This window comes from Streptomyces goshikiensis (assembly GCF_014650555.1).
In the GTDB taxonomy this organism is placed as follows: domain Bacteria; phylum Actinomycetota; class Actinomycetes; order Streptomycetales; family Streptomycetaceae; genus Streptomyces; species Streptomyces goshikiensis.
In genome coordinates this window covers 54915-111138 of the sequence record NZ_BMVE01000005.1, presented here as the reverse complement: position 1 = coordinate 111138, position 56224 = coordinate 54915, and the positions used below count along the sequence as shown (strand labels likewise).

Annotated in this window: 53 protein-coding genes and 1 riboswitch (2 of these 54 only partly in view); of the genes, 30 read left to right on the top strand and 23 right to left on the bottom strand. The window is 73.0% G+C overall.

Annotated features, from left to right (window positions below):
• Both tal and tkt read right to left on the bottom strand, forming a co-directional pair.
• Positions 1-443, bottom strand: partial view of a transaldolase gene (gene tal / locus IE248_RS16810; protein ID WP_008741063.1) — the 5' end (the start) only. The gene continues 676 nt to the left of window position 1, outside the view; the window shows 443 of its 1119 coding nt (coding positions 1-443); it begins with the start codon at positions 441-443; its stop codon lies off the left edge, out of view.
• A gap of 35 nt (positions 444-478) precedes the next feature.
• Positions 479-2581 (bottom strand): transketolase, encoded by a 2103-nt coding sequence (gene tkt / locus IE248_RS16805; RefSeq protein ID WP_100583401.1) that lies wholly within the window; start codon positions 2579-2581, stop codon positions 479-481.
• A gap of 321 nt (positions 2582-2902) precedes the next feature.
• Between tkt and IE248_RS16800 the strand changes: the two genes are divergently transcribed.
• From IE248_RS16800 to IE248_RS16790, 3 genes are all read left to right on the top strand, one after another.
• Complete coding sequence (locus IE248_RS16800) at positions 2903-3850, top strand: heme o synthase (protein ID WP_008741060.1); 948 nt, start codon at positions 2903-2905, stop codon at positions 3848-3850.
• Positions 3851-3874: 24 nt separating this feature from the next.
• Positions 3875-4246: a hypothetical protein gene (locus IE248_RS16795; protein WP_037792916.1), complete on the top strand. Its 372-nt coding sequence runs from the start codon at positions 3875-3877 to the stop codon at positions 4244-4246.
• A gap of 93 nt (positions 4247-4339) precedes the next feature.
• Positions 4340-5461: an amidohydrolase family protein gene (locus tag IE248_RS16790; protein WP_190031083.1), complete on the top strand. Its 1122-nt coding sequence runs from the start codon at positions 4340-4342 to the stop codon at positions 5459-5461.
• Between the two features lie 49 nt (positions 5462-5510).
• On the opposite strand, the gene IE248_RS16785 is transcribed toward IE248_RS16790, so the two are convergent.
• From IE248_RS16785 to IE248_RS16770, 4 genes are all read right to left on the bottom strand, one after another.
• Positions 5511-6485 (bottom strand): COX15/CtaA family protein, encoded by a 975-nt coding sequence (locus IE248_RS16785; RefSeq protein ID WP_190031082.1) that lies wholly within the window; start codon positions 6483-6485, stop codon positions 5511-5513.
• A gap of 25 nt (positions 6486-6510) precedes the next feature.
• The gene (locus IE248_RS38190) at positions 6511-7680 is read right to left on the bottom strand and encodes a hypothetical protein (protein ID WP_190031081.1); all 1170 of its coding nucleotides are present in this window, start codon (positions 7678-7680) and stop codon (positions 6511-6513) included.
• Positions 7681-7763: 83 nt separating this feature from the next.
• The gene (locus IE248_RS16775) at positions 7764-8549 is read right to left on the bottom strand and encodes an ABC transporter permease (protein WP_190031080.1); all 786 of its coding nucleotides are present in this window, start codon (positions 8547-8549) and stop codon (positions 7764-7766) included.
• A complete protein-coding gene (locus tag IE248_RS16770) occupies positions 8546-9472 on the bottom strand; it encodes an ABC transporter ATP-binding protein (RefSeq protein WP_037792862.1) in 927 nt (308 codons plus the stop codon). The genes IE248_RS16775 and IE248_RS16770 overlap by 4 nt, the downstream gene beginning before the upstream one ends.
• Positions 9473-9793: 321 nt before the next feature.
• On the opposite strand from IE248_RS16770, the gene IE248_RS16765 reads away from it, so the two are divergent.
• The 11 genes from IE248_RS16765 to IE248_RS16715 all read left to right on the top strand — a co-directional run bounded on the left by IE248_RS16765 (position 9794) and on the right by IE248_RS16715 (position 18911).
• Positions 9794-10555, top strand: a complete 762-nt coding sequence (locus tag IE248_RS16765) for a helix-turn-helix transcriptional regulator (protein ID WP_008741053.1) — start codon at positions 9794-9796, stop codon at positions 10553-10555.
• A complete protein-coding gene (gene sufB / locus IE248_RS16760; protein ID WP_008741052.1) occupies positions 10552-11967 on the top strand; it encodes a Fe-S cluster assembly protein SufB in 1416 nt (471 codons plus the stop codon). The genes IE248_RS16765 and sufB overlap by 4 nt, the downstream gene beginning before the upstream one ends.
• Positions 11968-12045: 78 nt before the next feature.
• Positions 12046-13224: a Fe-S cluster assembly protein SufD gene (sufD, locus tag IE248_RS16755; RefSeq protein ID WP_073798885.1), complete on the top strand. Its 1179-nt coding sequence runs from the start codon at positions 12046-12048 to the stop codon at positions 13222-13224.
• A complete protein-coding gene (locus IE248_RS16750; RefSeq protein ID WP_037792859.1) occupies positions 13224-13541 on the top strand; it encodes a bifunctional 3-phenylpropionate/cinnamic acid dioxygenase ferredoxin subunit in 318 nt (105 codons plus the stop codon). Before sufD ends, IE248_RS16750 begins: the two co-directional genes overlap by 1 nt.
• A 7-nt stretch (positions 13542-13548) precedes the next feature.
• Positions 13549-14322, top strand: coding sequence for a Fe-S cluster assembly ATPase SufC (gene sufC / locus IE248_RS16745; RefSeq protein WP_008741049.1), 774 nt, complete (start codon positions 13549-13551; stop codon positions 14320-14322).
• Positions 14319-15575: a cysteine desulfurase gene (locus tag IE248_RS16740; protein WP_008741048.1), complete on the top strand. Its 1257-nt coding sequence runs from the start codon at positions 14319-14321 to the stop codon at positions 15573-15575. Before sufC ends, IE248_RS16740 begins: the two co-directional genes overlap by 4 nt.
• Positions 15576-15603: 28 nt before the next feature.
• Positions 15604-16065: a Fe-S cluster assembly sulfur transfer protein SufU gene (sufU, locus tag IE248_RS16735; protein WP_008741047.1), complete on the top strand. Its 462-nt coding sequence runs from the start codon at positions 15604-15606 to the stop codon at positions 16063-16065.
• Entirely contained in the window at positions 16062-16406 is a 345-nt protein-coding gene (locus IE248_RS16730) for a metal-sulfur cluster assembly factor (RefSeq protein ID WP_008741046.1), read from the top strand. Before sufU ends, IE248_RS16730 begins: the two co-directional genes overlap by 4 nt.
• Before the next feature lie 150 nt (positions 16407-16556).
• A complete protein-coding gene (locus IE248_RS16725) occupies positions 16557-17921 on the top strand; it encodes a hypothetical protein (RefSeq protein ID WP_373301530.1) in 1365 nt (454 codons plus the stop codon).
• A 49-nt stretch (positions 17922-17970) separates the two neighbouring features.
• The gene (locus tag IE248_RS16720; RefSeq protein ID WP_037792856.1) at positions 17971-18294 is read left to right on the top strand and encodes a DMT family transporter; all 324 of its coding nucleotides are present in this window, start codon (positions 17971-17973) and stop codon (positions 18292-18294) included.
• Entirely contained in the window at positions 18294-18911 is a 618-nt protein-coding gene (locus IE248_RS16715) for a TetR/AcrR family transcriptional regulator (protein WP_229895361.1), read from the top strand. The genes IE248_RS16720 and IE248_RS16715 overlap by 1 nt, the downstream gene beginning before the upstream one ends.
• Before the next feature lie 108 nt (positions 18912-19019).
• Here the strand turns inward: IE248_RS16715 and IE248_RS16710 are convergent, their stop codons facing one another.
• A complete protein-coding gene (locus IE248_RS16710; protein ID WP_190031202.1) occupies positions 19020-19901 on the bottom strand; it encodes a winged helix-turn-helix transcriptional regulator in 882 nt (293 codons plus the stop codon).
• A gap of 99 nt (positions 19902-20000) precedes the next feature.
• Between IE248_RS16710 and IE248_RS16705 the strand changes: the two genes are divergently transcribed.
• On the top strand, positions 20001-21230 hold the full coding sequence (locus IE248_RS16705) for an MFS transporter (RefSeq protein ID WP_190031201.1): 1230 nt from the start codon (positions 20001-20003) through the stop codon (positions 21228-21230).
• 9 nt (positions 21231-21239) lie between these two features.
• Positions 21240-22220 carry a 2,3,4,5-tetrahydropyridine-2,6-dicarboxylate N-succinyltransferase gene (gene dapD, locus IE248_RS16700; protein ID WP_190031079.1) on the top strand — a complete coding sequence of 327 codons (981 nt, stop codon included), beginning with the start codon at positions 21240-21242 and terminating at the stop codon, positions 22218-22220.
• A gap of 121 nt (positions 22221-22341) precedes the next feature.
• On the opposite strand, the gene IE248_RS16695 is transcribed toward dapD, so the two are convergent.
• Together IE248_RS16695 and IE248_RS16690 are read right to left on the bottom strand one after the other, a co-directional pair.
• Positions 22342-22599, bottom strand: coding sequence for a hypothetical protein (locus IE248_RS16695; RefSeq protein ID WP_008741040.1), 258 nt, complete (start codon positions 22597-22599; stop codon positions 22342-22344).
• 176 nt (positions 22600-22775) lie between these two features.
• Positions 22776-24617 carry a DUF8508 domain-containing protein gene (locus IE248_RS16690; RefSeq protein WP_190031078.1) on the bottom strand — a complete coding sequence of 614 codons (1842 nt, stop codon included), beginning with the start codon at positions 24615-24617 and terminating at the stop codon, positions 22776-22778.
• Between the two features lie 342 nt (positions 24618-24959).
• On the opposite strand from IE248_RS16690, the gene IE248_RS16685 reads away from it, so the two are divergent.
• The gene (locus tag IE248_RS16685; protein WP_190031077.1) at positions 24960-26480 is read left to right on the top strand and encodes a hypothetical protein; all 1521 of its coding nucleotides are present in this window, start codon (positions 24960-24962) and stop codon (positions 26478-26480) included.
• A gap of 165 nt (positions 26481-26645) precedes the next feature.
• Entirely contained in the window at positions 26646-28085 is a 1440-nt protein-coding gene (locus IE248_RS16680) for an alkaline phosphatase PhoX (protein ID WP_037797388.1), read from the top strand.
• A gap of 77 nt (positions 28086-28162) precedes the next feature.
• On the opposite strand, the gene IE248_RS16675 is transcribed toward IE248_RS16680, so the two are convergent.
• From IE248_RS16675 to IE248_RS16660, 4 genes are all read right to left on the bottom strand, one after another.
• Positions 28163-28339 carry a hypothetical protein gene (locus tag IE248_RS16675; RefSeq protein ID WP_190031076.1) on the bottom strand — a complete coding sequence of 59 codons (177 nt, stop codon included), beginning with the start codon at positions 28337-28339 and terminating at the stop codon, positions 28163-28165.
• Positions 28340-28442: 103 nt separating this feature from the next.
• Positions 28443-29741: a TerD family protein gene (locus tag IE248_RS16670; protein WP_190031075.1), complete on the bottom strand. Its 1299-nt coding sequence runs from the start codon at positions 29739-29741 to the stop codon at positions 28443-28445.
• A 53-nt stretch (positions 29742-29794) separates the two neighbouring features.
• Positions 29795-30016 (bottom strand): hypothetical protein, encoded by a 222-nt coding sequence (locus IE248_RS16665; RefSeq protein WP_037797386.1) that lies wholly within the window; start codon positions 30014-30016, stop codon positions 29795-29797.
• Positions 30017-30125: 109 nt separating this feature from the next.
• Complete coding sequence (locus IE248_RS16660) at positions 30126-31661, bottom strand: aldehyde dehydrogenase (NADP(+)) (RefSeq protein WP_190031074.1); 1536 nt, start codon at positions 31659-31661, stop codon at positions 30126-30128.
• Positions 31662-31873: 212 nt separating this feature from the next.
• On the opposite strand from IE248_RS16660, the gene IE248_RS16655 reads away from it, so the two are divergent.
• The 8 genes from IE248_RS16655 to IE248_RS16620 all read left to right on the top strand — a co-directional run bounded on the left by IE248_RS16655 (position 31874) and on the right by IE248_RS16620 (position 39737).
• Positions 31874-32659: an IclR family transcriptional regulator gene (locus IE248_RS16655; protein ID WP_037797382.1), complete on the top strand. Its 786-nt coding sequence runs from the start codon at positions 31874-31876 to the stop codon at positions 32657-32659.
• A 94-nt stretch (positions 32660-32753) separates the two neighbouring features.
• On the top strand, positions 32754-33776 hold the full coding sequence (locus IE248_RS16650) for a hypothetical protein (RefSeq protein ID WP_229895360.1): 1023 nt from the start codon (positions 32754-32756) through the stop codon (positions 33774-33776).
• Complete coding sequence (locus IE248_RS16645) at positions 33776-35062, top strand: sensor histidine kinase (RefSeq protein WP_190031073.1); 1287 nt, start codon at positions 33776-33778, stop codon at positions 35060-35062. Before IE248_RS16650 ends, IE248_RS16645 begins: the two co-directional genes overlap by 1 nt.
• Positions 35059-35754 carry a response regulator transcription factor gene (locus IE248_RS16640; RefSeq protein WP_190031072.1) on the top strand — a complete coding sequence of 232 codons (696 nt, stop codon included), beginning with the start codon at positions 35059-35061 and terminating at the stop codon, positions 35752-35754. Before IE248_RS16645 ends, IE248_RS16640 begins: the two co-directional genes overlap by 4 nt.
• Before the next feature lie 62 nt (positions 35755-35816).
• Entirely contained in the window at positions 35817-37265 is a 1449-nt protein-coding gene (locus IE248_RS16635) for a peptidoglycan D,D-transpeptidase FtsI family protein (RefSeq protein ID WP_073798874.1), read from the top strand.
• A 63-nt stretch (positions 37266-37328) separates the two neighbouring features.
• A complete protein-coding gene (locus tag IE248_RS16630) occupies positions 37329-37820 on the top strand; it encodes a GNAT family N-acetyltransferase (protein ID WP_190031071.1) in 492 nt (163 codons plus the stop codon).
• A gap of 71 nt (positions 37821-37891) precedes the next feature.
• The gene (locus IE248_RS16625; protein WP_190031070.1) at positions 37892-38599 is read left to right on the top strand and encodes a DsbA family oxidoreductase; all 708 of its coding nucleotides are present in this window, start codon (positions 37892-37894) and stop codon (positions 38597-38599) included.
• A gap of 79 nt (positions 38600-38678) precedes the next feature.
• Positions 38679-39737: an aminotransferase class V-fold PLP-dependent enzyme gene (locus IE248_RS16620; protein WP_190031069.1), complete on the top strand. Its 1059-nt coding sequence runs from the start codon at positions 38679-38681 to the stop codon at positions 39735-39737.
• 24 nt (positions 39738-39761) lie between these two features.
• Here IE248_RS16620 and IE248_RS16615 read toward each other — a convergent pair whose 3' ends face one another.
• The gene (locus tag IE248_RS16615) at positions 39762-40853 is read right to left on the bottom strand and encodes a pyridoxal-phosphate-dependent aminotransferase family protein (RefSeq protein ID WP_190031068.1); all 1092 of its coding nucleotides are present in this window, start codon (positions 40851-40853) and stop codon (positions 39762-39764) included.
• 64 nt (positions 40854-40917) lie between these two features.
• Here IE248_RS16615 and IE248_RS16610 point away from each other — a divergent pair, with 64 nt between their 5' ends.
• Both IE248_RS16610 and IE248_RS16605 read left to right on the top strand, forming a co-directional pair.
• Complete coding sequence (locus IE248_RS16610; protein ID WP_073798870.1) at positions 40918-42018, top strand: amidohydrolase family protein; 1101 nt, start codon at positions 40918-40920, stop codon at positions 42016-42018.
• A gap of 243 nt (positions 42019-42261) precedes the next feature.
• Entirely contained in the window at positions 42262-43182 is a 921-nt protein-coding gene (locus IE248_RS16605; protein WP_229895359.1) for an SCO1860 family LAETG-anchored protein, read from the top strand.
• Between the two features lie 6 nt (positions 43183-43188).
• Here the strand turns inward: IE248_RS16605 and IE248_RS16600 are convergent, their stop codons facing one another.
• Both IE248_RS16600 and cobC read right to left on the bottom strand, forming a co-directional pair.
• Positions 43189-44403: a CapA family protein gene (locus IE248_RS16600; RefSeq protein WP_190031066.1), complete on the bottom strand. Its 1215-nt coding sequence runs from the start codon at positions 44401-44403 to the stop codon at positions 43189-43191.
• 76 nt (positions 44404-44479) lie between these two features.
• Positions 44480-45901: an Rv2231c family histidinol phosphate aminotransferase CobC gene (gene cobC, locus IE248_RS16595; protein WP_229895358.1), complete on the bottom strand. Its 1422-nt coding sequence runs from the start codon at positions 45899-45901 to the stop codon at positions 44480-44482.
• A gap of 89 nt (positions 45902-45990) precedes the next feature.
• Here cobC and IE248_RS16590 point away from each other — a divergent pair, with 89 nt between their 5' ends.
• Positions 45991-46716, top strand: a complete 726-nt coding sequence (locus tag IE248_RS16590) for a ZIP family metal transporter (RefSeq protein ID WP_037797370.1) — start codon at positions 45991-45993, stop codon at positions 46714-46716.
• A gap of 2 nt (positions 46717-46718) precedes the next feature.
• Here IE248_RS16590 and IE248_RS16585 read toward each other — a convergent pair whose 3' ends face one another.
• The 7 genes from IE248_RS16585 to IE248_RS16555 form a co-directional block, all read right to left on the bottom strand.
• The gene (locus IE248_RS16585) at positions 46719-48155 is read right to left on the bottom strand and encodes a cobyrinic acid a,c-diamide synthase CobB (RefSeq protein ID WP_229895357.1); all 1437 of its coding nucleotides are present in this window, start codon (positions 48153-48155) and stop codon (positions 46719-46721) included.
• A 5-nt stretch (positions 48156-48160) separates the two neighbouring features.
• Positions 48161-48760: a cob(I)yrinic acid a,c-diamide adenosyltransferase gene (gene cobO, locus IE248_RS16580; protein ID WP_037797369.1), complete on the bottom strand. Its 600-nt coding sequence runs from the start codon at positions 48758-48760 to the stop codon at positions 48161-48163.
• Entirely contained in the window at positions 48760-50871 is a 2112-nt protein-coding gene (locus tag IE248_RS16575; RefSeq protein WP_190031064.1) for a putative cobaltochelatase, read from the bottom strand. The genes cobO and IE248_RS16575 overlap by 1 nt, the downstream gene beginning before the upstream one ends.
• Before the next feature lie 70 nt (positions 50872-50941).
• Positions 50942-52462, bottom strand: a complete 1521-nt coding sequence (locus IE248_RS16570) for a cobyric acid synthase (protein ID WP_190031063.1) — start codon at positions 52460-52462, stop codon at positions 50942-50944.
• The gene (locus IE248_RS16565; RefSeq protein WP_190031062.1) at positions 52459-53418 is read right to left on the bottom strand and encodes a cobalamin biosynthesis protein; all 960 of its coding nucleotides are present in this window, start codon (positions 53416-53418) and stop codon (positions 52459-52461) included. Before IE248_RS16565 ends, IE248_RS16570 begins: the two co-directional genes overlap by 4 nt.
• Before the next feature lie 58 nt (positions 53419-53476).
• Positions 53477-53562, bottom strand: a riboswitch (cobalamin riboswitch).
• A 156-nt stretch (positions 53563-53718) separates the two neighbouring features.
• Complete coding sequence (locus IE248_RS16560) at positions 53719-53940, bottom strand: hypothetical protein (RefSeq protein ID WP_037797364.1); 222 nt, start codon at positions 53938-53940, stop codon at positions 53719-53721.
• Between the two features lie 28 nt (positions 53941-53968).
• Positions 53969-55237 carry an inorganic phosphate transporter gene (locus tag IE248_RS16555; protein WP_073798864.1) on the bottom strand — a complete coding sequence of 423 codons (1269 nt, stop codon included), beginning with the start codon at positions 55235-55237 and terminating at the stop codon, positions 53969-53971.
• 368 nt (positions 55238-55605) lie between these two features.
• On the opposite strand from IE248_RS16555, the gene IE248_RS16550 reads away from it, so the two are divergent.
• A protein-coding gene (locus IE248_RS16550) for an alpha/beta hydrolase (protein WP_190031061.1) crosses the window boundary here: on the top strand, positions 55606-56224 show its 5' portion. It continues 515 nt past the right edge of the window; the window shows 619 of its 1134 coding nt (coding positions 1-619); its start codon is at positions 55606-55608; the stop codon falls past the right edge of the window.

Sequence of the window (56224 nt, the reverse complement as noted above, 5' to 3'; positions counted from 1 at the left end):
AGGCCGGCCTTGGTCGCCGGGATCTTGATCAGCGTGTTCGGGCGGTCCACCAGCCAGGCCAGCTGCTTGGCCTCGGCGATGGTCGCCGTGGTCTCGTGGGCCAGCCGGGGGTCGACCTCGATCGACACGCGGCCGTCCTGGCCGTCCGTGCGGTCGAAGACCGGGCGCAGGATGTCGGCGGCGTCGCGGACGTCCGCCGTCGTGATCATGCGGATGGCCTCGTCGACGGTGACCTTGCGGGCGGCGAGGTCGGCGAGCTGCTGCTCGTAGCCGTCGCCGCTGCTGATCGCCTTCTGGAAGATCGACGGGTTGGTGGTGACACCGACCACGTGCGACTGGTCGATGAGCTCGGCCAGGTTGCCGGACGTGATGCGCTTGCGGGACAGGTCGTCCAGCCAGATCGCCACGCCCTCGTCGGAGAGGCGCTTGAGTGCGTCTGTCATGGGATTACATCTCCTACGTTGGTTCTGTACCGGCGTCAGCGCGCGGCGGCGGCGAGGGAGTCCTTGGCGGCGGCGGTCACGGCCTCGGGGGTGAAACCGAACTCGCGGAACAGCACCTTGGCGTCGGCGGAGGCACCGAAGTGCTCCAGCGAGACGATCCGGCCCGCGTCGCCCACGTAGCGGTGCCAGGTCAGGCCGATGCCGGCCTCGACCGCGACGCGCGCCTTGACGGACGGGGGCAGGACGCTGTCCTTGTAGTCCTGGTCCTGCTCCTCGAACCACTCCACGCACGGCATCGAGACGACGCGCGCCGGGATGCCCTCGGCCTGCAGGGCCTCGCGCGCGGCGACGGCCAGCTGGACCTCGGAGCCGGTGCCGATGAGGACGACCTGGGCCTCGGCGCTCTCGCCCTCGGGGCCCGTGGCCTCGAAGAGCACGTAGCCGCCCTTGGCCGCGTCCTCGTTGCGGTCGTAGGTCGGCACGCCCTGGCGGGTCAGCGCCAGACCGTGCGGGGCACCCTTGCCGAACACCTTGGTGTGGCGGCGCAGGACCTCGCGCCAGGCGATGACGGTCTCGTTCGCGTCGGCCGGGCGGACCACGTTCAGGCCCGGGATGGCGCGCAGCGAGGCGAGGTGCTCGACCGGCTGGTGGGTCGGGCCGTCCTCGCCGAGGCCGATGGAGTCGTGCGTCCACACGTAGGTGACCGGCACGTGCATCAGGGCGGACAGGCGGACGGCGTTGCGCATGTAGTCGGAGAACACCAGGAAGGTGCCGCCGTAGATGCGGGTGTGGCCGTGCAGCGCGATGCCGTTCATGGACGCGGCCATGGAGTGCTCGCGGATGCCGAAGTGGACGGTACGGCCGTACGGGTCGGCCTCCGGCAGCGGGTTGTCCTTCGGCAGGAACGAGGAGTTCTTGTCGATGGTGGTGTTGTTGGAGCCGGCCAGGTCGGCCGAGCCGCCCCACAGCTCCGGGATGACCGGGCCGAGGGCTTCGAGCACCTTGCCGGAGGCCGCGCGGGTGGCGACGCCCTTGCCGGTCTCGAAGACGGGGAGCTTGTCCTCCCAGCCCGCGGGCAGCTCGTTGGCGTTGATGCGGTCGAACTCGGCGGCGCGCTCCGGGTTGGCGGTGCGCCAGGCGGAGAACTCCTTGTCCCAGGCGGCCTTGGCCTCGCGGCCGCGGTCCAGCGCCTCGCGGGTGTGCGCGAGGACCTCGTCGGAGACCTCGAAGGTCTTCTCCGGGTCGAAGCCGAGCACGCGCTTGGTGGCGGCGACCTCGTCGTCACCCAGGGCCGAGCCGTGCGCGGCCTCGGTGTTCTGGGCGTGCGGGGCCGGCCAGGCGATGATCGAGCGCATCGCGATGAAGGAGGGGCGCTCCGTCTCGGCCTTCGCGGCCTGGAGGGCGGCGAACAGCGCCTTCGGGTCGAGGTCGCCGTTCGGCTGCTGCTCGACGCGCTGGACGTGCCAGCCGTACGCCTCGTAGCGCTTCATGGTGTCCTCGGAGACGGCCGTCTCCGTGTCACCCTCGATGGAGATGTGGTTGTCGTCCCACAGCAGCACCAGGTTGCCGAGCTTCTGGTGGCCGGCCAGCGAGGAGGCCTCGGAGGAGATGCCCTCCTGGAGGCAGCCGTCGCCCGCGATCGCGTAGATCATGTGGTCGAACGGGGAGGCGCCGGGGGCGGCCTCCGGGTCGAAGAGACCGCGCTCGTAGCGGGCGGCCATGGCCATGCCCACCGCGTTGGCGACACCCTGGCCCAGCGGGCCGGTGGTGGTCTCGACGCCGGTGGTGTGGCCGTACTCCGGGTGGCCGGGGGTCTTGGAACCCCAGGTGCGGAACGCCTTCAGGTCGTCGAGCTCCAGGCCGAAGCCGGCCAGGTAGAGCTGCGTGTACAGCGTGAGGGACGAGTGCCCCGCGGAGAGCACGAAGCGGTCGCGGCCGACCCATTCGGGGTCGGCCGGGTCGTGCCGCATGACCTTCTGGAACAGGGTGTACGCGGCGGGGGCCAGGCTCATCGCCGTGCCCGGGTGGCCGTTTCCGACCTTCTGGACCGCGTCCGCGGCAAGGACGCGGGCCGTGTCGACGGCACGCTGGTCCAGTTCGGTCCACTTGAGCTCTGTGGTCGTCGGCTTGGTGCTCACCGTGAGTCAGGGCTCCTCTCCACATGTCGTTTCCCGGTGACGAACGGTGCACCGGCGCGATTCCGAGCCTACCCCCGCAAAGGTGTGCGGCTATTCGAGATCGAGCCCTGCTTCATCAGGTCGGTGGCCAGTGCTCATACGGGGCTTACCCCTCTCACCTGACGCCCCCCACGTGCGGTATCCGATCGGCCCAACACGAGGCGACCCCCGCGCGGGGCGACGTAAGCGCAACGTCTAGAGTGGCGTGGTACGCGCAAGCCTTTACCGGGCCTTCATTTTTGAGGGGGTCCGTGTCGGAGCTTGCTGGATTCTCTCTCAGGGGTGTGCGTGACGGCCGTCGAATCCCGTCCAGCGGGGGTACTCGGGACGAGCCCCGGTCACCGGCCGTTCGGGGCCCGGGTCATGGCTTTCGTGGCTTTGACCAAGCCGCGGATCATTGAACTTCTGCTGATCACCACAGTGCCGGTGATGTTCCTCGCCGAGCAGGGCGTGCCGTCGCTGTGGCTGGTCCTGGTGACCTGCTTCGGCGGCTATCTGTCCGCGGGCGGCGCCAACGCGCTGAACATGTACATCGACCGCGACATCGACGCGCTGATGGACCGGACCGCGCAGCGGCCGCTGGTGACCGGCATGGTGAGCCCCCGGGAGTGCCTGGTCTTCGGCATCACCCTCGGTGTGGTCTCCACGCTGTTCTTCGGTCTGCTCGTCAACTGGCTGTCGGCCGCCCTGTCGCTCGGCGCGCTCCTCTTCTACGTCGTGGTCTACACGATGCTCCTGAAGCGGCGCACCACCCAGAACATCGTCTGGGGCGGCATCGCGGGCTGCATGCCGGTGCTCATCGGCTGGTCGTCGGTGAAGAACGAGGTCTCCTGGGCCGCCGTCATCCTCTTCCTCGTCATCTTCTTCTGGACGCCGCCGCACTACTGGCCGCTCTCGATGAAGGTGAAGGACGACTACGCGCGCGTCGGCGTGCCGATGCTGCCCGTGGTGGCCGGCAACCGGGCCGTGGCGCGTCAGATCGTCGTCTACAGCTGGGTGATGGTGGCGGTCTCGCTGCTGCTGACCCCGCTGGGGTACACCGGCTGGTTCTACACGGCGGTCGCGCTGGTGTCGGGCGGCTGGTGGCTGTGGGAGGCGCACGCGCTGAACGCGCGGGCCAAGTCCGGGGTGACGGGCGCGAAGCTCAAGGAGATGCGGCTGTTCCACTGGTCGATCACCTATGTGTCGCTCCTCTTCGTCGCCGTCGCCGTGGATCCCTTCCTCCGCTGATTACTCGCCGGTAGCATGCCGTACATGGCAGACACCACGGCAGACACCGCAGGCACCGAGGGCACCGCAGGCGCCGCGGCGAAGAAGCAGGACCGCAAGGCCGCGAGGCTGGCCAAGCAGATCGGCGCGTTCGCCAAGGAGCACGGCGGCGCCGAGGGCCACCTCGCGCACATCGGCCAGGCCGGCACCCGCATCGTGCTCGTCGGGACGGACGGCGCCTGGGGCGACCTGGTCGCCCCGGCGTACGAGACCGCCCGCCTGGCCGCCGAGAAGGCCGGGCTGACCCTCCACGAGGAGTTCGACGGCGAGTTCGCCGCGAAGGTGGAGACCGGCCCGTACGAGTGGACCCGGATGGCGGGCATCCAGCTGGGCGGGCCCGCGAACCGGGCCGCCTGATCCTCGGTCAACAGCACGAGCAACACCTCACACCCCGCTTTCTCGTTAGGACGTGTGGAAGCCCCTTCCTCACGTCCGCAACGGGATGCCCGGATGATCGAAACGCCGTCCCTGGTGGACCAGTACTGCCACGGAGTGCTCCGCACGGAGCTGGGACTCGGCACCTTCGAGGCCCAGCTGATCCCCTCGGCCGGGCCGCCCGCCGCCGGGACCACCTTCTTCGACACCCAGACCGGTTTCGCCGTGCGCCGCTGGTGCCCGCCGCTGCTGGGGCTGGAGCCCCACTGCCCGCCCGCCCGCTATCTGGCCCGGCGGCGCGAGCTCGGCGTGGTCGAATCCGGGCGGCGGCTGCTGCGCGGCTCCGGGATCGGCACCTTCCTGGTCGACACCGGGGAGCCGGGGGACATCACGGAGCCCGAGGAACTCGCCCGCGCCGGGAACGCCGAGGCGCATGAACTCGTGCGGCTGGAGTTGCTGGCCGAGCAGGTCGCGGACACCTCCGGGACGGTCGGCGCGTTCCTGGCCAACCTCTCCGGGGCCGTCCACCACGCCGCGGCAGGGGCCGTCGCCTTCACCTGTGGCGCCGACGCGGGGTACTCCGCAGCCCTCGCGCCCCAACCGCCCGGTCCCGGCGAGGTGCGCGGGGCCGCCGGGCGGTGGCTGGCCGGGCGGGTCAAGGGCGGGGCGGTACGGGACCCGGTACTCCTGAGGCACCTGCTGTGGAGCGCGGTGGCTTCGGGGCTGCCGCTCCAGCTGCACACCGGCGCGGGGCGGCCGGGGCCGGAGGCGCGGCCGGAGCCGGGCGGTCCGGTGCGGCTGACGGAGTTCGTACGGGCCACCGAGGGCCTCGGGACGCGGCTGGTGCTGCTCGGCGGCCACCCGTACCACCGCCAGAGCGCGCGGCTCGCGGCCGGCTTCCCGCACGTGTACGCCGATCTGGGCGTGGCCCTCGCGCACACCGGGGCGCGGGCGGCGGGGGTGCTGGCCGAGCTGCTGGAGCTCGCGCCCTTCGGGAAGCTGCTGTTCTCCAGCGGCGGGCGGCGGCTGCCGGAACTGCACGCGGTCGGCGCCCTGGTGTTCCGGGAGGCGCTGGACCGGGTGCTGGGCGGCTGGGTCGGCGACGGGGCCTGGTCCTGGCGGGACGCCGAACGGGTGGCGGCGATGCTCGCGGCGGACAACGCCCGCCGGGTCTACCGGCTGGACGAACGCGGCTGAGCGGGCCGGCCCCTCGCGGGCCCGCCCGCCTCCGCGCCGTCCGCGCCGGTCAGACCGTGGAGAGCTTCGCGTCGTCGAGCGCCGGGGCGGGGGCCGCCAGCGGGTCCGCGGTCCGCTCGCGCAGGCTGAGCGCGACCCGCAGGACGGCGATCCACACCAGGCAGGAGCCGAGCATGTGGGCCGCGACCAGCGCCTCGGGCACGTGGGTGAAGTACTGGACGTAGCCGATGGCGCCCTGGGCGAGCAGGACGATCAGCAGGTCACGGGCGCGCGCCCGGGTGTCGACCGGGGCGTCCACCACGCGCAGCACCAGCCACATCGCCACGGCGAGCGCGCACACCAGCCAGGCGGAGACGGCGTGCACGTGGGCGGTGGCCGACCAGTCGAACGGCATCCGCTTGATCTCGCTGCGGTCGCCGGCGTGCGGACCGGAACCGGTGACCACCGTGCCCGCCGCGATCAGGATCACGGTGGTGACGATCAGCGCCCAGGAGAGCCTGCGCACCGGACCGGGCACGCGCGGCCGGGGGGCGTCGTCGCCCTCGCGGGTGCGCTGCCAGGTGATGGTGGTGACGGCGATCAGCGAGGTGGCGAGCAGGAAGTGCCCGGCCACGCTGTACGGGTTGAGCCCCGTCAGGACGGTGATGCCGCCGAGGACGGCGTTGCCCATCACGAGGAAGAACTGGGTCCAGCCGAGGCGGGTCAGCGAACGGCGCCAGGGCTTGGCCGAGCGGGCCGCGACGATGCCCCAGCCGACGGCCGCGCACAGTACGTACGTCAGCATCCGGTTGGTGAACTCGACGGCCCCGTGGAAGCCCTGCTCCTGGGTCACGATCAGGCTGTCGTCGGTGCACTTGGGCCAGGTGTCGCAGCCGAGACCGGATCCGGTCAGCCGCACCGCGCCGCCGGTGACGACGATGGCCACGCTCATCAGGAGCGCGGCGAACGCGGCCCGCTGGACGATCCGGGGTGACGGGGTCCAGCGGCTGGCGATGTATGCGAGGGGGTTCAACACGGCGCCCATCGTAATCGGCGCCTTGTGCAAAGTTTCACGAGGGGGTCGGCGCGGGAGCGTCGCGGCCGGTTCCGGGGCCGCCTCCGGGGTCGGTGTCGGGGCCGATGACGCGCCGGAACACGGCGCCCGCCGGGTCGCCCTCCTGCTGCCACCAGATGCCGAGCCGCCAGTGGCCGCCCTCGCCGGGGTGGTCCGGGGAGGCCGCGAACCCCCGCAGCAGTTCGCCCGCCACCTCCTGCGCCGAGCCGCCCCGCACTTCCGCCGCGCTGTGCCAGGGGTGCTCCAGCGCGTTCCACGTCCCGTCGGGACCCCGTACGTCGACCCGCCACACCGCGAGCCAGGAGGTGACCTCCAGCATCGTGGCCACCTGGTCGGCGCCCAGGCGCAGCCGCCCGGCGATCTCCGGCTCGGGCACCCCGCGGATCCGGGCGGCCACCACGGCCTGCGGCAGCAGCCGCTCGGGCAGCAGCCCCTCGGAGCGCAGCCTGACCAGCGCGTCGAAGTCGAGGTAGCGCAGCCGCAGCTCCAGCTGCCGCCCGATGTGGTCGAGGGCGTCCTCCGCCTCCGGGGACTCCTCGGAGCCGGGGTGCGTGAGCAGCAGCGAGCGGAAGTCGGCCTCCGCGTCCACCGCCCAGGCCACCGCGTCGGTCGCGAAGCCCAGCTCCGCCAGCCGGTCCCCGAGGAAGACCTTGGCCTGCGCGAGGCCCCGCCGGTTGACCGGGTCGTGCTGGTCCAGGGACTGCCAGAGGGCCACGGCCGCGCGGGTCACGTCCAGGGCGCGCTCGCCGGCCGCCCGCTCCATGGCGCTCGGCCCCTCCTCGGCGGCCCGGCCCAGCGGGTGCCGGGGCAGCCGGTCCGCGTCGCTGAGCGGCCAGGCCAGCCAGACGCCCTGGTTGATCAGGCCCCGCGCGTACCAGCGGGCGAACTCCGGGGAGTACGGGGCCGCGCGCTCGGAGCTGCGCAGCGCCTCCTCGATCGTGGCGAGGGCGCCGCCGCGGTCCCCGGCGGCGAAGCGCAGCGCGGCCCGGTCGGCGAGCCGCAGCCCCAGCCGCGCCACGCACTCGGGGTCCTCGGGCAGCGCCCGCAGGGCGGTGATCAGCTCTCCGAGCAGCCGGTCGCGCTCGCCGGGTTCGGTGTGCGAGGCCCCCGAGCGGATGTGGGCCCACTGTCCGTCCAGCCGTAGAACGGCTTCCCGCTGCGCCATACCCGCCCCCCGGCTTCGTGGTCGTCCACCTCAGAGGTGGAGGCGTCCATAGTCGCGGGAAGGCGGACCCCAGCGGAAGGGATTCACTCCCAGCGGAAGAACCGCGCCGCGGCGCCCAGGCCGAGCACGGCCCAGACGGCCAGCACGGCCACGTCGCCCCACGGCAGCGAGGCCCCCTGCTGGAGCACCTCGCGCAGCCCGTCGGACAGCGCCGAGATGGGCAGCAGCCCCAGGACGGACTGCACCGCCGCGGGGAACTTGTCCAGCGGCACGATCACCCCGCCGCCCACCAGCAGCAGCAGGAAGACCAGGTTGGCGGCGGCCAGGGTGGCCTCGGCCTTGAGGGTGCCCGCCATCAGCAGCCCGAGCCCGGAGAAGGCGGCGGTCCCGAGCAGGATCAGCAGGGCGACCGACAGCGGGTTCCCCTGCGGGGACCAGCCCAGCGCCAGGGCGATCACCGTCAGCAGCGCGATCTGGAGCACCTCGGTGACCAGCACCGACAGGGTCTTGGCGGACATCAGCGCCCAGCGCGGCAGCGGGGAGGCGCCGAGCCGCTTGAGCACCCCGTAGCGCCGGTCGAAGCCGGTGGCGATGGCCTGGCCGGTGAAGGCGGTGGACATCACGGCGAGGGCGAGGACGCCGGGGGCGAGGAAGTCCACGGGCTCCTGCGCGGCGCTCCCCTCGCGCACGGGCACGGTGATGATGTCGACGGTGGAGAACAGCACCAGCAGCAGCGCCGGGATGATCACGGTGAGCAGCAGCTGTTCCCCGTTGCGCAGCAGCATCCGGGTTTCCAGGGCCGTCTGCGCGAGGATCATGCGGGACACGGGCGCGGCCCCCGCGGCGGGGGTGAACGCACCGGCGCTCATGCGCGCAGCTCCTTACCGGTGAGTTCGAGGAAGACGTCTTCGAGGGTGTGCCGTTCCACCGCGAGGCTGTCCGGCATCACCCCGTGCTGCGCGCACCAGGAGGCGACGGTGGCCAGCAGCTGCGGGTGCACGTCGCCGGTGACCCGGTAGACGCCGGCGGTGAGCTCGGCGGCCTCGGTGCCGTCGGGCAGGGCCTTCAGCAGCGAGGCGAGGTCGAGCGAGGGGCGGCCGGTGAAGCGCAGGGTGTTCTCGGCGCCGCCCCGGCAGAGCTGCTCGGGGGTGCCGTGGGCGATGACGCGGCCGGTGTCGATGATCGCGACCTCGTCGGCGAGCTGCTCGGCCTCGTCCATGTGGTGGGTGGTCAGGACGACGGACACCCCGTCGGCGCGCAGTTCCCGTACGAGCTCCCAGGTGCCGCGGCGGGCCTGCGGGTCGAGGCCGGCGGTCGGCTCGTCCAGGAAGACCAGCTCGGGGCGGCCGACGACGGCCATGGCGAGGGCCAGGCGCTGCTGCTGTCCGCCGGAGAGCCTGCGGTAGACGGTGCGGCCGCAGCTGCCGAGTCCGAGGCGTTCCACCAGGGTGTCCACGTCGAGCGGGTTGGCGTACAGCTTGGCCATGTGGCGGAGCATCTCGACGGCGCGGGCGCCGGAGTAGACCCCGCCGGACTGGAGCATCACGCCGATCCGCGGGCGCAGGGCGTCGGCCTCGGCGACGGGGTCGAGGCCGAGGACGCGGACGGTGCCGGCATCGGGGCGGTGGTAGCCCTCGCACGTTTCGACGGTGGTGGTCTTGCCCGCGCCGTTGGGGCCGAGGACCGCGGTGACCGATGCGGTGCGGACGGTGAGGTCCAGGCCGTCCACCGCGGTTTTGGGGCCGTACCGCTTCACCAGTCCGCGGATCTCCACGGCGGGGTCGTTGCTCATGCGGGTGAGTCTACGGAGAGCCGGAAGGGGGCCTGGATCCCGGGTGCCGAGCCTCTTTTCCACCGTGTGGTCCTGTGGATCCGGTCGGTTTCCGTGACATTTTCAGAAGGTGATGTTCATGCCGGTCAGGCCCCCGGCGGCCGGGGGGATTGCTGGTGGGAGGCATTTCGCGGAGTATTTCGAGGGCCGGGGCAAGGGCGGAATGTTGGCCGCCGTTTAACTCTGCGTGGATAAATTAGGTAACCCTTAGTGATGGATGCCACCAGGAGTGGCGTCGGTCACGGCTTGTCGGGGCTCGACTAATTACGCAACAATGGCGTTGTGAAATACGGCGAACGGCTGATCGAGACCCCCCAGGGGGAACTCGCTACCGGGGAGCGGTCCACCCGCAACCGGGTGGCGCGCTCCATCCTGGACCACGGGCCGTCCACCGTCGCCGACCTCGCGGCGCGTCTCGGCCTCACCCAGGCCGCGGTCCGCCGCCACCTCGACACGCTCGTCGCCGACGACGTGGTCGAAGCCCGTGAGCAGCGCGTCTACGGCGCGCGCACCCGGGGTCGGCCCGCCAAGGTCTTCGCGCTGACCGACTGCGGCCGCGACGCGTTCGACCAGTCCTACGATTCGCTCGCCGCGGACGCCATGCGCTGGATCGCGCAGAGCGCCGGCGGCGGGGAGCGGGGCGAGGCCGCGGTGGCCGCGTTCGCCAGGGCGCGGATGGACGCGCAGGCCGAGACCTACCGGGAGAGCCTCGAAGCGGCGCCCCCGGCGGAACGCACCGAGGCCCTGGCCAAGGCATTGACCGCGGACGGGTACGCTGCTACGGCGAAGAGCGCTCCCGGTCCGCACAGCGGAGAACAGCTCTGCCAGCACCACTGCCCGGTCGCACACGTCGCCGAGCAGTTCCCGCAGCTCTGCGAGGCGGAGACCGAGGTCTTCTCCCGCCTGCTCGGGACGCATGTGCAGCGCCTCGCCACCATCGCCCACGGCGACGGAGTGTGCACGACGTTCATTCCGCGAGGCGCGGGCGCCACACAGACCGACACATCAGCATCTGCAAGTACGGCCGGGAGGAACCCCGCATGACCACGGAGACTGCTCACCCTGAGCTCGATGGCCTGGGCACCTACGAATACGGCTGGGCCGACTCCGACGCGGCCGGCGCCGCTGCGAAGCGTGGCCTGTCGGAGGACGTAGTCCGGGACATCTCGGCGAAGAAGAACGAGCCCGAGTGGATGCTGAAGCTCCGCCTCAAGGGCCTGAAGCTCTTCGACAAGAAGCCCATGCCGACCTGGGGCTCCGACCTCTCCGGCATCGACTTCGACAACATCAAGTACTTCGTGCGCTCCACCGAGAAGCAGGCCGCTTCCTGGGAGGACCTGCCCGAGGACATCAAGAACACGTACGACAAGCTCGGCATCCCCGAGGCGGAGAAGCAGCGCCTCGTCGCCGGTGTCGCGGCCCAGTACGAGTCCGAGGTCGTCTACCACCAGATCCGCGAGGACCTGGAGGAGCAGGGCGTCATCTTCCTCGACACGGACACCGCGCTGAAGGAGCACCCGGAGCTCTTCCAGGAGTACTTCGGCACGGTCATCCCGGTCGGCGACAACAAGTTCGCGTCGCTGAACACCGCCGTGTGGTCGGGCGGCTCGTTCATCTACGTCCCCAAGGGCGTCAAGGTCGACATCCCGCTCCAGGCCTACTTCCGCATCAACACGGAGAACATGGGCCAGTTCGAGCGGACGCTGATCATCGTCGACGAGGACGCGTACGTCCACTACGTCGAGGGCTGCACCGCCCCGATCTACTCCTCGGACTCGCTGCACAGCGCCGTGGTCGAGATCATCGTGAAGAAGGGCGGCCGCTGCCGCTACACGACGATCCAGAACTGGTCGAACAACGTCTACAACCTGGTCACCAAGCGCGCCGTGGCGTACGAGGGCGCGACCATGGAGTGGGTCGACGGCAACATCGGTTCCAAGGTCACCATGAAGTACCCGGCCGTCTACCTGATGGGCGAGCACGCCAAGGGCGAGACCCTGTCCATCGCCTTCGCGGGCGAGGGCCAGCACCAGGACGCCGGCTCCAAGATGGTCCACATGGCGCCGAACACCTCCTCGAACATCGTCTCCAAGTCGGTGGCGCGAGGCGGCGGCCGCACCTCGTACCGAGGCCTGGTCGAGATCGGCGAGGGCGCGCACGGCTCCAAGTCCAACGTGCTGTGTGACGCGCTCCTGGTCGACACCATCTCCCGCTCGGACACGTACCCCTACGTGGACGTCCGCGAGGACGACGTGTCCATGGGCCACGAGGCGACCGTCTCCAAGGTCTCGGACGACCAGCTCTTCTACCTGATGAGCCGCGGCATGACCGAGTTCGAGGCCATGGCCATGATCGTGCGCGGGTTCGTCGAGCCCATCGCGCGCGAGCTGCCCATGGAGTACGCCCTGGAGCTGAACCGGCTGATCGAGCTGCAGATGGAAGGCTCGGTCGGATAGTCCCGACCGGCCGTCCGGACTTCGCAACATTCTTTGACGCAGGCAGTTCTTTTTAAGAGAGCGAGCAACACGACAGCCATGGCTGAGGCTCAGAACATTCCGGTGGGTTCGACCACCGCCGGCTCGATCGCGGTGGCCGCAGAGTCCACCGTCGCCACCCGGATGAGCGCGCCGCCGTCCTTCGACGTGGCGGACTTCCCCGTTCCGCACGGCCGCGAGGAGGAGTGGCGGTTCACCCCGCTCGCCCGCCTGCGCGGTCTGCACGACGGCACCGCGGTCGCCGACGGCAGCATGAAGGCCCAGATCGACGCGCCCGAGGGCGTCACGATCGAGTCCGTCGAGCGCGACGACGCCCGCATCGGCAAGGCCGGCACCCCGGTGGACCGCGTCGCCGCCCAGGCGTTCACGTCCTTCACCAAGGCCACGGTCGTCACCGTGCCCAAGGAAGCCGTCCTGACCGAGCCGGTGCGCGTCTCGCTGCACGGCGAGGGAGGCACGACCTTCGGCCACACCGTCTTCGACGTGCAGGCCTTCGCCGAGGCCGTCATCGTCATCGACCACACCGGTGACGGCGTCCGCGCCGCCAACGTGGAGTTCCTCGTCGGCGACGGCGCCAAGCTCACCGTCGTGTCCGTGCAGGACTGGGACGCCACCGCCGTCCACTGCTCCCAGCACAACACGCTGGTCGGCCGGGACGCCTCGTTCAAGTCGGTCGTCGTCACCTTCGGCGGCGACGTCGTCCGCCTGCACCCGCGGATCAGCTACGCGGGCCCCGGCGGCGCGGCCGAGCTCTTCGGCCTGTACTTCACGGACGCCGGCCAGCACCAGGAGCACCGCCTCCTCGTCACGCACGACGCCCCGCACTGCACGTCGAACGTGGTCTACAAGGGCGCGCTCCAGGGCGAGGGCGCCCACGCGGTCTGGATCGGTGACGTGCTCATCGAGAAGAGCGCCGAGGGCACCGACACCTACGAGATGAACCGCAACCTCGTCCTCACGGACGGCGCGCGGGTCGACTCGGTGCCGAACCTGGAGATCGAGACCGGCGAGATCGTCGGCGCCGGCCACGCCTCCGCCACCGGCCGCTTCGACGACGAGCAGCTCTTCTACCTCCAGGCCCGCGGCATCCCGGCCGAAGAGGCCCGCCGCCTCGTCGTGCGCGGCTTCTTCGCCGAGCTCGTGCAGCAGATCGGTGTCGCGGACATCGAGGAGCGGCTGCTCGCGAAGATCGAAACCGAGCTGCAGGCGTCCGTCTGATGACCTACGTCAAGGCCTGTGCGCTGAGCGAGCTGGAGGAGGGCACACCCAAGCGGGTGGAGCTCGACGGCACGCCGGTGTCCATCGTCTCCACCGAGGGGGAGGTGTTCGCGATCAACGACATCTGCTCGCACGCGAACGTCTCGCTCTCGGAGGGCGAGGTCGAGGACTGCATGATCGAGTGCTGGCTGCACGGGTCGGCCTTCGACCTGCGCACCGGCAAGCCCTCGGGCCTGCCCGCGACGCGCCCCGTACCCGTTTACCCCGTAAAGATCGAAGGGGACGACGTGCTCGTCTCCCTCACCCAGGAGTCCTGAGGTATCCATGGCAACGCTTGAAATCCACGACCTGCACGTCTCCGTCGAGACTGGTGACTCGGCGACCGGCGCCCGCGAGATCCTCAAGGGCGTCGACCTCACCGTCAAGCAGGGTGAGACGCACGCCATCATGGGTCCGAACGGCTCCGGCAAGTCCACCCTGGCGTACTCCCTCGCCGGTCACCCGAAGTACACCATCACCGGTGGCACCGTGACCCTCGACGGCGAGGACGTCCTGGAGATGTCCGTCGACGAGCGCGCCCGCGCCGGCGTCTTCCTCGCCATGCAGTACCCGGTCGAGGTCCCCGGCGTCTCGGTCTCCAACTTCCTGCGCACCTCGGCCACCGCCATCCGCGGCGAGGCGCCGAAGCTGCGCACCTGGGTGAAGGAGGTCAAGGCCGCCATGGAGCAGCTCCACATGGACCCGGCCTTCGCCGAGCGCAACGTCAACGAGGGCTTCTCCGGCGGCGAGAAGAAGCGTCACGAGATCCTCCAGCTGGAGCTCCTCAAGCCGAAGATCGCGATCCTCGACGAGACGGACTCCGGTCTGGACGTCGACGCCCTGCGCATCGTCTCCGAGGGCGTCAACCGCGTCCGCGAGAGCGGTGAGGTCGGCACCCTGCTGATCACCCACTACACGCGCATCCTGCGCTACATCAAGCCCGACTTCGTGCACGTGTTCGCGAACGGCCGCATCGCCGAGTCCGGTGGCGCCGAGCTCGCCGACCAGCTGGAGGCCGAGGGTTACGACAAGTACGTGAAGGGTGGCGCGACCGCGTGACACAGCTGCCTGGCCTCCTCGACATCGAGGCGATCCGCAAGGACTTCCCCCTTCTGGATCGTGTGGTCCACGACGGGAAGAAGATCGTTTACCTGGACAACGCGGCGACCTCTCAGAAGCCGCGCCAGGTGCTCGACGCGCTGAACGAGTACTACGAGCGGCACAACGCCAACGTGCACCGTGGCGTCCACGTGCTCGCGGAGGAGGCCACGGCGCTGTACGAGGGCTCCCGCGACAAGGTCGCCGCCTTCATCAACGCGCCGAGCCGCGACGAGGTGATCTTCACCAAGAACGCCTCGGAGTCGCTCAACCTGGTCGCGAACATGCTCGGCTGGGCGGACGAGCCCTACCGGGTCGACCACGAGACCGAGATCGCCATCACGGAGATGGAGCACCACTCCAACATCGTGCCGTGGCAGCTGCTCTCGCAGCGCACCGGCGCGAAGCTGAAGTGGTTCGGCCTCACCGACGACGGCCGGCTCGACCTGTCCAACATCGAAGAGGTCATCACGGAGAAGACGAAGATCGTCTCCTTCACGCTGGTCTCCAACATCATGGGCACGGTCAACCCCGTGGACGCGATCGTCCGGCGGGCGCAGGAGGTCGGCGCGCTGGTGCTGATCGACGCCTCGCAGGCCGCTCCGCACATGCCCCTGGACGTCCAGGCGCTCGGCGCCGACTTCGTGGCCTTCACCGGTCACAAGATGTGCGGCCCGACCGGCATCGGCGTCCTGTGGGGCCGCCAGGAGCTGCTTGAGGACCTGCCGCCCTTCCTGGGCGGCGGCGAGATGATCGAAACCGTCTCGATGCACTCCTCGACCTATGCCCCGGCGCCGCACAAGTTCGAGGCCGGTACGCCCCCGATCGCCCAGGCCGTCGGCCTCGGCGCGGCCGTGGACTACCTCACCTCGATCGGCATGGACAAGATCGCCGCGCACGAGCACGCGATCACCGAGTACGCGGTGGGGCGCCTCCTGGAGGTGCCGGACCTGCGGATCATCGGCCCGACCACGGCCGAGGACCGCGGTGCCGCGATCTCGTTCACGCTCGGTGACATCCACCCGCACGACGTCGGCCAGGTCCTGGACGAGCAGGGCATCGCGGTCCGCGTGGGACACCACTGCGCGCGCCCGGTCTGCCTGCGGTACGGAATTCCCGCGACCACGCGGGCGTCTTTCTACCTGTACTCCTCTCCGGCCGAGGTCGACGCACTGATCGACGGGCTGGAGCACGTACGGAACTTCTTCGGCTGACGAGGGCGACGAGGACTACGAGGACGCTGTGAAGCTGGATTCGATGTACCAGGAACTGATCCTGGACCACTACAAGCACCCCCACGGGCGTGGCCTGCGCGACGGCGACGCCGAGGTGCACCACGTCAACCCGACCTGCGGCGATGAGATCACGCTGCGCGTGAAGTACGACGGCGAGACGCTCACCGACGTCTCGTACGAGGGCCAGGGCTGCTCCATCAGCCAGGCCAGCGCGTCCGTGCTGAACGAGCTGCTCGTCGGCAAGGAGCTGGCCGAGGCGCAGAAGATCCAGGCCGTGTTCCTGGAGCTGATGCAGTCCAAGGGCAAGGTCGAGCCGGACGAGGAGATGGAGGAGGTGCTGGAGGACGCGATCGCGTTCGCCGGCGTCTCCAAGTATCCGGCGCGCGTGAAGTGTGCTCTGCTGAGTTGGATGGCGTGGAAGGACGCGACCGCCCAGGTGCTGGGCGGCGCGGAGAGGAAGACGGCATGACCGACAACGCGACGCCCGAGGCGTCCATCAAGCCGGCCACCGAGGAGGAGGTCCGCGAGGCCCTCTACGACGTGGTCGACCCCGAGCTGGGCATCGACGTCGTCAACCTGGGCCTGATCTACGGCATCCACGTCGACGACGCGAACATCGCCACCCTCGACATGACGCTGACCTCGGCGGCCTGCCCGCTGACGGACGTCATCGAGGACCAGGCGAAGTCGGCGACGGACGGCATCGTCAACGAACTTCGCATCAACTGGGTCTGGATGCCCCCGTGGGGCCCGGACAAGATCACGGACGACGGCCGTGAGCAGCTGCGCGCGCTCGGCTTCAACGTCTGAGTCACCCCGCTCCAGGAAGGGCCCCCGGCATCGTGCCGGGGGCCCTTCCTGCTGTTCGCCCGGTGGACGGGCGGCGTGCACCGGGAGTTGGCCACGGTGGCCGAATCTTCTCGACGGCCGCTCGGGCCGGGTCGATTCGTGGAGGACATCGTGAAGAAGCAGCTGGGGATCGCCGCGATCGCGGGACTCGTGCTCGCCGGACTGAACCTGCCCGCGCACGCGGCGGGTTACGGGACGCCGACCATCGCGCTGTCGGCCGGGTACCTCTCCGGCGCCGTGGGCGCGGTCGGGGACCCCACGGTGGACGTGACCGTGGCCCAGAGCGGGGCCGACGTCTCGGCGCTGACCGTCAGCGCGTCCGCGTCCAGCAAGGCCTCGGTCGCCGGGACCGGGGACGTGAGCGTCACCGGGACCGGGGCGGTGCGCCGGCTGGCCGTCACGGCGCGCGGGCGCGGCTACACGAACCTCACCGTCAAGGTGACCGGGCTCGGCGGCAAGACCGCCACCAAGACGCTGTCGTACGCGGCGTCCGGCGCCGTACGCAACCCGGCCGACGCGCGCTACCTCACCGGGTCCGCGGACGCGTCGGCCGCCGTGGACGTGGGCGGCGGGTACGCGGTCGTCGCGGACGACGAGTCCAACGTGCTGCGGCTGTACGACCGGTCGGGCTCGGGCGCGCCGGTGAAGACCTGGGACTTCAGCTCGCAGCTCGGGGTCACCAAGGAGGTCGACATCGAGGGCGGGACCCGGATCGGCGACACCATCTACTGGACGGGCTCGCTCGGCAACAACAAGGACGGCGAGTACAAGGCCCCCCGGAACACGGTGTTCACCACGACGGTGAGCGGATCGGGGCCGGCGACGCAGCTCGGGTACGGGCGCTCGTACAAGAAGCTCCGCGACGACCTGGTCGCCTGGGACAGGGCGAACGGCGACCGTTACGGCTTCGCGGCGGGAACGGCGGACGGCGAGGCGCCGAAGCAGATCGACGGGTTCAACGTGGAGGGGCTGGAGTTCGCGCCCGGCTCGACGACCACGGCCTACCTGGGCTTCCGGGCCCCGCTCGCGCCGGCGGTGGCGGGCGGCAAGGCGCTGATCGTGCCGGTGACCAACTTCGACAAGGTGCTCTCCAGCGGGGCCAAGGCCACCTTCGGGGCGGGCATCGAGCTGGACCTCGGCGGGCTCGCGATCCGCGACCTGCGCAAGAACGCGGCCGGGCAGTACCTGATCCTCGCCGGATCCTGGGCCGCGGACGACAACAGCGACCCGTACGCGCTGTACGCGTGGGACGGGGTCGCCGGGCACGCCCCGGTCAAGCGGGCGGACCTGCCGACGACCGACCCGGGCGGCTGGGAGGCCATCGTGGACGTGCCGGACCTGACGGCCGCGGGCGCGCGGGTGCAGCTGATCACGGACAGCGGCTCGGCGGACCTGTACGGGGACGGCACCGAGGCGAAGGACCTCGCGCACGCGGAGTGGAAGAAGGCCCGCTCGGCCTGGTTCACGATCGGCTGACGCCGATTGTTGTGTACGCCCGTACGCAACGATGTGTACACTTGTACGCATGCCTCCTTATGTACTGCTCGCCGCGGCCATCGCCGCCGAGGTCGCCGGTACCACCGCCATGAAGTACAGCGACGGCTTCTCGAAGCTGTGGCCGTCGCTGGTGACGGTGGCCGGTTACCTCATCGCCTTCACGCTGCTCGCGCAGACGCTGAAGACCATGTCGGTCGGTACCGCGTACGCCATATGGGCGGGGGTCGGGACCGCCGCCATCGCCGCGATCGGCATGCTCTTCATGGGGGAGGCGGCCACGGCGGCCAAGATCGCGGGGCTGGTGCTGGTCGTCGCCGGGGTGGTCCTGCTGAACCTCGGGGGCGCGCACTGATGGCGGGCGCGGGCGCGGGCGCGGGCGCGGGCGCGGGTGCGGGTTCGAGTGCGGGCGCGGGTTCGGGTGCAGGGCCGGCCGCCGGTGGGCGCCGGTACGACCCGGAGCGGCGGCAGCGGATCATCGACGCGGCGATCCGGGTGGTCGGCGCGAAGGGCATCGCGGGGCTGAGCCACCGGAGCGTGGCGGCGGAGGCGGACGTCCCGCTGGGCTCGACGACGTACCACTTCAAGACCCTGGACGAGCTGCTGGTGGCCGCGCTGCGACAGGCGAACCAGGCGTTCACGGTGACGCTGCCCGCCACCCCCGCCCCCGCCGGTGATGTGGCGGGCTCCCTGGCCCGGCTGCTGGGCCGCCTGCTGGCCGCGGACCGGGGACGGGTGGAGCTGGAGTACGAGCTCTACCTCGCCGCGCTGCGGCGGCCGGCGCTGCGGCCGGTGGCGGCGGAGTGGTACGAGGCGGTGGCGACCGCCCTCGCGCCGTGGACGGACCCCGTGACGGCCCGGGCCCTGGTGGCGGTCATGGACGGCATCTGCCTCCAGGTCCTCCTGACGGACACCCCCTACGACGAGCCGTACGCCCGCGAGGTCCTCGCCCGGGTCCTGCGGCAGGACTGACCCGGGCCCGCGCGGCGCCTTCGGCCCGGCCCCCGGGTCCTGTCGTCGTGGTGGCGCCCGGCCCGCATCGCCCGGCGCCGCGGGCGCCGCGGCCCTGACCGGATCCGGCTAGACCGGCCGGGCGGCGCGGACGGCTGCGAGGGCCGTGGTGACGCTGGCCTCGATGTCCCGGATCGGGTAGATCACCTCGCGCACGACCCGGTCCCGGTCCAGCACCAGCGTCAGCCGCTTGAGGCGGCTCACCCCCGCCGCCCGGAACGTCGGCAGCCGCAGGGCCGCCGTCAGGGCCAGCTCCGCGTCCGACAGCAGCGGGAAGCGGAGCCCCTCCGCCTCCGCGAACGCCCGCTGTTCGTCGGGCCGCTGCGTGGAGACCCCGTGCACCGTCGCCCCCGCCGCCGTGAACTCCGCCAGCTGGTCCCGGTACGTGCACGACTCCAGCGTGCACCCCTTCGCGCCCGGGATCCCCGCCCACCCGGGCGGATACGCGTCCGCCCGTGCGTATGCGCCGGGGAAGCAGTACAGCACCGTGAACCCCGTGTCCGCGACCGGGTCGCGCGGCTCCCCGAACCGGTCCGGAAGCAGCAGCTCCGGCACCCGGGTACCCCGCAGCGCGTGCACCCGTACCGCCTCCCGCGAGGCCTCGTCCGTCGTTGCGGTCATCTCTCCCTCTCCCAGCACCCAGCCGTCCCCCCAGTCCTGGAGGGCCACCAGTACCGGCAGCAGCCCCCGCCCGCGCGGGGTCAGCCGGTACTCGTGCCGTACCGGACGGTCCTGGTACGGCTCCCGCGTCAGCACTCCCGCCTCGACCAGCAGCCGCAGCCGCTCGGTGAGCACCTTCCGAGACATGCCCAGCTCGCGCTGGAACTCCTCGAAGCGGCGCAGTCCCCGCGCGGCGTCGCGCACGATCAGCAGCGTCCACCAGTCGCCCACCACGTCGAGGGCCTGGGCGATGGCGCAGTCCGCGTCGCCGAGCTGCGTCCGCTGGGCCATGAGTGCTCCGCTCATTGGTCGTTGACCTTCGACCGCCATGCTGACAGAGTTCGTTCCCAAAAGGAACTGACTGGCCAAGGCGCGGGGGGACCGGGCGTGTTGCAAGGGTTCAAGGACGTACCGAGAGCGGTCTGGCTGCTGTCGGCCGGCGTGTTCGTCAACGCCGTCGCCAGCTTCACCTTCGTCTTCGTCTTCGTGTACCTGACCGGCCCCCGCGGCCTCGGCGTCACCGAGGCGGGCCTGGTCACCGGCATCGGCGGCATCGGCGTGGTCGCCGGGAACTTCACCGGCGGCTGGTACGGCGACCGCTACGGCCACCGCCGCGTGCTGCTCGCCGCCTCCGTCCTCGGCGGCGCCGCCCTCACCCTGCTCCCGCTGCTGCCCACCACCGCGCTCTACCTCGCCCTGCCGCTCGCCCAGTACACCCTCGGAGTCGTCCGCTCCGCCAACTCCGCCCTGGTGGCGGTGATCGTCCCGGAGGGCGCCCGGCGGCAGGCCTTCGCCGTCGTCCGCTGCGTCGCCAACGGCGGCTTCACCCTCGGCCCGCCGCTCGGCGGCCTGATCGCCACCGGCCTCTCCTACGACTGGCTCTTCGTCGGCGACGGCCTCGGTACCCTCCTGTTCGCCCTGTGGACCGCCCGCGTCGTCCCGGCCCGCGGCGCGGCCCGGTGCGCCGCCGCCCCGGACGAGGGGCGCGACCGCGGCGGCGTCTGGCGCGAACTGCGGGCCCGCCCCGCCGTCCTCGTCCTCCTCGGCGCGGTCCTCGTCGTCGACGTCGTCTACCGGCAGCAGTACTCGACCTTCCCCGTCTTCCTCGGCGACCACGGCCTCGACACCCGCGCCTACGGCCTGATCCTCGCCCTCAACGGCGCCGTCATCCTGGTCCTGGAACTGCCCGCCGCCGTCGCCCTGCGCAACCGCCCGCCGCTGCGCGTCGTCGGCGTCGGACTGCTGTTCGTCGGGGCCGGGTACGCGGCGCTGCTCGCCGGGATCGGCGTGGCCGCCGCCGTCGCCATGATGGTGCTGCTCAGCCTCGGCGAGATCCTCTACAAGACCACCGCCACCGCGTACGTCGCCGACCAGGCCCCCGAGCACGCCATCGGGCGGTTCCAGAGCCTGTACGCCGGCGTCTCGGTCAGCGGCGTGGTGCTCGGCGCGCCGCTCGGCGGAGCGCTGTACTCGGCGGCGCCCGGGCTGCTGTGGCCGGTGTGCGCGGTGCTGGCCGCGGGGGCCGGCGCGGCGGTGCTGTGGGTGTCGTCGCGGCAGGGCCGACACGCGGCACGACCGGCACATGAGACCGGTTCGCGACCGCAGCCCGTCGCCGGTTAGGTTTCAGGCATGACTGCTACGCGTACCACCGGCGCCGTCGCCGCCGGACTGGCCACCATCACCCCCGACGGCACCGTCCTCGACACCTGGTTCCCCGCCCCCGAGCTGGTCTCCGAGCCCGGCCCGGCCGGCTCCGAGCGCCTCACCGCCGAGCAGGCCGTGGAACTGCTGGGGGCCGCCGCGGCGAAGGCGCTCCGCCAGGACGCGGTCCGCGGCGTCGAGGTCGTGGCCGTCCGTACGGTGATCTCCTCCCTGGAGGACAAGCCGCTGGACGCGCACGACGCGTACCTGCGCCTGCACCTGCTCAGCCACCGCCTGGTCAAGCCGCACGGCCAGAACCTGGACGGCGTCTTCGGCCTGCTGACCAACGTCGCCTGGACCTCCCTGGGCCCGGTCGCGGTCGACCAGGTCGAGACCGTCCGCCTGAACGCCCGCGCCGAGGGCCTGCACCTCCAGGTCACCTCCATCGACAAGTTCCCGCGGATGACGGACTACGTCGCCCCCAAGGGCATCCGCATCGCCGACGCGGACCGCGTCCGCCTCGGCGCGCACCTCGCCGAGGGCACCACCGTCATGCACGAGGGCTTCGTCAACTTCAACGCCGGCACCCTCGGCACCTCCATGGTCGAGGGCCGCATCTCCGCGGGCGTCGTCGTCGGCGACGGCTCCGACATCGGCGGCGGCGCGTCCACCATGGGCACCCTGTCGGGCGGCGGCAAGCAGATCATCTCGATCGGCGAGCGCACCCTGGTCGGCGCCGAGGCGGGCGTCGGCATCGCCCTGGGCGACGAGTGCATCGTCGAGGCCGGCCTCTACGTGACCGCGGGCACCCGCGTCACCCTGCCGGACGGCCAGATCGTCAAGGCCCTGGAGCTCTCCGGCGCCAGCAACATCCTCTTCCGCCGCAACTCGGTCACCGGCGCCGTCGAGGCCCGCCCGAACAACGCGGTCTGGGGCGGCCTGAACGAGGTCCTCCACAGCCACAACTGACCCGTACGGGCCCGTTGACGCGGCGACGCCCTCCCACCCCGGCCGGGGTGGGAGGGCGTCGTGCGCTCCAGGAGGCGCGGCCCCGAGAGGGCGGCCGCGCCGCTGTGCGGGTCTGCGGGGTTCAGTTCCGGGGGAGGGAGCGGATGAGGCCCGCGAAGGCCTGCTCCTCCGCCTCCGTGAGCTGCACCGACTCCATCGGGTGCGCCGCCGTGCCGCGCTGCGCCGGGATGGCCGAGAGACCGTCGAAGGGGGCTGCGGGCTCCGCGCGGTGGAAGCGGCCGTCCCGCGGCACGTGGCCGCGACCGAGTACCCAGACGAGGGTGGCCACGAGCAGGACGGCCAGGCCGATTTCCTGGGCGGGGGAGAGGGAGGGGAACACCTTGTCCTCCGTGGGGTGCGGCGGTACATGATCGGGCGTGGCAGATACTCAACACCAGAACCACCCGGTTTGGGGTGGATGTGTCGAGCGTCACGCCAGGGCCGAAAGTCCCGACATCGCGCAGCGGGGCCGGACGGGACGGCGTCCGGCCCCCCTGCCGTTCAGATCCGCACCGGTTACGGGCGGAAGCGCAGCACCTGCGGGTCGTGGTCGCTGTTCTGAGCCGAGAACTCGGCGTTGATGTGCACGCTGTCGTACGTGAACGTCTTGATCGCCGGGCTGGTCAGGATCTGGTCCAGCACCTGCGCGTTGCCCTGGTAGACGTACGAGTACCGCTCCGCCTTCGGCAGCGACTTGATCGCCGGGTACAGCGCCCCGCCGTCGGCCAGCGCGTTCGCCGTCGCCGAGAACTCGAAGTCGTTGATGTCGCCGAGCGCGATGACGTTCGCGTTCTTGTCGGCCGCCAGGAGCTCCTTGACGAAGCCGTTCACGGCCTGCGCCTGGAGCAGCCGCTTGGTCTCGGAGGAGCGCACCGGCGGCTGGTGGACCGAGGTCAGGCCCTCGTCGCCGCCCTTGGAGCCGAAGTGGTTGGCGATGACGAAGACGGTCTTGCCGCGGAAGACGAACTCGCCGGCGAGCGGCTTGCGGCTGTCCGCCCACGCCGGGTTCGCCGGGTCGATCCGGCCGGGGGAGTGGGTCAGGGCGGCCTTGCCCTGCTCCTTGACGACACCGGTCGCCGTCGCCGCGTCGCCCGGGGCGCGCTCGGTGAAGGAGACCCGCGCCGGGTTGAACAGGAACACCTGGCGGATGTTGCCGCCGGGCTCGCCGCCGTCCTTGTTGTTCTCCGGGTTGACGGTCCGCCACTGGTAGGCGGGGCCGCCCGCGGCCGTGATCGCCGCCGTGAACTTCGTCAGGGTCTGCTCGGCCGAGACGGTGCCGTCGTTCTTGGCGCCGTTGTCGTCCTGGATCTCCTCCAGGGCGACGACGTCGGGGGAGGCGAGGTTCTCGACGACGGCCTTGGCCAGGTTGTCGAACTTCTCCTGCGGGTCGGTCGGGTCGAGGTTCTCCACGTTGTACGTGGCCACCGCGAGCTCGTTGGCCGCCTGCGCCTTGGTCTTCTCGGGGGCGAGGGTGCCCGCCTTGACCGTGCCGAGGGTGCGGGCCACCAGGGTGTAGCCGCCGAACTGGTTGAAGTCCAGCGGGCCCTCGGTGGCGCCGGTCAGCTTGTCGCCGACGTTGGCCACCGGGAACGGCTGCTGCGCGAGCGGCGCGAGCTGCTGGATCTGGAGGCGGCCGGTGTTCTGGGACTCGTACGAGCCGTAGATCGTGCCGCCGCGCTTGGCGGTGTTCTCCCAGCCCTTCACCGTGACCCACAGCTCCGCGTACGGGTCGGTGGCGCCGACGACGCGGGAGGTGCCGATGCGGACGTTCATGCCCTCAAGGGCCTCGTAGTAGTCCAGCGCGTAGCGCGAGGGCTCCAGGGTCAGGCCGTTGATGCTGCCCGCGGCGGCCGGGTCGCCTGCCGGGGCGTACTCGGCGGGAACCGTGTACTCGTTGATCGCGGTGGCCTCGGGCAGCGCGTTGCCGGAGGAGACGACGGTCACGGCCGGCTTCGAGATCTGGGTGACCGACTGGTTGCCGGAGGCCGCGCCGCCGGGGACGTACTCGCCGACGAGGCCGGAGACCTTGACCGCGTCGCCGACGGCGACGGTCGGGACCGAGTTGGTGAAGACGAACACACCTTCGCTGGTGGCGTCGTTGTCGTCGGCGTCGGGGTCCTGCATCCAGAAGCCGCGCGAACCGTACGTACGAACGCCCGTCACGATGCCCTCCACGTCGGCGACCTGCTTGCCGACGAGCGGGGATATCCGGGTGGTGCCCTGGATGTCGTGGATGCGTATCGGATCGGCGGACACGGCGCCTTCGGCCGCGTCGGCGGAGCCCGCGAGCAGGCCGGTGGCCAGCGCGGAGGCGACGAGGGCCGCGACGGCGGCGGAACGGGGATGCGAGGAGCGCATGGTCAGGAACTCCGGTGTGTGGGGTGGGAGAAGAGGGAACCCGGCGTTGCTCGGGTTCTCGTTAGATCTACGCGCGTCAATTTCCTGTGTGGCCAGCAAAGTTGTCAAGGGGTACAGGGAAGACGGCCGGTGACTGTGGGATGAACCAAAGATGATGGCCCGCCAGGGGCGCCCGAAATGCGTCTACTCTGGGTCGCCGTACGGTGCCGCTTCAGGCCCGTATGACCCCGCTCGACCCCGTACGAACCTGCTGAACGACCCGCTGAACGACCCGCTGAGCAAACCGCCGAACGACCCGTCTGTGCACCCCTGTCGCACCGCGCCCGCGAGGAGAACCGCCCCATGTCCGCAGAGCCGCACCACACGCTGCCGCCGGTACGGCTGCACTCCGATGCGGAACTGGCCCGCGAGGCCCTCGGTGCCCCGCTGTTCGCCCGTGCCGTGCGCCTCGCCCGCTGGGCCGGCCCCGGCACCCGCGTCGGGGTCGGCGGCGAACTCGACGCCGCCCAGCTGCCCGAGGCCGCGGCGGCGCTCGGGCTCGAACCCGCCGACGAGGACGCGGCGGTGTACGCGAGCCAGGCCTGGCGGGTCGCCGTGGACACCGGGCTGGTCGACGTCACGGAGCCTGATGAGGACGCCGAGGACGCCGAGGACGCCGCGGGGGCGGCGGAGGCGGGCGCGGAGGGTTCGGCCCACGGCACCGCCGCGCCCGGCGAGGACCTCGCCCTGGTGACCGGCGGCGCGCCCGGCGAGGTGCTCGACCTGTGGCTGGCGGCGCTGGAGACCGTACTCGCGGACGCCGCGGTTCCGGATCTGGACGAGCTCGTCGACGCCCTCGACACCGGCGGGGAGGTCGACTTCGGCCGGCTCGACTGGAACCCCCAGCGCGAGGCGGACTTCCTCGACGGGGTGCTCGCCAACCTCTACCTCCTCACCGTCGCCGAGGGCGGCGCCGGGGAGAGCGCGGTGCCACTGCCCGTGCTCGCCGCGTCGATGGTCGTACCGGACGGGATGGGCGAGCCGACCGACGAGGTGCTCGAACAGGTGTCGGACGCGATGATGCGCCTGGACGACCAGTTCCGGCAGCTGGAGCCGATCGGCCTCGTCGAGTTCCGGCCGGTCGACGAGGACCTGATGGCGGAGGCGTCCGACGAGGACCTCGCCGCGGGCCCCTCCGGCGGGCCCGCCGGGGACGACGAGGACGTGTCCCGCTACGGCATGGTCCGCCTGACCCCGCTCGGCCTGTACGGGATCCGCGCCCGGATGCTGGAGGCGGGCGTCGAGGCCCCCGCCATCGGGGAGCTGTCCGGCAAGGGCGCCGACGCCCTGCTCGACACGGTCTCCCGGTTCCCGGAGAGCGCCGCACAGGCCGAGATCGAGCAGTGGCTGGCCGGCCGGGAACTGCCCGCCGCCGTCGCCGAGCTGCTGGCCGCCGCCCGCGGCGACGACGAGGGCGCCCCGCTGCGCCGGCTGCGCTGCCAGCAGGCCCTCGCGACCGCCGGCCCGGAGGCCGAACCGGCCGTCCGTGCCGTGCTCGACGACGCCGAGCTGGGCGGTCTCGCCCGGGTCTGGCTGGCGGAGCGCGGGGTGGGCGACGTACCGGCGCCGGACGCGGAGATGGTGTTCTGGCTGACGGTCGACACCATCGCGGCGCAGCTCGCGGCGGACGGGGAGACCGAGGAACTGCCCCTGCTGATCGCGTCCCTGACGGCGCACCACTCCGGCTTCTTCGAGCAGGCATGGCGGGTGGAACACCCGGCGACGGCGTACGTGCTGGAGGCGATGGGCCGGCTGCACCCCGACCGGAAGGCCGCGAAGGAGGCCCGCAAGGCGGCCTTCAAGGCGCGCTCCCGGCAGGGCTGAGACCGCGACAACGCGCCGTTCTCGCACCGGAGTTGGCCATTCCGTGCTCCGGCAAGGGGTCCGCTCGCGTTCCTGGGTAGTTCAGCCGCCGTTCACGTGCGGGCGGGAGCGTGTGCGCCGACGACCGCATCACCGGCGCACCACCTCCCCACCCCTGGAGACCCGATGCCGCTCAGCCGTAGAGACTTCACCGCCCGCACCGTCATCGCAGGTGCGGGAGTCGCGCTCACCGGGACGGTCGCCGCGCTCGCCACCGCCCCGGGGGCGCTGGCGGCCGACGACAGCACCCTGCGCGATGAGCACGGCCGGCCCTGTGAGCCGGGCTACGGCCCGCTGCGGCCCGACCCGGCCGGCATCCTGGCCCTGCCGGCCGGCTTCCGGTACCGAGTGATCACGCACAGCGGCGTCACGAAGCTGGACTCCGGCGAGACCACCCCGTCCAACCACGACGGGACGGCCGCCTTCGAGGGGCACCGCGGGGTCACCCTCCTCGTCAACAACCACGAGCTGAAGGGCCCCCGGGCGGGCTGGGCGCGCCCCGTGCCGCTCGCCGAGGGTCTCGTCTACGACCCGGCCGCGGCCGGCGGCTGCACGGTCGTCGAGGTCCGGCGCGGCGGCGAGGTCGCCGAATGGGTGGGCGTCGCCGGTACGTCGACCAACTGCGCGGGCGGGGCCACCCCCTGGGGCACCTGGCTGACCTGCGAGGAGACCGAGGACCTCGCCGGCAAGAACGGCATGACGAAGGACCACGGCTACGTCTTCGAGGTCGACCCGCACGACCGCCGCGCCAACCGTGAGCCGAAGCCGGTCAAGGCCTTCGGGCGGTACGCGCACGAGGCCGTCGTCATCGACCCGCGTCAGGGTCACGCGTACCTCACCGAGGACGCCTCGGGTCCGAACGGGCTGCTCTACCGCTGGACTCCGCCGCAGGGGTTCCGGCACGGGCGCGGCAAGCTGCGCACCCTCGCCGCCGACGCGGGTGTGCTCGCCGCCGCCAAGTGCTTCGACAGCGCGGGCCGGTTCGTGGACGACCTTTCGCGGGCCACGAAGATCGGGACCGTCTACGGGGTCGACTGGGTGGAGGTGGCGGACCGCGACGCGCGGACGGTACCGGTGCGCAAGCAGTTCGCGGCGGGCGCCGTGACGCGGGCGCGCAAGCTGGAGGGCATGTGGTGGGCCGACGGGGGCACGTACTTCGTCTCCTCGTACGCCCGTGAGGAGAGCCCGGGCGCCGCGCACGACGGCCAGGTGTGGTTCTACGACCCCAAGCGCCGTACGGTCCGGCTGACCGTCCTGATCGGGGTCAACGCCGATCCGTCGGCGGACGGCGGTCTTGACGGCCCCGACAACATCACCGTGTCTCCGTACGGCGGGCTGGTCATTGCCGAGGACGGCTCCGGGATCCAGCACCTGTTCGGCGCGACGGAGTCGGGGAAGACGTACCCGCTGGCGCGCAACGAGCTCAACATCGGAACGGCCGAGGAGCCCGAGTACTCGGAGTTCACCGGGGTCTGCTTCTCCCCGGACGGGCGCACCCTGTTCGCGAACATTCAGGAGCCGGGCATCATGCTGGCCATCACCGGCCCGTGGCGGCGCGCGCACTGACGGCGCGGGCGGCGGCATGCTCCTGCGCGGATGTCGGCGCCGCCCGAACGGGCGGGCGGCGCGCCGACGGCGCCGGACTACGGTGCCCCGGAAACCTCCGCGCGGGAGGCCACGGCCCATTCCTCCAGCAGGAATTCGTAGGCCGCGGAAGGCCACTCGTCGTCCACACGGGTCTCGACGAGGTGCCGTATCGCCTCGTTCGCCTCTGAGGCGGACGGGCGAGACGGTCCCGTGGGTTGGAGTGTCGTGTGCATGAGTTCAAGGCTAAGGGCGGGCACTGACAGCGACCCCCGCTTTCAAGGTGGAATGCCTCACCCGAAAGCAGTCATTGGTAGCTCCATGTGCCCGCCCACCTGCTCAGAGTGCCTGCGCCGCGGGCTTCACCATGCCGCGCACTGTGCGGGATTTCACAAACTCTCCGATGGCCGTCATCTCCCATTCGCCGGAGAACTGCTTGATCAGCTTGGCCATCATGACGCCGGTCTGCGGCTCGGCGCCGGTGAGGTCGAAGCGCACGAGCTCCTCGCCGCTCGCCGCGTCGATCAGACGGCAGTAGGCCTTCGCGACCTCGCTGAACTTCTGGCCGGAGAACGAGTTCACCGTGAAGACGAGGCCGGTGGCCTCCGCGGGGAGCCGGCCGAGGTCCACGACGATCACCTCGTCGTCCCCGGCGCCCTCGCCCGTCAGGTTGTCACCCGAGTGCTTGACGGCGCCGCCGAGGATGGACAGCTTGCCGAAGTAGCAGCTGTCGATGTGGTTGCGCTGCGGGCCGTACGCGATGACGGACGCGTCGAGGTCGATGTCGCGGCCGCCGAACGCGGGCTCCCAGCCCAGGCCCATCTTGACCTGGGAGAGCAGCGGGCGGCCGCCCTTGACCAGGGACACGGTCTGGTTCTTCTGGAGGTTGACCCGGCCCTTGTCGAGGTTGATCTTCCCGGCGCCCACTGGTGCGGGAGCCGCCGCGGGCGGCGGGGGCGCGGCCTGCGCGGGCGTCGGCTCGCCGAGCCAGGGGGAGGCCGGGTACGGCGACGGCGGCGCGGCGGGGGTGGCCGGGGCCGCGGGGGTCTGGCCCCAGGCGGGAGCGGGCGCGGCGGGCGGCTGCGGAGCGGCGGCGGGCTGCGGAGCGGCGACGGGCGGCGGGGTGGGCGCCGCCTCCTCCTCCACGGAGACCCCGAAGTCGGTGGCGATGCCGGCCAGGCCGTTGGCGTACCCCTGGCCGACGGCGCGCACCTTCCACACGCCGCCGCGCTGGTACACCTCGACGACGACGAGCGCGGTCTCGGTGCCCAGCTTCGGCGGGGTGAAGGTGGCGATCACCGCGCCGCCGTCCGCGTCACGCACGGTGGCGGTGGGCTCGACGCCCTGGAAGGACTGCCCGGCGGCATCGGGGCTGGCCGTGACCACGACGCGCTCGATGCCCTGCGGCAGCGCGCCCGTGTCCACCGTGATCGAATCCGGCGCCGAACCGCCGCCGGACCGGTAGCTGACACCGGGCCCGGACGGCTGGTTGTAGAAGATGAAGTCGGCGTCCGAACGCACCTTGCCGTCCGCCGCGAGGAGAAGCCCCGACACGTCGAGCCGCACCGGAGCAGCCACATCCACCGTCACACGGACGGTATTGAGCGGCAGGTTGGAACCAGGGGTCATAGCGGTCATGCCGGGAGAACGACCGGAGGGGCTTTGCCGTTCCCTTACCCTCACGGGAGATTTCAGCGCCGGTTGCGGGGGTGGTTCTTCGCCATCCGCTCGTTGCCGAACTTGTAGGCGCCGGTCCAGCGGGCCATGACGAGCTGGGCGTCGCCCGACTCCACCTCGGCCAGGAACTTCTCGGCGCGCCCGCCCCGCAGGGTGCTCGCGGCGCGCCCCTGGTGCGTGATGACCACGCTGTGGTCGCTGCGCTGTTCGTACGTGAATCCGTGCGGTCTCGGCATGACCGGCAGCCTGCCCCGCGCGGGCGGGGCGGGCAACGCAATTACCCGAGGGCACTCCCCGGGCCCGGCCGGGGCCGGGCAACCGGGGCTGGGCAGTCGGGCCCGGGGTTCAGCCGCCCGTGACGCGGCGCGGCAGGCCCAGCGGGTTGGCCTCGCGCAGCTCCGCCGGAAGCAGCGCGTCCGGCACCGACTGGTAGGCGACCGGCCGCAGCCATCGCTCGATCGCGGTCCCGCCGACCGAGGTCGAGTGCGAGGTGGCCGCCGGGTAGGGGCCGCCGTGGTGCTGGGCGGGGGCCACGGCGACACCGGTCGGCCAGCCGTTGACAACGACCCGGCCGGCCAGCGCGGTGACCCGCTCCACCAGCTCCGCCGCCCCGGCGGCGCCCTCGGCCGCGCCGCCCTCGGTCTCGGCGGTGGAGAGGTGCAGCGTGGCGCTCAGGTTCCCGGGGAGCCGGTCCAGCAGGGCCGTCGCCTCGCCCTGGCCCTCGTACCGTACGAGCACGGTCACCGGGCCGAAGCACTCTTCCAGCAGCAGCTCGTGGGGCCCCGGCGCGGCGAGGCGGGCGGCCGGCACGGTCAGGAACCCCGGGGTGACGGTGTGCTCGCCGCCGGGGCCCGGGGTGACGGGCGCGTCGACGCCGGGCAGCGCGGCCCGCTCCCGTACCCCGGCGATGAAGGCGTCCCGCATCCGGTGGTCGAGCAGCACCCCCGGGCCGGTCTCGCCGAGGGCCTTGGCCAGCGCCTCGGTCAGCCGGTCCCCGTCCGCGCCCGCCGGGACGAGGACCAGGCCGGGCTTGACGCAGAACTGGCCGACGCCGAGGGTGACCGAGCCCGCGAGCCCGCCGCCGATCTCCTCGGCGCGCTCGGCGGCGGCCGCCGGGGTGACCACGACGGGGTTGAGCGAGCCGAGCTCCCCGTGGAAGGGGATGGGCACGGGCCGGGCGGCGGCCGCGTCGAACAGGGCGCGCCCGCCCCGGATGGAGCCGGTGAACCCGGCGGCGGTGACGAGCGGGTGGCGGACCAGCTCCAGCCCGGCGTCGAACCCGTGGACCACCGTGACCACATCGGCCGGGAGCCCGGCGGCGACGGCGGCCCGGCGCAGCAGGGCGCCGCACAGCGCGGAGGTGGCCGGGTGGTCGGGGTGCGCCTTGACGACCACCGGGCAGCCGGCGGCGAGCGCGCTCGCGGTGTCGCCGCCGGGAACGGAGAAGGCGAGCGGGAAGTTGGAGGCGGCGTAGACGGCGACCACGCCCAGCGGCACCTTGTAGCGGCGCAGTTCCGGGCGCGGCGGGGTGAGGGAGGCGTCGGCGTGGTCGATGCGGATGTCGAGGTACGCGCCCTCGTCGACGGCGTCGGCGAAGGCCCGCAGCTGGCCGGTGGTGCGGCCGAGCTCGCCGGTGAGGCGGGGTGCGCCGAGCGCGGTCTCGGCGTCGGCGGCTCCGGTCACCTCGGCGGCGGCCCCGTCGAGCAGGTCGGCGGCCGCGCGCAGGAAGGCGGCGCGGACGGTCCGGTCGGCGAGCGCGCCGCGGGTCGCGTGGGCGGCGCGCACGGCCTCGTCCACCTCGCGGGCGGTGGCCTCGTGGCCGACCTGTTCGCGCCGCTTCCCGGTGCGGGGGTCCACACTCCAGACTGGGGTTGCTGCCATGGCGCACTGCCTCCTGGTCGTGGGATCTACGCTGACCCGCGCGGTGTCGTTCAGTATTCTGAACGCCGTTCCGGTGGATGAATGATCACATCCACCGTGGACTCTATTTCCGCGTCTTCAGGGTTGACAAGAGACAAGAAGCGACAAAGCGACAATCAAGAGGGGCGCGAAGACCAATGACGACAGCTGAGTCCGCGCAGTCGGTGGAGTCGATGGGGACGGGGCCCGAGGGGCCCGGCGCGGGCGCGCCGGCGGCCGTCAAGTCGGCGGTGCGCACGGTCCTGTTGCTGGAACACTTCGCGGCGCGGCCCGGGCTGCACAGCCTGGCCGACATCCAGCACGACCTCTCGCTGCCCAAGTCCAGCCTGTACATGCTGCTGCGCACGCTGGTGAACCTGGGCTGGGTGGAGACGGACGCGTCGGGGACGCGATACGGCATCGGCGTACGGGCCCTGCTGGTCGGGAGCTCGTACATCGACGGGGACGAGGTGGTCGCGGCGGCCCGGCCCAGTCTGGACCGGCTCTCCGACGACACGACCGAGACCATCCACCTGGCCCGGATGGACGGCACCAGCGTGGTCTACCTCGCCACCCGCCAGTCCCAGCACTACCTGCGGCCCTTCACCCGGGTCGGGCGGCGGCTGCCGGTGCACTCGACCGCGCTCGGCAAGGCACTGCTGGCCACGCACACCGACGAGGAGGTGCGGGGACTGCTGCCGCGACGGCTGGAGGCGGTCACCGAGCACACCGTCACGGACCGGGAACAGCTCATCGAGGAGCTGGAGCTGGTGCGGGAGCAGGGCTACGCGGTGGACCGCGAGGAGAACACCCTGGGGCTGCGCTGCTTCGGCGTGGCGGTGCCGTACCGGACGCCGGCGCGGGACGCGGTGAGCTGCTCGGTGCCGGTGGCCCGGCTGACGCCGGGGCACGAGCAGACCATCAAGGCGGCGCTGTTCGAGGCCCGGGACCGGCTGTCGGTGGCCACGCGCCGTATGTGACGCGGTGGACGGGGCGGTTTCTCCCCCGGGTGGGGGAGACGGTTCCCCTTCACGGGGGAGGCGGCGGGGGGCCCGCGCGGGCGAACGTTGAGGCATGAACTCCACACGAGCCGTACACGTGCCGAACAAGACGAGCAAGATGAGCAAGGGGAGCAAGGGGAGCGGGGCGCGGCCCTCGGGCCCGGCGCTGGGAGCCGGGCGCCGGGTCCTGCGGGGGGTGGCCCTGGCTGCGACGGTGCCCTATCTGGTCCTCAAGTCCGCCTGGCTGTCGGGGAGCCGGGCCGGGATACCCGAAGGCAGCCCGCTGCTGGAGCCGGGGATGTTCCTGACCCTGGCCAACGCCGTCACCCTGGCCATGGACGCGTGCGTGATCCTGCTCGTCCTGGCCCTCACCAGACCCTGGGGGATGCGGCTGCCTCCCTGGCTGCTCACCGTCCCCGCCTTCGCCGCCACCGGTCTGCTCACCCCGATCCTCACCGCGTTCCCGGCCCAACTGCTCATACGGGCGGTGGATCCGGGCGCCCGGGCACCCGCCGAGGGGGCGGTGCGGCCCTTCCTCGACTCCTGGGTGTTCACGGTCGTCTACACCGGTTTCACCGTCCAAGGACTCGCCCTGGCCGGGCTGTTCGTCCCCTATGCGCGGGAGCGCTGGGGCCGGCACTGGCAGGGCGTGCGGGGCCGCGGGCTCCCGTCACCCACGGGGGTGGTGGCGGGAGCCGCGGCGGTGTGCGCCGTGCTCGTCGCGGGGGTCCACGTGTACTGGGCCCTCGGCGGGACGGGAGGGATGGGCGCGGAGCGGGCGGCCGCCCGCTCGGCGACGGCGGGCGTGGTCCCCGGGGTGCACGCGATATGCCTGCTGGCCGCCGGCGCGGGGGCGCTGCTGCTGGCCCGGGGCGGGAGCCGGCGGGTGTGGCGGCCGCTGGCCCTCACCTGGACCGGCTCGGCGGCAGCCCTGTGCTGGGGCCTGTGGCCGCTGATCGCCTCGCTGGGCACGCAGCTCGACGGCGGCGAACACCCTTCCGGGACAGTCCGGTTGATCTACGCTGGCCAGATGATCACCGGAGTGCTCGCCGCCGCCGTGCTCGCGAGGTTCCTCGCCTCCCGCCGCGAGGCGTGATGCGGAGGGCGGTGGCCAGGGGGCTCGGGGCGCGGGCCCGGCTGCGCTGGGTGCACCTGGTGCTCGGCGGGGCCCTGCTGATGCCCTACTTCCTGCTCGCCCAGGTGGTGGTCGGCGCTCTCGCCGAGTCCAATGCCCTGGACTCCTTCCCGCTGATCCTCGCCGCCTACGCCCTCTCGCTGCCGCTGGCCGCCGCCACCGCGGTGTTCGGGCTGGTCCGGCCGATGTCGGTGGCCGCCGTTCGGGCCATGTGCGGGGTGCCGGGGGAGCGGCTGGCCGAGGGGCCGGCCCGGTCCTGGGCGGCGCGGGGGCGGGCCTGCGTCTGGTGGACCCTGCACCTGGGGATCGGCGCGCTGGTCAGCGGGATGAGCCTGGCGGTCCCGCCGATGGCGGTGGCGCTGATCGCCCTGCCCTTCGTGGGGGCCCTGCAGGACACCCCGCTGGGGCGGCAGTGGTTCGGGCCGGGCACCCTGCCCTACGCGGGGTCCCTCGTCGGGATGGCGCTGCTCGCCGGGCTCGTCCTGTGCGCCGCCGGGGCGGGGGAGCTGCTGGCCCGGCTGGCGCCCGTACTGCTCGGGCCGACCGGGGCGGACCGGCTGGCGGCGGCCGAGGAGCGGGCCGCCGACCTGGCGGTGCGCAACCGGCTGGCCCGGGAGTTGCACGACGCGGTGGGGCACGCGCTGAGCGCCGTCACCCTCCAGGCGAGCGCCGCCCGGCGGGTGCTGGACAGCGACCCGGAGTTCGCACGGGAGGCGCTGGCCGCGATCGAGGACACCACGCGGCGGACGGTGGGGGAGCTGGACGCCGTCCTGGGCCTGCTGCGCGACGGGGACCCGGCCCGGGCCGATGCCGCGCCCGCGCCGACGCTCGCCGCCGACCTCGACGGACTCCTCGCCCGTACCCGGGCCGGGGGTACCGCCGTCGCCGCCCACCAGGACCCCGGGCCCGGCGGGGACTGGGCGCGGCTCCCCGCGATCGCCTCCCGCGAGGCGTACCGGATCGTGCAGGAGGGCCTGAGCAACGCCCTGCGTCACGGCGGGGGCCCGGTCCGGCTGGGGATCGTCGTACGGCAGGGACAGGAAGGCGAAGGACACCGTGAACTGGAGATCAGCATGACCAACCCAACCGCGGACCCCGAGCGCCGGGAGTCCCGCACCACCGGCGGCCGCGGGCTGCGCGGCGCCGCGGAGCGGGCCGCGCTGCTCGGAGGCCGCGTCGAGGCCGGCCCGTACGAGGGCCAGTGGCGGCTGCTGGCCGTCCTCCCGCTTGGCGGAGGGCCGCGATGAGCCCGGAGTCACCCCCGGCCCCGGCGGGGCGGCCGCCGCTGCGGATCGTGCTCGCCGACGACGAGCGGATGGTCCGTACCGCGCTGCGGGTCATCCTGGAGGCCGAACCCGATCTGGAGGTGGTCGGGGAGGCGGCCTCCGGTGCCGAGGCCGTCCCGCTGGTCCGCTCGCTCGCCCCCGACGTGGTGCTGATGGACGTCCGGATGCCAGAGATCGACGGCATCCGGGCCACCGAGCAGATCCTCGCCACCATGGCGGAGCCGCCCCGGATCGTGGTCGTCACCACCTTCGAGAACGACGCGTACGTGTACGACGCGCTGCGCGCGGGCGCCGCCGGGTTCCTCCTGAAGCGCGCCGATCCCGACGAGCTGATCGGAGCGGTCCGTCTCGTCGCCCGCGGGGACTCGCTGCTCTTCCCGGCCGCCGTCCGCGCGCTGGCCGTCGCGCACACGGCCGGCGGCCCGGCCCCGGCCGCCCCGGCCTGGGCGGCCCGGCTCACCGACCGGGAGGCCGACGTACTGCGCCTGATGGCCACCGGGCTGTCCAACCACGAGCTGAGCGAGCGGCTCGGGGTCGGGCCGCAGACGGTCAAGACGCATGTGGCCGCGGTCCTCGCCAAGACCGGCTCCCGCGACCGCACGCAGGCGGTCATCGCGGCCTACGAGGGGGGCTTCCTCATGAAGAAGAGCTGAGAACCCCGCCACAATCGGGGCAGAGCGGAACGTCCGGGGGCGTTCGGACGTCCTTCTGGGGGATGAACAAAACGATCAGGCGTGCGTCGGTCTTCTGTCTGCTTCTGGTGCTGGCCCTTTTGGTGCGGGTCACCTGGGTGCAGGCATATCAAGGCCAGGCCCTCGCAGACGACGAACACAACCGGCGCAACCTCATCGGGCAGTACGAGAACCCGCTGGGCAACATCATCGTGGGCGGGGAGGCGATCACGGGCTCGACCAAGACGGGCGGCAAGGACTTCGGATACAAGCGGACGTACACCGACGGCCCGCTCTACGCGCCCATCACCGGGTACAGCTCGCAGGCCTACGGCACGACGATGCTGGAGGGGGTCTACAAGAACATCCTCAACGGCTCGGACAACCGTCTCAAGACGGTCATGGACACGCTCACCAACAAGCGGGCCTCCCCGGGTGACGTGCTGACCACGATCGACCGGGACGTGCAGAAGGCCGCCTGGGACGCGCTCCAGGACAAGCAGGGCTCCGCCGTGGCCATCGACCCGGCGACGGGCGAGATCCTCGCGGTCGTGAACAACTCCTCGTACGACCCCGGCCGGATCACCGGCGCCAACGACGAGAAGGCCTGGCAGGAGCTCTCCGCCGACCAGGGCAAGGCGATGGAGAACGTCGCGCTGCGCAAGCCCCAGGCGCCCGGCTCCACCTTCAAGCTGGTCACCCTGGCGGCGGCCATCGAGAACGGGCTGGTCACGAACATCGACACGCCCACGGGCACCCCCGACCCGTACACGATCCCCGGCACCCGCACCCAGCTGCCCAGCGAGGCGGGCTCGGCGGCCTGCAACAACGTCTCCCCGCGCACCGCGCTGCGGCTGTCCTGCAACAACGTCTTCGCCGAGCTCGCCTCCAAGCTCGGCCAGGACAAGATGCGCGCGACGGCGGAGAAGCTCGGCTTCAACACGCAGATCGACACCCCGGTCCGCACCAATCCGCCGAGCAAGTACCCGTCGGAGAAGATGTCCGTCGACCAGGTCGCGCAGACGGGTATCGGCCAGTTCGACGTGCAGGCCACCCCGCTCCAGATGGCGATGGTGACGGCCGCGATCGAGAACGGTGGCAAGCTCGTCGCCCCGCACATGGTCTCCGAGGTCACCGACGCCAACGGCAACGTCCTGGAGAGCTTCAAGGACCCGAAGTCCGATCAGGTCATGAAGGAGCGGACCGCCTCGATGCTCCAGGACGCGATGCGCACGGTCGCCACCGAGGGCGGCGGCAAGCCCGCCCAGGTGAAGGGCGCCGAGGTGGGCGGCAAGACCGGTACCGCCCAGCGCGGCGTGAACAACAGCAAGTCGCCGCTCGCCTGGTTCACCTCGTACGGGAAGGCGGACGGCAAGCAGATCGCCGTCGCCGTGGTGATCGAGAACTCGGACACCGACCGCTCCGAGATCGGCGGCGGCAAGCTGGCCGCGCCCATCGCCCAGAAGATGATGGCGGCGTGGCTGAAGAAGTAGCCATTCGAACAGACGGCTGACGCGCCGGGAACCGAACGGGGTTCGCGGCGCGTTTCCCTGTCCATGATCAGGACCGCGCGCCCCGCAGACCTCGACGCCATCGCCGCCCTCCACACCCGGGCCCGGGCCACCTACTACCAGGGCCGGCTGCCCGCGGAGGTCTACAGCGGTGAGGCCGAGCTCGCGCGGACCCGCGAGGGCTGGTCGCGGGCCGTCGCCCGGGCGGCCTCCGACGGCGGGGTGCTCTGCGCCGAGCGCGACGGCGAGCTCACCGGGGTCGCCGCCTTCCGCACCGCCGACGGCGAGACCACCCTCACCCAGCTGCACGTGGATCCGGGGCACTGGCGCCGCGGCACCGGCGCCGCCCTGCACGCCGCCTGCCTCGACGCCTGGCGCCTCGCCGGGGTGGGGCGGGTGCGGCTGGAGGTCTACGAGCACAACCTGCGCGCCCAGGCCTTCTACGCCGCCCACGGCTGGCTCGCGGACCCCTCCGGCGCGAAGTCGGGCTCGCACCTCACCCTCTGGCTGAGCGTGCGCCCCGCGTCCGGGGAATGAGACGCCCCACCGGATGGTTGAACCCGGAACCGTCTTGAAGCGATCCCCTGGAACCGGAGAGAAGAAGCAACATGCGCGTCGAAATTTGGGCCGACATCGCCTGCCCCTGGTGCTATGTCGGAAAGGCCCGCTTCACTCAGGGCCTGGCGGAGTTCGCGCACCGCGACCAGGTGGAGATCGTCTTCCGGTCGTTCGAGCTCGACCCCAACAGCCCCAAGGGCGTCTCCGCGCCCGTCGTGGAGATGCTCGCCGAGAAGTACGGCCGCACCCTCGACGAGGCGCGCGGCATGGAGGAGCACGTCGCCGCCAGCGCCCGCGCCGCGGGGCTGACGTACCGCACCGAGGGCCGCGACCACGGCAACACCTTCGACATCCACCGCCTGCTGCACCTGGCCGCCGCCCGCGGCCGCCAGGAGGAGCTCCTCGACCTCGCCTACCGGGCGAACTTCGGCGAGGAGCGCTCCGTCTTCGACGCCGAGGTGCTGGTCGCGCTCGCCGTCGAGGCCGGGCTGGACGAGGCGGAGGCCCGCGCGGTCCTCGCCGACGACTCCGCCTACGCCGCCGAGGTGCGGGCCGATGAGCGCGAGGCCGCCGAGCTGGGCGCCAACGCCGTGCCGTTCTTCGTCCTGGACCGCCGCTACGGCATCTCCGGCGGCCAGCCCGCCGAGGTGTTCACCCGGGCTCTGGAGCAGGCGTGGGCCGGCCGCGAGGTCGAGGAGCCGGCCGCCGGCGCCGAGGCGTGCGAGCCCGACGGCGCCTGCGCGGTCCCGGGGGCCTGACTCCCGAACACCCGCGGCGGCACCGGACGGCCCCGAGGCCCCGTGGACTCGGGGCCGTTCCGGACGCAGAGTTGAGGACATGATCCTTCCACTCGCCGAAGCCGCCCGCGCCGAGTTCGCGCACTCCACCACCTACCTCAACACCGCCACCTGCGGAGTCCTCCCGCGTTCCGCCGTCGCGGAGGTACGGGAGCTGGCCGAGGCCGCCGGCGCCGGAACCGCCGCCGGGTTCGGCGACTTCGGCCGCGTCGGCCTGGTCCGCGACTCCTTCGCCCGGCTGGTCGGCGTCGCCTCCGACCGGGTGGCGATCGGCTCGTCCGTCGCCACCCACGTCGGCCTCGTCGCGGCCGCGCTTCCGCCCGGCGCCGAAGTGCTGTGCCCCGAGGGGGAGTTCGCCTCGGTGATCAACCCCTTCGTGGTGCGCGGCGACCTCAAGGTGCGCTTCGTCCCGCTGGAGGAGCTCGCCGGATCCGTCGGCCCGGACACGGCGCTGGTCGCGCTCAGCGCCGTCCAGTCCGCCGACGGCCGCACCGCCGACCTGCCCGCCCTCCGCGAGGCCGCCGCCGGGTGCGGGGCCCGGATGCTGGTGGACGCCACGCAGGCGGTGGGCTGGCTGCCGTTCGACGCCTCGCCCTACGCCTATACGGTCACCGCCGGGTACAAGTGGCTGCTCGGGGCGCGCGGCGCCTCGTACCTCACCGTCTCGGAGGAGGCCCAGCACACCCTGACCCCGCTGCACGCCGGCTGGCTGGCGGCGGAGCCCGGCTGGGAGGCCACCTACGGCCCGATGCCGCAACTGGCCTCCGGGGCGCGCCGGTTCGACGAGTCCCCGGCCTTCCTCGCCTACCACGCGGCCGCGCCCTCGCTGGCCCTGCTGGAGCGGATCGGCATCGACGCCGTGCACGCCCACGACACCGCGCTGGCCGCCCGCTACCGGGCCGGTCTCGCCCGCCTGGGCCACGAGCCGGTGCCGGGCGACTCCCCGATCGTCGCCGTCCCGGGTCTGGCCGGGCGCCAGCCGGAGCTGCTCGCGGCCGGCATCGCCACCGCGGCCCGCGCGGGCGCCCTGCGGGCCTCGTTCCACCTCTACAACACCGAGGCGGACGTGGACCGCCTACTGAACGCACTGTCCGGCTGACGCCCCGGCTGACGCCCGCTTCCGTCAGGCCCGAGCTGTCGTCCATGCCGACTCCGCCGCCGACAGGGCCGGGGTGGGGTCGGTGGACAGGGCCGCGGCCAGTGCCGTCAGCGAGGACCGTACGGAGTCCAGGGCCGCCGCCGGGCCGTAGTGGTTGACCCGGATCATCTCCCGGGCCAGCGCGCCGCCGCCCGCCGCGAGCGGCGCCGCCGGATCCGCCGACAGGGCCTTCGCCACGACCTCCGAGGCGTCCACCCCACCCGCCACCCGCAGGGTCGTGGCCACCGGGGCCGCCTCCGCATCGAGCGGCACGTACGCGGACAGGCCCAGCGCCACCGCGCCCGCGCGGGTCGCCGCCGCGGCCGCCGCGTGCCGCGCCATCACGGCCGGCAGGCCCTCGGCCGCGATCCGGTCCAGGCAGGCCTCCAGCGCCAGCATCTCCAGCTGGGCCGGGGCGTGCAGCAGCGCCTTGCGTCCGCCGTCGATCCAGCGCTCCTTCCAGTCCAGGAGGGACAGGTACGAGCGCCTCGGCGCGGCCGGGTTCGCCGCGAAGCGGGCCCACGCCCGGTCCGAGACCGACACCGCCGAGACCCCCGCCGGGCCGCCCATCGCCTTCTGGGCGCCGATCACGCACAGGTCCACGCCCCACGCGTCCGGCAGCAGCGGCTCCGCGCCCACCGAGGCGACCGCGTCCAGCATGAACAGTGCCCCGTGGGCCCGTACCGCCTCGCCGATCTCCGCGACCGGGTTCGTGTTCCCGGTCGCCGCCTCCGCGTGCACCAGCGAGACGAAGTCGATCTCCGGGTGCGCGGCGAGCGCCCGCGCGACCTGCTCGCCCGTCACCGCCGTGTCGAAGGGCACCGCGAGGTCCACCACGCTGGCCCCGCAGTCGCGCAGCCAGTTGCCGAAGGTGGTTCCGTACGGGCCGGTGACGATGTTCAGCGCCGTCGAACCGGGCCGCGCGCCCGAGCGGATGCAGGCCTCCAGCGGCAGCAGCGCCTCGCCCTGGGTGATCACCACGTCGTGCCCGGTACCGAGCAGTCCGGCGACCCGCCGCTCGATCGACGCGAAGCGCTCGGCGGTCAGCGGCGGGAGGTCCAGGAGGGGGTGCGTCACGGTGCTGCTCTCTTCGTCCGGGGTTACCGGCAGAGCCTACCGAGCACGCACGTACAGTGCCGACATGAGCGATGTGAGCGATGTGCTGCACGTGAAGGGGCGGGTGCTCGTCGGGCCCGACGAGGTCCGCGACGAGCTCTGGGTGGTGGGCGGCCGGGTCGCGTACGAGCGTCCGCGCTCCGCCGCCGCCCACGAGATCACCACCGTCACCGGCTGGGTCCTGCCCGGACTGGTCGACGCGCACTGTCACGTGGGACTGGATGCCCACGGCCCGGTCGACGCGGAGACCGCCGAGACCCAGGCCCTCACCGACCGCGACGCCGGCACCCTGCTGATCCGCGACGCCGGATCCCCCTCCGACACCCGCTGGATCGACGACCGGGAGGATCTGCCGAAGATCATCCGGGCCGGCCGGCACATCGCCCGCACCCGCCGCTACATCCGCAACTACGCGCACGAGATCGAGCCCGCCGAGCTCGTCGAGTACGTGGGCCGCGAGGCCCGGCGCGGCGACGGCTGGGTGAAGCTGGTCGGCGACTGGATCGACCGCGACGCCGGCGACCTGACGGCCTGCTGGCCGCGCGCCGAGGTGGAGGCGGCCATCGCCGAGGCCCACCGGCTGGGCGCCCGGGTCACCGCGCACTGCTTCGCGGAGGACTCGCTGCGCGACCTCGTCGAGGCGGGCATCGACTGCGTCGAGCACGCCACCGGGCTCACCGAGGACACCATCCCGCTGTTCGCGGAGCGCGGGGTGGCGATCGTCCCGACCCTCGTGAACATCGCGACGTTCCCGAAGCTGGCGGCGGGCGGCGACGCCAAGTTCCCCGTGTGGTCGGCCCACATGCGAAGGCTCCACGCCCGCCGCTACGACACCGTGCGGGCCGCTTACGACGCGGGCGTCCCCGTGTACGTCGGCACGGACGCGGGCGGCTCCCTGCCGCACGGGCTGGTCGCCGCCGAGGTCGCCGAGCTGGTGCGGGCCGGCATCCCGCCGCTGGACGCGCTCTCTGCGACGGCCTGGGCGGCGCGCGAGTGGCTCGGCCGGCCTGGTCTCACCGAGGGCGCCCCCGCCGACCTGGTGGTCTACGGAGACGACCCGCGCGCGGACGTCCGCACCCTGGCGCGGCCGCTGCGGGTGGTCGTGGACGGCAAGGTCCGCGCCTGAGGGCGTCCGGGAGCGTCGCGCTCCCGGCGCTCCCGGTGCTTCCGAAGCGCGAGGGAACTCCCGTTCTCCGTGGGGCTCATGAATCGAATTCATGAGCGGAAACCACCCTTTGGAGTGAAGTCACGTCAGGCGTGCGCCCGTTCACTCGCAGTACGTAAAGATTCCCGGAGCCGAAGCCGTCGGCGCGCGATGTCCCCTCATCGGCGGCGCGACGGCACCCATCTCCCCGGGGGTTCCACCACCTTGAACAGCAACGCCTTCCGCATGCCCGCGGCCGCACTGCTCGCCACGGGAGCGGTCGCCCTGCTCACCGCGCCGCCGGCCCTGGCCACCGGAGGCGGCCCCACCGGACGCGAGGGCAAGGCCGGGGCCGTCGTCCTGCGCGCCGACCTCGACGTCGCCCTCCTCAACACCGTGCACGTCCCGCTGAAGACCGAACTCAACGAGGTCAGCGCCCCGGAGACGGCCGCGAAGACCGCGCTCACCGTGACCCTGGACGGGGTCGAGGGCGGAAACGCGGTCAGCGTGCTGCGCGCGGACGTGGCCAACTCCAAGGCCACGGCGGACGACCGCCGCGCCGAGGCGGAGGCGAACCTCGTCAACGCCAAGGTGCACGTGCCGGGGCTGCCGCTGCTCTCGCTGATCGAGGTGGAGAAGGTCAGCTCCAAGGCGGTGTGCGAGGCGGGCCGCAATCCGGAGGCGAGCGCGAACGCGCTCGGGGCCGTGACCGTGTTCGGCAAGAAGGTCACCCTCTCGGTCGGCGGTCCCACCAAGGTCGAGGTGCCGAAGGTGGGCGCGGTCACCCTGGAGCTGTCCGGGACCCGCACCACCTCGGCCACGGCGGCCGCGGCCGCGCTGCGGCTCAAGGTGTCGGTCAACCCGCTCGACCTGAACGTCGCCCAGGTCGACGGCGAGATCGTGCTGGCCGAGGCGCACTGCGAGACCCCGAAGGCGCCGGGGCCGGACCCGGCCGCGAAGTCCGACGTCAAGCCGCAGGCGGTGGCCCCCGCGGCCGCCGGTACCACCGCGCCCGCAGCGAGCCGGGCCAACCTGGCCGAGACCGGCGGCGGCTTCCTCACCCCGTACGCGGTGGGCGGCGGGGTGCTGCTGCTCGGCGCCGGCGCGGGCGCGCTGGTGGTGGCCCGGCGCGGCCGCGCCTCGTAGGAGCCGTCAGCGGGTGGCGTGCTCCAGGCCCTGATCACCGGCGCCGCGTGACATCACGGCCGTGGTGACCTGCTTGTCGATCGCCGCGTACTCCTTCTGCTTGGCCGCGCCGATGCCGCTGTCGCCGGGGGCGCAGGAGGCGCAGACGACACGGAACGGCGGGCCCATGTCCGAGTACTGGGTCAGGTACTCGGCCTTCGTGACCTCCCAGCGGCCCGGGTGCGAGGCCGCCGGCGAGAAGGTGAAGCGGGGGATCGAGGACTGGTTGCCGCGCAGCTTGTCGGCCGGGACGAAGCTGGCGACCTGGTCACCCATGCCGAAGACCACCCAGGTCCCGTTGATCTTCTCGTAGGGCTGGGGCACGTGGTTGTGCGTGCCGATGATCAGATCGATGTCGGGGAGGCCGTCCGCCCCCTTGGAGGCGGTCAGTGCCTGGGCCAGCTCGCGCTGCTGCTGGTCGGGCGCCGTCTGCCACTCGGTGCCCCAGTGCACGCTGAGCACGACCACCTGCGCACCGGCCGCGCGGGCGGCGCGGGCGTCCTCCACGATCCGCTTCTGGTCGATCAGGTTGACGGACCAGGGCTTGTCCTGGGGGAGCGGAATGCCGTTGGTGCCGTACGTGTACGACAGCTGGGCGATCTTCGCACCGCCGGCGGCGAGCAGGGCGGGAGCCTTCGCCTCCTCGGCGCTGCGGGCGGATCCCACGTGCTTGACGCCGACCCGGTCGAGGTGGTCGAGCGTGCGGGCGAGACCGGCGTAACCGGCGTCGAGCGTGTGGTTCGAGGCCGTCGAACAGCTCTCGTACCCCGCGTCCTTGAGGGCGTCGGCCAGCTCGTGCGGGGCCTTGAAGGTGGGGTAGCCGGTGTAGGGGCCGCCGGGCTCCGCGTACGGGATCTCGTGGTGGCATATCGCCACGTCGGCGGCGGAGACGACGGGCTTCACGCCCGCGAGTATCCTGCGGAAGTCGTGGCCCTTGCCGCCGGCGTCGGTGGCCGAGCGCTCGATGATCGACGGGTACGGGATGATGTCGCCCGTCGCGACGAGGGTGAACGGCTTCCCCCCGGACGCGGGGGCGGCGGACTTGCCCCCCGGCTTCCCCTGGAGCCGCTGCTCCCCGGCGCCCGCGCCGCCCTTGTCGAGCAGCGTCGGGACGGCGTAGATCCCGCCGCCCACGACCGCCAGCCCGGCCACGGCCGCGGCTATCCTGGCCGATGCCTTCATTTCTTGTCCCCCCGGAATTGACCTGCGTGTCAGTCAGATCATCGCGCAATATGACTGCCGCAGCGCCGAAGGGGGTTCAGCGCGCCGCGAGCGCGAGGGCGTGGTCGAGGGCCTGGAGCAGGCGGCCCGTCGTCGCGCGGTCGCGGACCGCGAGGCGGAGCCAGGAGGAGTCCAGCCCCGGGAAGGTGTCGCCGCGGCGGACGGCGAAGCCCAGGGCGCGCAGCCGGGTGCGGACCTCCGCGGCGCCCGCCACCCGGATCAGGACGAACGGGCCCTCCGCGACCCCGGACACCGTGATCTCCTCGAACTCCGCGAGCCCCGCCAGCAGGTGCGCCCGGTCCACCGCGACCTGCCGGGCCACCGCCTCCGCCTCCGCCAGCGCCGCCGGGGCCACACAGGCCTCGGCCGCCACCAGCGCCGGCGTCGACACCGGCCACAGCGGCTGCGCCGCCGCCAGCCTCGCGATCACCTCCGGCTCGGCCAGTACGTAGCCGATCCGCAGCCCCGCGAGCCCCCAGGTCTTGGTCAGGCTCCGCAGGACGACCAGCCCGGGGACGTCCATCCGCCCGGCCAGGGCCTCCCGCTCGCCCGGGACGGCGTCCATGAACGCCTCGTCCACCACCAGGATCCGGCCCGGCCGGGCCAGCGCGGCCAGCGTGTCCGCCGGGTGCAGCACCGACGTCGGGTTGGTCGGGTTGCCGACCACCACCAGGTCGGCGTCCTCCGGTACCGCCGCCGGGTCCAGCCGGAACCCGTCCGCCGCCTTCAGGACCACCCGCCGCACCCGGAGCCCGGCGTCCCGCAGGGCCGCCTCCGGCTCCGTGAACTGCGGGTGCACCACGACCGGCCGTACGGCGCCCAGGGCGCGCGCGAGCAGGACGAACGCCTCCGCCGCCCCGGCCGTCAGCAGCACCCGCTCGACCGGCAGCCCGTGCCGCCCCGCGACCGCCGCGCGGGCCGCCCGGCCGTCCGGGTACGCGGCCAGGTCCCCGAGGGAGTCGGCGATCCTCCGCTTGAGCCACTCCGGCGGCGTGTCCGACCGTACGTTCACCGCCAGGTCCACCAGCGCGCCGCCGGTGTCCAGGACCTCCGCGTCCCCGTGGTGGCGCAGGTCGTGCGCGTGTGCCGTGGCCACCGCGCAGGTAGCCGCCGCCGACCGCCGTTTGGGTACGAGGAGTTCCCCGCCCCCCGCGAGCGCCGCGGCCTCCGCCACCGAGGGGGTCCCGGTGGCCTCCCGTACGGCCTCGGAGGGCTGCGGCACCTCGACCGCGGCCAGTTCCTCGGCGGGGTAGCCGATCAGGGGTACGCCGAAACGTTCCGCCGCTCCCGCGATCCCCGCCTCCCCGGTCTTCGCGTCCAGCGTGGCCAGCGCCGTCACCGCCTCCGTGGCCAGCCCGGCCGCGCGCAGCGTCTCCTCGACCAGCGCGCACACCTCGGAGACCGAGACCCCCGCGCGGCCACCGACCCCGACCACCAGCCGCGTCGCGTACTCGCCCACCGGGATCACCCTTCCCTCGTCAACAGTTCATGTCCCGCCACCCGCGCGGGGACGTGCGCGCGCGGCCGGCAGTCGGTATTCAGGGGAACATGGCCGTGATCGTGGCGTTGGGCGCGTTCCTGATGACCCTGGCGGGCGGATGGACGGCGCAACGCGTCACCGACCGCCGCCACCTCGTGCTGGGCCTCGCCGGCGGGCTGATGCTGGGCGTCGTCGGCCTCGACCTGCTCCCGGAGTCGCTGCACGCGGCGGGCCGCGAGGTGTTCGGGGTCCCGCTCGCCCTGCTGCTCTTCGTGGCCGGGTTCCTGGTCGCGCACGTCGTGGAACGCCTGCTGGCGGTACGTCAGGCCGCGCACGGCGCCGAGAACGGCGCCCGGGTGCCCCAGGTGGGGCTGACGGCGGCCGCCGCGATGGTCGGCCACAGCCTCGCCGACGGGGTCGCCCTCGGCGCGGCCTTCCAGGTCGGCGGAGGCATGGGCGTCGCCGTGGCGCTGGCCGTCATCACCCACGACTTCGCCGACGGGTTCAACACGTACACCCTCACCCGGCTCTACGGGAACGAGCGCCGCAAGGCCCTGATGATGCTCTTCGCGGACGCCGTCGCCCCGGTGGTGGGCGCGGCCTCCACCTTGCTGTTCACCCTTCCGGAGGAACCGCTCGGGGCGTACCTCGGGTTCTTCGGGGGCGTCCTGCTGTACCTGGCCGCCGCCGAGATCCTGCCCGAGGCGCACCACGAGCACCCCGCCCTGTCCACGCTGATGTGCACGGTGGGCGGGGTGGCCGGGATCTGGCTCGTGGTGGGCCTCGCGGACTGAACTCACGGGTGGACGGCCACCGCTGCCGCCTTCGCCACCGCTGCCGCCTCCGCCGCAGCCTCGGCCGCCGCCCCGGTGAAGCGGAGGGCCACGGACGGCTCCGCCGCCCAGTGCGTGTGCAGGTAGCTGGCGTGCACGCCCTGCTGTACGAAGCCCTCGACGCGGCGCTCGGGACGCGTGAACCCCCACGCCGGCGCGGCTCCGGAACCGGGCTCGATCACCGTCCGGTGGAACTCGTGCCCCCGCAGCCGGGTGCCGGTGGCGGCGAGCGCGCTGTCGGAGACCGCCACCGCCTCCCGGTAGCCGAGCGTGAGCCGCTCCGACATCCGCGCGTCGGCGTCGAGGACCCCGCACATCGGCTTGCCGTCCAGCGAACGGGCCAGGTACAGCAGCCCGGCGCACTCCGCGGCGACCGGGCCGCCGGCCGCGGCGAAGTCGGCGACGGCCCTGCGCAGCGGCTCGTTCGCCGACAGCTCCGGCGCGTACACCTCGGGGAACCCGCCGCCGATCACCAGGCCGGAGGTGCCGGCGGGGAGCGCCTCGTCGCGCAGCGGGTCGAAGGTGACGACCTCCGCCCCGGCGGCGGTGAGCAGCTCCGCGTGCTCGGCGTAGGAGAACGTGAAGGCGGCCCCTCCGGCAACGGCGATCACCGGCCGGCCGCCGGAGCTCCGCCCCGGATCCCGCGCCTCGAACGCCGGCGAGGCCGAGATCGCCGGCTCCGGCGACCAGGCCTCGCAGGCCAGCGCCGGCGCCGTCCGCGCCAGGGCCAGCAGGGCCTCCAGGTCGCAGCCCGCGCGGACCTGGTCGGCCAGGGCGGCGACCGAGGACACCGCGTCCGCGCGCCGCTCCGCGACCGGGACCAGCCCCAGGTGCCGTGACGGCGCCGCGACCTGCGGCGCCCGCCGCAGGACGCCGAGGACCGGCATCCCGGCCTCCTCCAGCGCCTCCCGCAGCATCGCCTCGTGCCGGTCGGAGCCCACCTTGTTCAAGATCACGCCCCCGAGCCGCACCTGGGGGTCGAAGGAGGCGAAGCCGTGCACCAGCGCCGCCACCGACCGCGACTGCGACGAGGCGTCGACGACCAGCACCACCGGCGCCCGCAGCAGCTTCGCCACCTGCGCCGTCGATGCCAGCTCGCCCCGCCCCGCCGCCCCGTCGTAGAGCCCCATGACGCCCTCGACCACCGCCAGGTCGCACCCCGCCGCCCCGTGCGCGAACAGCGGAGCGACCAGCTCCGGCCCGCACATGAAGGCGTCCAGGTTCCGCCCGGGCCGCCCCGTGGCCAGCGCGTGGTAGCCCGGGTCGATGTAGTCGGGCCCGGCCTTGTGCGGGGACACGGCGAGGCCGCGCTCCGAGAAGGCCGCCATCAGGCCCGTCGCGACGGTGGTCTTGCCGCTGCCGGACGACGGCGCGGCGATGACCAGGCGCGGGATGTTCACGGAACTCACCACTCGATGCCCTTCTGGCCCTTCTGGCCGGCGTCCATGGGGTGCTTGACCTTGGTCATCTCGGTGACCAGGTCCGCGAACTCCACCAGCTTCTCCGGCGCGTTGCGGCCCGTGATCACCACGTGCTGCGTACCCGGGCGGTCGCGCAGCACCTCGATGACCTCGTCCACGTCGATCCAGCCCCAGTGCATGGGGTACGCGAACTCGTCCAGCACGTACAGCTTGTGGGTCTCGGCCGCCAGATCGCGCTTGACCTGCTCCCAGCCCTCCTTCGCCGCCTGCTCGTTGTCGAGCTGCGCGTCGCGCTGGACCCAGGACCAGCCCTCGCCCATCTTGTGCCAGACGACGGAGCCGCCCTCGCCGGAGGCGCCCAGCACCTTGAGCGCGTTCTCCTCGCCGACCTTCCACTTCGCCGACTTGACGAACTGGAACACCCCGATCGGCCAGCCCTGGTTCCACGCGCGCAGCGCCAGCCCGAAGGCCGCCGTCGACTTGCCCTTGCCCGGGCCGGTGTGGACGAAGACGAGCGGGCGGTTGCGCCGCTGGCGCGTCGTGAGCCCGTCGTCCGGAACGCTGGTCGGCTGTCCCTGCGGCATTACGCGGCCCTCCTGTTGGTGTGGGATGACTGAGAGGTCACTGCGGTACGTACGTTCTTCACGAGCCCGGCAAGCGAGTCGGCCCGCAGCCCGTCGAGGGAGACGGCGGGCCCGCCCAGGTCGGCGGCCAGCACCCCGGCCAGCCCCAGCCGGACCGGCCCCGACTCGCAGTCGACGACCACCGAGGCGACCCCCTCGGCCGCGAGCATCCGGGCGCTGCGCCGCGACAGCTCACGGGGGTCCCCGCCGAGCGCCCCGGCCGAGGTGGCCCGGCCGTCGGTGACGACGACCAGCAGCGGCCGCCGGCTCGGGTCCCGCAGCCGCTCGATCCGCAGCGTCTCGTGGGCCGTGAGCAGCCCGGCGGCCAGCGGCGTGCGGCCGCCCGTCGGCAGCTGCTCCAGCCGGGCCGCGGCGGCGTCGACGGAGGAGGTGGGCGGCAGCGCCAGCTGGGCGCCGGCGCCGCGGAAGGTGATCAGGCCGACCTTGTCGCGGCGCTGGTAGGCGTCCAGCAGCAGCGACAGCACCGCGCCCTTGACCGCGCTCATGCGCTGCCGGGCGGCCATGGAGCCGGAGGCGTCGACGACGAACAGCACGAGGTTGCCCTCGCGGCCCTCCCGCGTGGCCTGGCGCAGGTCGTCCTTGCGGACCACCAGCCCGCGCCCGCTGCGCCCGCGCGCCTTCTGGTGCGGGGCGGCGGCCTGGATGGTGGCGGCCAGGTGCAGCTTCGTCAGGTGGCCGCGCGGGCGCTGGGCCCCGGTGGTGCGGCCGTGGGCGGTACGGGCGCGGGAGCGGCGGCCGGACGCGCCCTCGCCGAGGCCGGGCACGCTGAGCATCTTGGTCCGGAACGGCTCCGCGGCCCGTACGGCGGCCTGCTCGGGTGCGCCGCCGCCGTTCTCCTGGCCGGAGGGCTGCTGTTCGGAGCCCTGCGGGGTCTGCGGGGCCTCGGCCTCGCTCGCGGGGGCGTCGGGGCCGGACTCCTGCGGGGGCGTGCCGCCGGGGCCGCCGTCAGGACCGCCGTCCCCGGGACCGCTGTCGTCGGGACCGTTGCCGTCGGGGCCCTCGGGCCCGGGCTCGGGGTCCGGGTCGGGCTCGGGCTCCTCGTCGGGGAACTCGTCCAGGATCCGGTCGAGCAGGTCCTCGTCGAGCCCGGGCGCGTCGAAGGGGTTGCGGCGGCGCCGGTGGGGGAGCGCCAGCAGGGCGGCCTGGCGGACGTCCTCCTTGCGCACCTCGGTCCGCCCGGCCCAGGCGGCCAGCGCGGTCGCGGTCCGGGCCATCACGATGTCGGCGCGCATCCCGTCGACCTCGAAACCGGCGCAGGTCGCCGCGATCTGAAGGAGGGCGGTGTCGCCGAGCGAGACCTTCGGGAGCAGCGCCCGCGCGGCCACGACCCGGGCGCGGACCTCGTGCTCGTCCCCGGCCCAGCGCGTCGCGAAGCCCGCCGGATCGTCCTCGTAGGCGAGCCGGCGGCGCACGACCTCGACGCGCTGCGCGGGCTCGCGGGACGCGGCCACCTCGACGGTGAGCCCGAACCGGTCCAGGAGCTGCGGGCGGAGCTCGCCCTCCTCGGGGTTCATGGTGCCGACGAGCAGGAACCGGGCGGCGTGCCGGACGGAGACGCCCTCGCGCTCGACGTAGGAGGCGCCCATCGCCGCCGCGTCGAGGAGCAAGTCGATCAAGTGGTCGTGGAGGAGGTTGACCTCGTCGACGTAGAGGATCCCGCGGTGCGCGTCGGCGAGCAGGCCGGGCTCGAAGGCCTTGACGCCCTCGGCGAGGGCCCGCTCGATGTCGAGGGCGCCGACGAGGCGGTCCTCGGAGGCGCCGACGGGCAGCTCCACCATGCGGGCGGGACGGACCGCGCCGGGGCCGGGCTCGTGCGGGCCGTCGGGGCAGGCCGGGTCGGGCGCGCCGGGCGCGCAGCTGAACCGGCAGCCGGGCACGACGTCCACCTGCGGCAGCAGCGCCGACAGGGCGCGGACGGCGGTGGACTTGGCGGTCCCCTTCTCACCGCGCACGAGCACCCCGCCGACCGCCGGGCTCACGGCGTTGAGCAGGAGCGCCAGCCGCAGGTCGGTCTGGCCGACCACTGCGGTGAACGGATAGGGCGTGCTCATGCGTTGCTCACTCCTTCTGGGCGGATACGGATGTGCGGGACGCCGGCCCCCCGCGGGGCGTCGTGGCGGGTCACGGCGCGCCCGGGGGGAGGAACGGGAGGCCGGGCGGGGCTCCGGTCTCGATCAGCTCCAGCAGCGCACGCGTGTCGGCGTGTTCCTCGATCAAGTCGCCCAGCAGGTCCAGCTGTTCCTCGCGCAGCGCCCCGAAGGACGTGTCGGGGGCCGGGACGAAGCGGCGCCCGGCGGCTGCGGCCACCTCGCGGAGGAACGCCCGCCGGAAGCCGTCCGACTCCAGCGAGCCGTGCCAGTGCGTGCCCCACACCGACCCCACCCGGCACCCGTCCAGGAACGGCTCCCCGCCCAGCACCTCGGCGACCCCGTGGTGGATCTCGTACCCCGTCACCGGCTCGCCCAGCGCGGAGCCGACCGGGCGCGCCAGGGTCTTCTCCCGTTCGAAGCGGACCCGTACCGGCAGCAGCCCGAGCCCCTCCACGGATCCCGCCCGCGATTCGACCTCGTCCTCGATGTGCTCGCCCAGCGCCTGGAAGCCCCCGCAAATGCCCAGGACCGGCCGCCCCTCGGCGGCCCGCCGCAGCAGCGCGTCCGCGAGGCCGCGTTCCCGCAGCCACCGCAGGGCCTTCACCGTGCCGCGGGTGCCGGGTACGACGACCAGGTCCGCGTCGGCCAGTTCCTCGGCCCGGTCCACGAACCGCACCACGACCCCCGGCTCGGCCGCGAGCGCGTCCACGTCCGTGAAGTTCGACATCAGCGGCACCGCGCACACCGCGACCCGCAGTACGTCCTCGCCGACCGGCGGGGCCACCACCGACTCGCGGACGGAGCCCCGCAGGGAGACGCGCAGCCCGTCCTCCTCGTCGATGCCCAGCCCGTGCCGGAACGGCAGCACGCCGTACGTGGCCCGCCCCGTCAGCCCGCGCAGCATCTCCATGCCGGGCTCCAGCAGCGAGACGTCGCCGCGGAACTTGTTCACCATGTAGCCGGCGATCAGCGACTGGTCCTCGGGGGAGAGCAGCGCCGTCGTCCCGAAGAACGACGCGAAGACGCCGCCCCGGTCGATGTCGCCGACCACGACCACCGGGAAGCGCGCGGCCCGCGCGATCCCCATGTTCACGATGTCCGTCCGACGCAGGTTGATCTCGGCCGGACTGCCCGCCCCCTCGCAGATCACGGCGTCATACGTGCCCCGCAGCTGCTCCAGGCAGTCCGTGACCACACCGAGGAGCCGTTCCTGGCGGCCCCCGTGGTAGCCGCGCGCGCTCATCTCGCCCACCGGCTTGCCCAGCAGCACCACCTGGCTGCTCTGGTCACTGCCCGGCTTGAGCAGCACCGGGTTCATCAGCGCCGTCGGCTCCACGCGCGCGGCCTGCGCCTGCATCGCCTGCGCCCGCCCGATCTCGGCGCCCTCGCGCGTCACGAACGAGTTCAGCGACATGTTCTGCGCCTTGAACGGCGCCACCTTGACGCCCTGGCGGACCAGCCAGCGGCAGATGCCGGCCGTGACCACGCTCTTGCCCGCGTCCGATGTCGTTCCGGCGACGAGGAGTCCCCCGCCCCGCTTCGCGCCGCTCATGCGCGCCCCTTCCCCGTCCGGCGCGACACCGCGCACCGCAGTGCCACGCACGTACCCAGTGCCAGCCACGTCACCTGCCGCGACAGCCGTACCGCCCGCTCGATGTCCGCGACCTCCACCGGCCGCCCGGCTTCGCCGTTCAGCACGGCCCGGTGCTCGACCCGGCCGCCGTACGCCAGGGTTCCGCCCAGCCGTACGCCGAGCGCCCCCGCGAACGAGGCCTCCACCGGCCCCGCGTTCGGGCTGGGGTGCCGGGCGGCGTCCGCGCGCCAGGCCCGTACGGCCCCCCGCCGGTCGGGGCCGGCCAGTACGGCGGCCAGCGCCGTCAGCCGGGCGCCGGGCCAGCCCGCGAGGTCGTCGAGCCGGGCCGAGGCCCAGCCGTAGCGCAGGTAGCGGGGGGACTTGTGGCCGACCATCGCGTCCAGGGTGTTCACGGCGCGGAAGGCCAGCAGCCCGGGCACGCCGGCGAGCGCGCCCCAGACCAGGGCGCCGACCACCGCGTCGGAGGTGTTCTCGGCGACGGACTCCACCACGGCGCGGGCCATCTGCTGCTGGTCCAGCGCCTGCGGGTCGCGCCCGCACAGGTGCGGCAGCCGCTCGCGGGCCACCTCGGCGTCCCCGGCGGCGAGGGCCCCGCCGATGGCGCGGGCCTCGCGGCCCAGGGAGGTGCCGCCCACGACGGCCCAGGTGGCGGCGGCGGTCAGGGCGATACGGGCCGCCGCGGGCCGGGAGCGCACGGCGCGGGCGCCCAGCGCACCGACGAGGGCGGCGCCACCGGCGCACACCAGGGTGTGCACGGCGCCCCGGGCGCGGTCGTCACGCCACAGGGCGCGCTCGACGGCGGCGGCGGTTCGTCCGAAGGCGGCCACGGGGTGCCCTCGGCGCGGATCTCCGAGGATCCGGTCGCCGATCAGGCCCGCCGCGGCGCCGTACGCGTAGACGCGATCGGCACGCATGGTGGCAGGTATGTCCTCACTCAGGGTCCGCGCCCTGGTTCGACGTGTCCGGCGGCGAGAGTTCCTGGCTCCCGGGGCACCCGCGCGGCGGGTGCTCCCCGGTGACAGTGGCGGGACCACGCCGGATTCGCACCGGACTTCCTCTCCATGCCGCCGTATTGGCTCGGGCAGTCCACCACGCAGTGCGAATGCCCGTCAACTCGCAGTTGACCTGCGGCGAGACATGTCACACGGCGGCGCCGGCGGCATGCGAAAGCTCCCCCCGGAAGATCCGGAGGGAGCGCTCGCGCACGAGGTGGGTCAGGCGACGATCAGGTAGAACCCGTACGTCACGGCCGCCGCGCAGAGGGCGAAGCAGGCGTACGCCCCGCTGCGGGCCAGGGTGGCGGCCCCGCCCTGCTCGGTGGCGGCCTCGTGCTTGGACAGGCCCACCAGGCCCAGGGTGAACAGGGCCACGAGGGCGACGGTGGCGGAGAGGCTGACCCCGAAGACGGAGCCGAGTGCTTCCCAGTCGATCTTCATACCGCTGAATCCTCTGTCGTTCTCGGGGTCAGACCGCCGCGGCCGGAGCCGCGGGGGTCGGGGCGGCCGCCGGGATGGTGGCCTTCAGGTCCTCGTCCGTCACGGCGGCGGTGGTGCCCGCGGCGGCGACGGTCGGCGGGACGGTGACGGCTGCCATCGCCGTGGTGACGACGCCCGGCTCCTCGACGGCGGCCGGTTCGACCTCGTTCACGTTGTGGTGGTCGACGACCTGGCGGCGCGAGATGACCCAGATGGCGAAGCAGGAGGCGACCAGGAAGACCGCGACGGCGGCGACGCCGACGTCACCGGTGCGCATGACCAGCTCGGCGCCGGAGGCGACCAGCGCGGCGGCCGGAAGCGTCAGGCCCCAGGCGATGAACATGCGGGTCGCGGTGGACCAGCGGACCACACCGCCCTTGCGGCCGAGGCCCGCGCCCATGACGGCGCCCGAGCAGGCGTGGGTGGTGGAGAGGGAGAAGCCCAGGCTGGAGGAGGCGAGGATGACGCTGGCGGCCGAGGTCTGGGCGGCGAAGCCCTGCTGCGGCTGCAGGTCGGTCAGGCCGCTGCCCATGGTCCGGATGATGCGCCAGCCGCCCAGGGACGTACCCAGCGCGATGGCCAGACCGGCGGAGACGATGACCCACACCGGCGGGTTCGCACCCGACTCCAGGGCGCCGCCCGCGACGAGCGCGAGGGTGATGATGCCCATCGTCTTCTGCGCGTCGTTGGTGCCGTGCGCGAGGGAGACGAGACCGGCCGAGGCGATCTGGCCGGCGCGGTAGCCCTTGGTGGAGGTCCGCTCACCGACCTTGCCGCCGAGCTTGTACGTGAGCCGGGCGGCCAGCATCGCGGCCACACCGGCCACGATCGGGGCGGCGACGGCGGGGATCAGCACCTTGGTGACGACGACGCTGCCGTTGACCGCACCGATGCCGGCGGAGGCGACCGCGGCACCGATCAGACCGCCCATCAGAGCGTGGGAGGAGCTGGAGGGAAGACCGACCAGCCAGGTGACCAGATTCCAGAGGATCGCGCCGACCAGGGCCGCGAAGATCACTTCAGGCTGGATGCCCTCCTCGTTGATCAGGCCCTTGGAGATCGTCTTGGCGACCTCCACGGACATGAACGCGCCGACGAGGTTGAGCACGGCCGACATGGCGACCGCAGTCTTGGGCTTGAGGGCGCCGGTCGAGATGGTGGTGGCCATCGCGTTGGCTGTGTCGTGGAAACCGTTCGTGAAGTCGAACACGAGAGCGGTGATGATCACGATCCCGAGGAGAAGCGTTATGTGCTCCATTTACCCAGGCTTCTGTTTGGCGTCATTGGCAGGGCGACCGTAGGCAACCTGGATGAACGGAAGGTGAACTGGGATGGGCGGCGCGGTGGAGCGGCCCGTCCCGTCATCGTGACCTTCGTCCGGATTCCACCGTAGATATATCGATTAATGCACGTCAGGGGCGGGTCTGTGAACTCCTCCGGGTGGCGCCCCTGGCGCGTTCGGTGATCACCCGGAGCCCTCGCTGAGACCTAGATCACTCCTCGCGGCCGGTGGCTGCGGCCCCGCCCCCGCGCTCCTTCCGCTTATCGGTGGAACGGGCGCCGGAACACGCGGCGGACGGAGCAGTTCCGGTGGCCGTCCCGGCCCTGCCCGCCGACACTGAAGCCGTGCGTACAGCAACGGTGACGGCCGCGGCCGTCACGACGACGCTCCTGGGAGCCGGGGCGGCCGCGATCGCCGCCGGCCGGTACGCGGCGGACGCGGCCCTGCGGCCGCACCCCGGCCGCCCGCTGCCGGGCGGGCGCAGACTCACCGTCCACGGCGCAGCCGCCGGCCGGGTCACGCTGACCCGCTCGCTCGCCTCCCTCCGGCCCGGTACGTACGGACTGACCGCGCCCGGGGTGCACGCGGTGGTCGGCCCCGTCGTCACCGGCGTCCCGCACGGCCCCGACACCGTCGTCCGCGAGCTCCTCGCCGTCACCCACGGCAGCCTCGCCTCCGGCGCCCGCGTCACCCTCACGCCCCAGGTCCACCTCGGCGATCCGCGCACCGCCCTCGGGCTCGACCACGCCGACGTGGACATCCCGGGGGAGCTCGGCGCGCTGCCCGCCTGGTTCGTGCCCGGCGTCCGCGACACCTGGGTGATCACCGCCCACGGGCTCGGCGCCGGCCGCGAGCACCCGATGGTGGTCATGCCCTTCCTCCACGGCCTCCGGCTGCCGGTCCTCGACCTGGCCTACCGGGGCGACCTCGGCGCCCCCGCCTCCCCGGACGGGCTCGGTCACC

Bases quoted from the DNA above. Each gene is read 5' to 3' on its own strand.
- IE248_RS16660 (WP_190031074.1), bottom strand. From the start codon at position 31,661: ATGGCAGCAACCCCAGTCTGGAGTGTGGACCCCCGCACCGGGAAGCGG.
- IE248_RS16715 (WP_229895361.1), top strand. From the start codon at position 18,294: ATGGCGGGCGCGGGCGCGGGCGCGGGCGCGGGCGCGGGTGCGGGTTCG.
- IE248_RS16625 (WP_190031070.1), top strand. From the start codon at position 37,892: ATGCGCGTCGAAATTTGGGCCGACATCGCCTGCCCCTGGTGCTATGTC.
- IE248_RS16645 (WP_190031073.1), top strand. From the start codon at position 33,776: ATGCGGAGGGCGGTGGCCAGGGGGCTCGGGGCGCGGGCCCGGCTGCGC.
- IE248_RS16570 (WP_190031063.1), bottom strand. From the start codon at position 52,462: ATGAGCGGCGCGAAGCGGGGCGGGGGACTCCTCGTCGCCGGAACGACA.
- IE248_RS16675 (WP_190031076.1), bottom strand. From the start codon at position 28,339: ATGCACACGACACTCCAACCCACGGGACCGTCTCGCCCGTCCGCCTCA.
- IE248_RS16795 (WP_037792916.1), top strand. From the start codon at position 3,875: ATGGCAGACACCACGGCAGACACCGCAGGCACCGAGGGCACCGCAGGC.
- IE248_RS16790 (WP_190031083.1), top strand. From the start codon at position 4,340: ATGATCGAAACGCCGTCCCTGGTGGACCAGTACTGCCACGGAGTGCTC.
- IE248_RS16710 (WP_190031202.1), bottom strand. From the start codon at position 19,901: ATGGCCCAGCGGACGCAGCTCGGCGACGCGGACTGCGCCATCGCCCAG.
- IE248_RS16730 (WP_008741046.1), top strand. From the start codon at position 16,062: ATGACCGACAACGCGACGCCCGAGGCGTCCATCAAGCCGGCCACCGAG.
- IE248_RS16555 (WP_073798864.1), bottom strand. From the start codon at position 55,237: ATGGAGCACATAACGCTTCTCCTCGGGATCGTGATCATCACCGCTCTC.
- IE248_RS16655 (WP_037797382.1), top strand. From the start codon at position 31,874: ATGGGGACGGGGCCCGAGGGGCCCGGCGCGGGCGCGCCGGCGGCCGTC.
- IE248_RS16785 (WP_190031082.1), bottom strand. From the start codon at position 6,485: ATGGGCGCCGTGTTGAACCCCCTCGCATACATCGCCAGCCGCTGGACC.
- IE248_RS16560 (WP_037797364.1), bottom strand. From the start codon at position 53,940: ATGAAGATCGACTGGGAAGCACTCGGCTCCGTCTTCGGGGTCAGCCTC.
- IE248_RS16630 (WP_190031071.1), top strand. From the start codon at position 37,329: ATGATCAGGACCGCGCGCCCCGCAGACCTCGACGCCATCGCCGCCCTC.
- IE248_RS16775 (WP_190031080.1), bottom strand. From the start codon at position 8,549: ATGAGCGCCGGTGCGTTCACCCCCGCCGCGGGGGCCGCGCCCGTGTCC.
- IE248_RS16635 (WP_073798874.1), top strand. From the start codon at position 35,817: ATGAACAAAACGATCAGGCGTGCGTCGGTCTTCTGTCTGCTTCTGGTG.
- IE248_RS16590 (WP_037797370.1), top strand. From the start codon at position 45,991: ATGGCCGTGATCGTGGCGTTGGGCGCGTTCCTGATGACCCTGGCGGGC.
- IE248_RS38190 (WP_190031081.1), bottom strand. From the start codon at position 7,680: ATGGCGCAGCGGGAAGCCGTTCTACGGCTGGACGGACAGTGGGCCCAC.
- IE248_RS16575 (WP_190031064.1), bottom strand. From the start codon at position 50,871: ATGAGCACGCCCTATCCGTTCACCGCAGTGGTCGGCCAGACCGACCTG.
- sufD (WP_073798885.1), top strand. From the start codon at position 12,046: ATGGCTGAGGCTCAGAACATTCCGGTGGGTTCGACCACCGCCGGCTCG.
- sufB (WP_008741052.1), top strand. From the start codon at position 10,552: ATGACCACGGAGACTGCTCACCCTGAGCTCGATGGCCTGGGCACCTAC.
- IE248_RS16610 (WP_073798870.1), top strand. From the start codon at position 40,918: ATGAGCGATGTGAGCGATGTGCTGCACGTGAAGGGGCGGGTGCTCGTC.
- IE248_RS16650 (WP_229895360.1), top strand. From the start codon at position 32,754: ATGAACTCCACACGAGCCGTACACGTGCCGAACAAGACGAGCAAGATG.
- IE248_RS16640 (WP_190031072.1), top strand. From the start codon at position 35,059: ATGAGCCCGGAGTCACCCCCGGCCCCGGCGGGGCGGCCGCCGCTGCGG.
- IE248_RS16620 (WP_190031069.1), top strand. From the start codon at position 38,679: ATGATCCTTCCACTCGCCGAAGCCGCCCGCGCCGAGTTCGCGCACTCC.
- IE248_RS16670 (WP_190031075.1), bottom strand. From the start codon at position 29,741: ATGACCGCTATGACCCCTGGTTCCAACCTGCCGCTCAATACCGTCCGT.
- IE248_RS16565 (WP_190031062.1), bottom strand. From the start codon at position 53,418: ATGCGTGCCGATCGCGTCTACGCGTACGGCGCCGCGGCGGGCCTGATC.
- sufC (WP_008741049.1), top strand. From the start codon at position 13,549: ATGGCAACGCTTGAAATCCACGACCTGCACGTCTCCGTCGAGACTGGT.
- cobO (WP_037797369.1), bottom strand. From the start codon at position 48,760: ATGCCGCAGGGACAGCCGACCAGCGTTCCGGACGACGGGCTCACGACG.
- IE248_RS16750 (WP_037792859.1), top strand. From the start codon at position 13,224: ATGACCTACGTCAAGGCCTGTGCGCTGAGCGAGCTGGAGGAGGGCACA.
- IE248_RS16720 (WP_037792856.1), top strand. From the start codon at position 17,971: ATGCCTCCTTATGTACTGCTCGCCGCGGCCATCGCCGCCGAGGTCGCC.
- IE248_RS16770 (WP_037792862.1), bottom strand. From the start codon at position 9,472: ATGAGCAACGACCCCGCCGTGGAGATCCGCGGACTGGTGAAGCGGTAC.
- IE248_RS16680 (WP_037797388.1), top strand. From the start codon at position 26,646: ATGCCGCTCAGCCGTAGAGACTTCACCGCCCGCACCGTCATCGCAGGT.
- IE248_RS16600 (WP_190031066.1), bottom strand. From the start codon at position 44,403: ATGAAGGCATCGGCCAGGATAGCCGCGGCCGTGGCCGGGCTGGCGGTC.
- IE248_RS16690 (WP_190031078.1), bottom strand. From the start codon at position 24,617: ATGCGCTCCTCGCATCCCCGTTCCGCCGCCGTCGCGGCCCTCGTCGCC.
- IE248_RS16685 (WP_190031077.1), top strand. From the start codon at position 24,960: ATGTCCGCAGAGCCGCACCACACGCTGCCGCCGGTACGGCTGCACTCC.
- dapD (WP_190031079.1), top strand. From the start codon at position 21,240: ATGACTGCTACGCGTACCACCGGCGCCGTCGCCGCCGGACTGGCCACC.
- IE248_RS16665 (WP_037797386.1), bottom strand. From the start codon at position 30,016: ATGCCGAGACCGCACGGATTCACGTACGAACAGCGCAGCGACCACAGC.